Source organism: Enterobacter sp. UPMP2052, assembly GCF_053709675.1.
Genome location: NZ_JBSKJR010000004.1, coordinates 1 through 57,325 on the forward strand (window position 1 = coordinate 1; position 57,325 = coordinate 57,325).

At 55.1% G+C, this 57,325-nt stretch carries 51 protein-coding genes, 5 tRNA genes, 1 rRNA gene and 1 riboswitch; of the genes, 23 read left to right on the top strand and 34 right to left on the bottom strand.

Going from position 1 to position 57,325, the window contains the following annotated elements; translation table 11 throughout:
• Window positions 1-88, bottom strand: a 16S ribosomal RNA gene (locus tag ACWKX3_RS13570); the annotation flags it as partial.
• A gap of 562 nt (window positions 89-650) precedes the next feature.
• On the opposite strand from ACWKX3_RS13570, the gene purH reads away from it, so the two are divergent.
• Complete coding sequence (gene purH, locus ACWKX3_RS13575; RefSeq protein ID WP_454541954.1) at window positions 651-2,240, top strand: bifunctional phosphoribosylaminoimidazolecarboxamide formyltransferase/IMP cyclohydrolase; 1,590 nt, start codon at window positions 651-653, stop codon at window positions 2,238-2,240.
• Window positions 2,241-2,255: 15 nt separating this feature from the next.
• Window positions 2,256-3,548, top strand: coding sequence for a phosphoribosylamine--glycine ligase (gene purD / locus ACWKX3_RS13580; protein ID WP_454541955.1), 1,293 nt, complete (start codon window positions 2,256-2,258; stop codon window positions 3,546-3,548).
• Between the two features lie 56 nt (window positions 3,549-3,604).
• Here purD and ACWKX3_RS13585 read toward each other — a convergent pair whose 3' ends face one another.
• The 6 genes from ACWKX3_RS13585 to nudC all read right to left on the bottom strand — a co-directional run bounded on the left by ACWKX3_RS13585 (window position 3,605) and on the right by nudC (window position 7,957).
• Complete coding sequence (locus ACWKX3_RS13585) at window positions 3,605-4,297, bottom strand: DUF1481 domain-containing protein (RefSeq protein WP_102891712.1); 693 nt, start codon at window positions 4,295-4,297, stop codon at window positions 3,605-3,607.
• A gap of 11 nt (window positions 4,298-4,308) precedes the next feature.
• On the bottom strand, window positions 4,309-4,581 hold the full coding sequence (gene hupA, locus ACWKX3_RS13590; protein WP_002445246.1) for a nucleoid-associated protein HU-alpha: 273 nt from the start codon (window positions 4,579-4,581) through the stop codon (window positions 4,309-4,311).
• A gap of 186 nt (window positions 4,582-4,767) precedes the next feature.
• On the bottom strand, window positions 4,768-5,358 hold the full coding sequence (locus ACWKX3_RS13595) for a YjaG family protein (protein WP_006176765.1): 591 nt from the start codon (window positions 5,356-5,358) through the stop codon (window positions 4,768-4,770).
• A gap of 41 nt (window positions 5,359-5,399) precedes the next feature.
• Window positions 5,400-6,071 (bottom strand): deoxyribonuclease V, encoded by a 672-nt coding sequence (gene nfi, locus ACWKX3_RS13600; RefSeq protein ID WP_006176764.1) that lies wholly within the window; start codon window positions 6,069-6,071, stop codon window positions 5,400-5,402.
• 9 nt (window positions 6,072-6,080) lie between these two features.
• Window positions 6,081-7,145, bottom strand: coding sequence for a uroporphyrinogen decarboxylase (hemE, locus tag ACWKX3_RS13605; RefSeq protein WP_006176763.1), 1,065 nt, complete (start codon window positions 7,143-7,145; stop codon window positions 6,081-6,083).
• Window positions 7,146-7,183: 38 nt separating this feature from the next.
• Window positions 7,184-7,957, bottom strand: a complete 774-nt coding sequence (gene nudC, locus ACWKX3_RS13610; RefSeq protein ID WP_454541956.1) for an NAD(+) diphosphatase — start codon at window positions 7,955-7,957, stop codon at window positions 7,184-7,186.
• A 95-nt stretch (window positions 7,958-8,052) separates the two neighbouring features.
• Between nudC and ACWKX3_RS13615 the strand changes: the two genes are divergently transcribed.
• The 10 genes from ACWKX3_RS13615 (at window position 8,053) to ACWKX3_RS13660 (ending at window position 16,834) form a co-directional block, all read left to right on the top strand.
• Complete coding sequence (locus ACWKX3_RS13615; RefSeq protein WP_006176761.1) at window positions 8,053-8,550, top strand: Rsd/AlgQ family anti-sigma factor; 498 nt, start codon at window positions 8,053-8,055, stop codon at window positions 8,548-8,550.
• Between the two features lie 51 nt (window positions 8,551-8,601).
• Window positions 8,602-8,715, top strand: a riboswitch (TPP riboswitch).
• A gap of 79 nt (window positions 8,716-8,794) precedes the next feature.
• A complete protein-coding gene (thiC, locus tag ACWKX3_RS13620) occupies window positions 8,795-10,690 on the top strand; it encodes a phosphomethylpyrimidine synthase ThiC (protein ID WP_058610863.1) in 1,896 nt (631 codons plus the stop codon).
• Window positions 10,690-11,325, top strand: a complete 636-nt coding sequence (thiE, locus tag ACWKX3_RS13625; RefSeq protein ID WP_137273557.1) for a thiamine phosphate synthase — start codon at window positions 10,690-10,692, stop codon at window positions 11,323-11,325. Before thiC ends, thiE begins: the two co-directional genes overlap by 1 nt.
• Entirely contained in the window at window positions 11,318-12,073 is a 756-nt protein-coding gene (locus ACWKX3_RS13630; RefSeq protein WP_446188188.1) for a HesA/MoeB/ThiF family protein, read from the top strand. Before thiE ends, ACWKX3_RS13630 begins: the two co-directional genes overlap by 8 nt.
• On the top strand, window positions 12,057-12,257 hold the full coding sequence (gene thiS / locus ACWKX3_RS13635; protein WP_006176757.1) for a sulfur carrier protein ThiS: 201 nt from the start codon (window positions 12,057-12,059) through the stop codon (window positions 12,255-12,257). The genes ACWKX3_RS13630 and thiS overlap by 17 nt, the downstream gene beginning before the upstream one ends.
• A 1-nt stretch (window position 12,258) precedes the next feature.
• Entirely contained in the window at window positions 12,259-13,026 is a 768-nt protein-coding gene (gene thiG, locus ACWKX3_RS13640; protein ID WP_006176756.1) for a thiazole synthase, read from the top strand.
• Window positions 13,026-14,159, top strand: a complete 1,134-nt coding sequence (thiH, locus tag ACWKX3_RS13645; protein WP_454542030.1) for a 2-iminoacetate synthase ThiH — start codon at window positions 13,026-13,028, stop codon at window positions 14,157-14,159. Before thiG ends, thiH begins: the two co-directional genes overlap by 1 nt.
• A 327-nt stretch (window positions 14,160-14,486) precedes the next feature.
• Complete coding sequence (locus tag ACWKX3_RS13650; RefSeq protein WP_454541957.1) at window positions 14,487-16,028, top strand: sensor domain-containing diguanylate cyclase; 1,542 nt, start codon at window positions 14,487-14,489, stop codon at window positions 16,026-16,028.
• A gap of 180 nt (window positions 16,029-16,208) precedes the next feature.
• Complete coding sequence (locus ACWKX3_RS13655; protein ID WP_006176751.1) at window positions 16,209-16,517, top strand: PTS sugar transporter subunit IIB; 309 nt, start codon at window positions 16,209-16,211, stop codon at window positions 16,515-16,517.
• A complete protein-coding gene (locus tag ACWKX3_RS13660; protein WP_008503455.1) occupies window positions 16,517-16,834 on the top strand; it encodes a PTS lactose/cellobiose transporter subunit IIA in 318 nt (105 codons plus the stop codon). The genes ACWKX3_RS13655 and ACWKX3_RS13660 overlap by 1 nt, the downstream gene beginning before the upstream one ends.
• Before the next feature lie 115 nt (window positions 16,835-16,949).
• Here ACWKX3_RS13660 and rpoC read toward each other — a convergent pair whose 3' ends face one another.
• The 13 genes from rpoC to ACWKX3_RS13725 all read right to left on the bottom strand — a co-directional run bounded on the left by rpoC (window position 16,950) and on the right by ACWKX3_RS13725 (window position 31,137).
• Window positions 16,950-21,173: a DNA-directed RNA polymerase subunit beta' gene (gene rpoC, locus ACWKX3_RS13665; RefSeq protein ID WP_006176749.1), complete on the bottom strand. Its 4,224-nt coding sequence runs from the start codon at window positions 21,171-21,173 to the stop codon at window positions 16,950-16,952.
• Window positions 21,174-21,249: 76 nt separating this feature from the next.
• Window positions 21,250-25,278, bottom strand: a complete 4,029-nt coding sequence (gene rpoB / locus ACWKX3_RS13670; RefSeq protein WP_042320726.1) for a DNA-directed RNA polymerase subunit beta — start codon at window positions 25,276-25,278, stop codon at window positions 21,250-21,252.
• A gap of 319 nt (window positions 25,279-25,597) precedes the next feature.
• The gene (rplL, locus tag ACWKX3_RS13675; protein ID WP_006176746.1) at window positions 25,598-25,963 is read right to left on the bottom strand and encodes a 50S ribosomal protein L7/L12; all 366 of its coding nucleotides are present in this window, start codon (window positions 25,961-25,963) and stop codon (window positions 25,598-25,600) included.
• A gap of 66 nt (window positions 25,964-26,029) precedes the next feature.
• Window positions 26,030-26,527: a 50S ribosomal protein L10 gene (gene rplJ / locus ACWKX3_RS13680; protein WP_001207203.1), complete on the bottom strand. Its 498-nt coding sequence runs from the start codon at window positions 26,525-26,527 to the stop codon at window positions 26,030-26,032.
• A 413-nt stretch (window positions 26,528-26,940) separates the two neighbouring features.
• Window positions 26,941-27,645: a 50S ribosomal protein L1 gene (rplA, locus tag ACWKX3_RS13685; RefSeq protein WP_006176745.1), complete on the bottom strand. Its 705-nt coding sequence runs from the start codon at window positions 27,643-27,645 to the stop codon at window positions 26,941-26,943.
• A gap of 3 nt (window positions 27,646-27,648) precedes the next feature.
• Window positions 27,649-28,077, bottom strand: a complete 429-nt coding sequence (rplK, locus tag ACWKX3_RS13690) for a 50S ribosomal protein L11 (RefSeq protein WP_004097640.1) — start codon at window positions 28,075-28,077, stop codon at window positions 27,649-27,651.
• A gap of 155 nt (window positions 28,078-28,232) precedes the next feature.
• Window positions 28,233-28,778 (bottom strand): transcription termination/antitermination protein NusG, encoded by a 546-nt coding sequence (gene nusG / locus ACWKX3_RS13695; protein ID WP_003862341.1) that lies wholly within the window; start codon window positions 28,776-28,778, stop codon window positions 28,233-28,235.
• A 1-nt stretch (window position 28,779) separates the two neighbouring features.
• Window positions 28,780-29,163: a preprotein translocase subunit SecE gene (gene secE / locus ACWKX3_RS13700; protein WP_003033128.1), complete on the bottom strand. Its 384-nt coding sequence runs from the start codon at window positions 29,161-29,163 to the stop codon at window positions 28,780-28,782.
• Between the two features lie 229 nt (window positions 29,164-29,392).
• A complete protein-coding gene (gene tuf / locus ACWKX3_RS13705; protein ID WP_058637001.1) occupies window positions 29,393-30,577 on the bottom strand; it encodes an elongation factor Tu in 1,185 nt (394 codons plus the stop codon).
• A gap of 117 nt (window positions 30,578-30,694) precedes the next feature.
• Window positions 30,695-30,770 (bottom strand) — tRNA-Thr (locus ACWKX3_RS13710).
• 6 nt (window positions 30,771-30,776) lie between these two features.
• Window positions 30,777-30,851 (bottom strand) — tRNA-Gly (locus tag ACWKX3_RS13715).
• A 117-nt stretch (window positions 30,852-30,968) separates the two neighbouring features.
• Window positions 30,969-31,053: transfer RNA gene (locus ACWKX3_RS13720), tRNA-Tyr, on the bottom strand.
• 8 nt (window positions 31,054-31,061) lie between these two features.
• Window positions 31,062-31,137 (bottom strand) — tRNA-Thr (locus ACWKX3_RS13725).
• A gap of 316 nt (window positions 31,138-31,453) precedes the next feature.
• Between ACWKX3_RS13725 and coaA the strand changes: the two genes are divergently transcribed.
• Entirely contained in the window at window positions 31,454-32,404 is a 951-nt protein-coding gene (gene coaA / locus ACWKX3_RS13730; protein ID WP_042321387.1) for a type I pantothenate kinase, read from the top strand.
• A gap of 43 nt (window positions 32,405-32,447) precedes the next feature.
• On the opposite strand, the gene dppF is transcribed toward coaA, so the two are convergent.
• From dppF to ACWKX3_RS13770, 8 genes are all read right to left on the bottom strand, one after another.
• Entirely contained in the window at window positions 32,448-33,461 is a 1,014-nt protein-coding gene (gene dppF / locus ACWKX3_RS13735) for a dipeptide ABC transporter ATP-binding subunit DppF (protein WP_006177813.1), read from the bottom strand.
• Entirely contained in the window at window positions 33,458-34,441 is a 984-nt protein-coding gene (dppD, locus tag ACWKX3_RS13740) for a dipeptide ABC transporter ATP-binding protein (RefSeq protein ID WP_006177812.1), read from the bottom strand. Before dppD ends, dppF begins: the two co-directional genes overlap by 4 nt.
• Before the next feature lie 10 nt (window positions 34,442-34,451).
• Window positions 34,452-35,354: a dipeptide ABC transporter permease DppC gene (gene dppC, locus ACWKX3_RS13745; protein WP_006177811.1), complete on the bottom strand. Its 903-nt coding sequence runs from the start codon at window positions 35,352-35,354 to the stop codon at window positions 34,452-34,454.
• Between the two features lie 9 nt (window positions 35,355-35,363).
• Entirely contained in the window at window positions 35,364-36,383 is a 1,020-nt protein-coding gene (gene dppB, locus ACWKX3_RS13750) for a dipeptide ABC transporter permease DppB (protein ID WP_006177810.1), read from the bottom strand.
• Window positions 36,384-36,579: 196 nt separating this feature from the next.
• On the bottom strand, window positions 36,580-38,187 hold the full coding sequence (gene dppA, locus ACWKX3_RS13755) for a dipeptide ABC transporter periplasmic-binding protein DppA (RefSeq protein ID WP_006177809.1): 1,608 nt from the start codon (window positions 38,185-38,187) through the stop codon (window positions 36,580-36,582).
• A gap of 621 nt (window positions 38,188-38,808) precedes the next feature.
• Window positions 38,809-38,885: transfer RNA gene (locus ACWKX3_RS13760), tRNA-Pro, on the bottom strand.
• Window positions 38,886-38,976: 91 nt separating this feature from the next.
• Complete coding sequence (gene eptB, locus ACWKX3_RS13765; protein WP_101736810.1) at window positions 38,977-40,671, bottom strand: kdo(2)-lipid A phosphoethanolamine 7''-transferase; 1,695 nt, start codon at window positions 40,669-40,671, stop codon at window positions 38,977-38,979.
• Between the two features lie 241 nt (window positions 40,672-40,912).
• Window positions 40,913-42,115, bottom strand: a complete 1,203-nt coding sequence (locus ACWKX3_RS13770) for an L-lactate MFS transporter (RefSeq protein WP_337285697.1) — start codon at window positions 42,113-42,115, stop codon at window positions 40,913-40,915.
• 37 nt (window positions 42,116-42,152) lie between these two features.
• On the opposite strand from ACWKX3_RS13770, the gene ACWKX3_RS13775 reads away from it, so the two are divergent.
• Window positions 42,153-42,296 (top strand): hypothetical protein, encoded by a 144-nt coding sequence (locus tag ACWKX3_RS13775; RefSeq protein ID WP_233500304.1) that lies wholly within the window; start codon window positions 42,153-42,155, stop codon window positions 42,294-42,296.
• Between the two features lie 57 nt (window positions 42,297-42,353).
• On the opposite strand, the gene ACWKX3_RS13780 is transcribed toward ACWKX3_RS13775, so the two are convergent.
• Window positions 42,354-43,058: an autotransporter domain-containing protein gene (locus ACWKX3_RS13780; RefSeq protein ID WP_454541958.1), complete on the bottom strand. Its 705-nt coding sequence runs from the start codon at window positions 43,056-43,058 to the stop codon at window positions 42,354-42,356.
• Window positions 43,059-43,219: 161 nt separating this feature from the next.
• Here ACWKX3_RS13780 and tag point away from each other — a divergent pair, with 161 nt between their 5' ends.
• Together tag and ACWKX3_RS13790 are read left to right on the top strand one after the other, a co-directional pair.
• A complete protein-coding gene (gene tag, locus ACWKX3_RS13785; protein WP_058610527.1) occupies window positions 43,220-43,801 on the top strand; it encodes a DNA-3-methyladenine glycosylase I in 582 nt (193 codons plus the stop codon).
• On the top strand, window positions 43,779-44,225 hold the full coding sequence (locus ACWKX3_RS13790; RefSeq protein ID WP_446188185.1) for an N-acetyltransferase: 447 nt from the start codon (window positions 43,779-43,781) through the stop codon (window positions 44,223-44,225). The genes tag and ACWKX3_RS13790 overlap by 23 nt, the downstream gene beginning before the upstream one ends.
• Here the strand turns inward: ACWKX3_RS13790 and ACWKX3_RS13795 are convergent.
• Entirely contained in the window at window positions 44,188-46,515 is a 2,328-nt protein-coding gene (locus tag ACWKX3_RS13795; protein ID WP_454541959.1) for a molybdopterin guanine dinucleotide-containing S/N-oxide reductase, read from the bottom strand. The genes ACWKX3_RS13790 and ACWKX3_RS13795 overlap by 38 nt on opposite strands.
• A 164-nt stretch (window positions 46,516-46,679) precedes the next feature.
• Between ACWKX3_RS13795 and ACWKX3_RS13800 the strand changes: the two genes are divergently transcribed.
• From ACWKX3_RS13800 to ghrB, 6 genes are all read left to right on the top strand, one after another.
• The gene (locus ACWKX3_RS13800) at window positions 46,680-47,342 is read left to right on the top strand and encodes an OmpA family lipoprotein (RefSeq protein WP_006177799.1); all 663 of its coding nucleotides are present in this window, start codon (window positions 46,680-46,682) and stop codon (window positions 47,340-47,342) included.
• A gap of 179 nt (window positions 47,343-47,521) precedes the next feature.
• A complete protein-coding gene (locus ACWKX3_RS13805) occupies window positions 47,522-48,538 on the top strand; it encodes a LacI family DNA-binding transcriptional regulator (RefSeq protein WP_454541960.1) in 1,017 nt (338 codons plus the stop codon).
• Between the two features lie 102 nt (window positions 48,539-48,640).
• Window positions 48,641-49,390 (top strand): sugar phosphate isomerase/epimerase family protein, encoded by a 750-nt coding sequence (locus tag ACWKX3_RS13810; protein ID WP_058610524.1) that lies wholly within the window; start codon window positions 48,641-48,643, stop codon window positions 49,388-49,390.
• A gap of 3 nt (window positions 49,391-49,393) precedes the next feature.
• Entirely contained in the window at window positions 49,394-50,332 is a 939-nt protein-coding gene (locus ACWKX3_RS13815) for a sugar kinase (RefSeq protein WP_454541961.1), read from the top strand.
• Window positions 50,333-50,448: 116 nt separating this feature from the next.
• Window positions 50,449-51,729: an MFS transporter gene (locus ACWKX3_RS13820; RefSeq protein ID WP_006177794.1), complete on the top strand. Its 1,281-nt coding sequence runs from the start codon at window positions 50,449-50,451 to the stop codon at window positions 51,727-51,729.
• 26 nt (window positions 51,730-51,755) lie between these two features.
• Entirely contained in the window at window positions 51,756-52,730 is a 975-nt protein-coding gene (ghrB, locus tag ACWKX3_RS13825; RefSeq protein WP_058610522.1) for a glyoxylate/hydroxypyruvate reductase GhrB, read from the top strand.
• Between the two features lie 58 nt (window positions 52,731-52,788).
• Here ghrB and cspE read toward each other — a convergent pair whose 3' ends face one another.
• Together cspE and ACWKX3_RS13835 are read right to left on the bottom strand one after the other, a co-directional pair.
• Complete coding sequence (gene cspE / locus ACWKX3_RS13830; RefSeq protein WP_006177792.1) at window positions 52,789-53,001, bottom strand: transcription antiterminator/RNA stability regulator CspE; 213 nt, start codon at window positions 52,999-53,001, stop codon at window positions 52,789-52,791.
• Between the two features lie 243 nt (window positions 53,002-53,244).
• Window positions 53,245-53,955: a DUF3053 domain-containing protein gene (locus ACWKX3_RS13835; protein WP_137903461.1), complete on the bottom strand. Its 711-nt coding sequence runs from the start codon at window positions 53,953-53,955 to the stop codon at window positions 53,245-53,247.
• A gap of 332 nt (window positions 53,956-54,287) precedes the next feature.
• On the opposite strand from ACWKX3_RS13835, the gene ACWKX3_RS13840 reads away from it, so the two are divergent.
• The gene (locus tag ACWKX3_RS13840; protein WP_006177790.1) at window positions 54,288-54,575 is read left to right on the top strand and encodes an HTH-type transcriptional regulator; all 288 of its coding nucleotides are present in this window, start codon (window positions 54,288-54,290) and stop codon (window positions 54,573-54,575) included.
• Window positions 54,576-54,614: 39 nt separating this feature from the next.
• Here ACWKX3_RS13840 and ACWKX3_RS13845 read toward each other — a convergent pair whose 3' ends face one another.
• Both ACWKX3_RS13845 and ACWKX3_RS13850 read right to left on the bottom strand, forming a co-directional pair.
• Window positions 54,615-56,234, bottom strand: coding sequence for an ABC-F family ATP-binding cassette domain-containing protein (locus tag ACWKX3_RS13845; RefSeq protein WP_454541962.1), 1,620 nt, complete (start codon window positions 56,232-56,234; stop codon window positions 54,615-54,617).
• A gap of 554 nt (window positions 56,235-56,788) precedes the next feature.
• On the bottom strand, window positions 56,789-57,280 hold the full coding sequence (locus ACWKX3_RS13850) for an Hcp family type VI secretion system effector (protein ID WP_454541963.1): 492 nt from the start codon (window positions 57,278-57,280) through the stop codon (window positions 56,789-56,791).
• Window positions 57,281-57,325 lie beyond the last annotated feature (45 nt).

Here is a 57,325-nt window from a genome sequence, read left to right on the forward strand (position 1 = left end):
GAGCAAGCTCTCTGTGTTACCGCTCGACTTGCATGTGTTAGGCCTGCCGCCAGCGTTCAATCTGAGCCATGATCAAACTCTTCAATTTAAGTTTGATGCTCGTGAATTAAACTTCGTAATGAATTACGTATGTTCACTCAGAGACTTGGTATTCATTTATTGTCCGGAGACATTAAGAATCCATGTCACTTTGAGTGCCCACACAGATTGTCTGATAAATTGTTAAAGAGCAGTTGCGACGCGCTTTAGCGCTCTGTCGCGAGGTGGCGTATATTACGCTTTCCTCTTTCAGAGTCAACCCTGAATCTCAGGATTTTTTCTCTTCAACCGAACCGGTTGTTGTGTGAAGTGATTCACATCCGCCGTGTCGATGGAGGCGCATTATAGGGAGTTCTCGCGCCGCCGCAACCGCTAAATGACAGAAAAATGACTGACTGCTGCATTCCACAGCAAAACCCCGCCTTATACCTTTTTACACACAGACTTATCCACAATGATACGAAAAAGTGAAAATGTGCGAGCGTTGCGCAAACGTTTTCGTTAAAATGCTCGCGCTTAACAGGCATGCCCCGCCAGGTGTGTTAGATGAGTTTTTCGCAGGAAAAATTCATCTAACGCTCTCTGTAATCGTGAAATCCAGGGGATTTACCATGCAACAACGTCGTCCAGTCCGCCGCGCTCTGCTCAGTGTCTCTGATAAAGCCGGTATCGTTGAATTCGCTCAGGCACTTTCTGCACGCGGTGTGGAGCTGCTGTCCACAGGCGGTACCGCTCGCCTGTTAGCAGAGAAAGGTTTGCCGGTTACCGAAGTCTCTGATTACACCGGTTTCCCGGAAATGATGGATGGACGCGTCAAAACCCTTCACCCGAAAGTGCACGGCGGCATTCTTGGCCGCCGCGGTCAGGATGACGGCATTATGGAACAGCATGGCATCGCACCTATCGACATGGTTGTCGTTAACCTCTACCCGTTCGCCCAGACCGTAGCCCGCGAAGGTTGCTCGCTGGAAGATGCCGTAGAGAATATTGATATCGGCGGCCCGACCATGGTGCGCTCCGCGGCCAAGAACCATAAAGATGTGGCTATCGTGGTCAAGAGCAGCGACTACAGCGCCATTATTAATGAGATGGACGCCAATGAAGGTTCATTAACCCTCTCAACCCGTTTCGACCTCGCCATTAAAGCCTTCGAGCACACCGCCGCCTACGACAGCATGATCGCCAACTACTTCGGCAGCCTGGTGCCCGCCTACCATGGCGAAAGCAACGATCCATCTGGCCGCTTCCCGCGCACGCTGAACCTGAACTTTATTAAGAAGCAGGATATGCGCTACGGCGAGAACAGCCACCAGCAGGCAGCCTTCTATATAGAAGAAGAGGTAAAAGAAGCCTCGGTTGCCACCGCTCAGCAGGTTCAGGGCAAAGCGCTCTCCTACAACAATATTGCTGACACCGACGCTGCGCTGGAATGCGTGAAAGCGTTCAGCGAGCCGGCCTGCGTTATCGTCAAGCACGCGAACCCATGCGGCGTGGCGGTAAGCACTACTATTCTGGATGCCTACGATCGCGCCTACAAAACCGACCCGACCTCCGCGTTTGGCGGCATTATTGCCTTCAACCGCGAGCTGGATGCACAGACCGCGCAGGCCATTATCTCGCGTCAGTTTGTCGAAGTGATCATTGCGCCATCAGCGTCTGAAGAAGCCCTGAAAATTACCGCGGCGAAGCAAAACGTGCGCGTCCTGGTTTGCGGTCAGTGGGCTGATCGCGTGCCGGGCCTGGACTTCAAGCGCGTCAACGGCGGTTTGCTGGTTCAGGATCGCGATCTGGGTATGGTGACAGAAGCCGACCTGCGCGTGGTGACCAAACGTCAGCCAACCGAGCCGGAACTGCGTGACGCGCTGTTCTGCTGGAAGGTCGCGAAATTCGTGAAATCCAACGCCATTGTCTACGCGAAAGAGAACATGACCATCGGGATAGGCGCAGGCCAGATGAGCCGCGTTTACTCGGCGAAAATTGCCGGTATTAAAGCAGGCGACGAAGGGCTGGAAGTGAAAGGGTCCGCCATGGCCTCCGACGCCTTCTTCCCGTTCCGCGACGGCATCGACGCGGCAGCGGCGGTGGGCATCACCTGCGTGATCCAGCCTGGCGGCTCCATTCGCGATGAAGAAGTGATTGCCGCAGCTGACGAACACGGTATCGCGATGATCTTCACCGACATGCGTCACTTCCGCCATTAATTCCCGGAGCAGAAAATGAAAGTATTAGTGATTGGTAATGGCGGCCGCGAGCACGCGCTGGCGTGGAAAGCCGCGCAGTCTCCGCGAGTGGAAACCGTCTTTGTGGCGCCGGGCAATGCCGGCACCGCCCTGGAGCCCACGCTGCAGAACGTCGCCATTGGCGTGACCGATATCCCGGCGCTGCTGAGCTTTGCCCAAAATGAGAATATCGATCTGACCATCGTCGGCCCGGAAGCGCCGCTGGTGATTGGCGTGGTTGACGCATTCCGCGAAGCCGGGCTGACCATCTTCGGCCCGACGGAAGGTGCCGCGCAGCTGGAAGGTTCAAAAGCCTTCACCAAAGATTTCCTTGCGCGTCATCACATCCCGACGGCGGAATACCAGAACTTCACCGAGGTCGAGCCAGCGCTGGCGTATCTGCGTGAAAAAGGCGCGCCGATTGTGATTAAGGCCGACGGGCTGGCCGCCGGTAAAGGCGTGATCGTGGCGATGACGATTGAAGAAGCGGAAGCCGCAGTGCAGGACATGCTGGCTGGCAACGCCTTTGGCGATGCGGGCCACCGCATCGTCATCGAAGAGTTTCTCGACGGTGAAGAGGCGAGCTTTATCGTGATGGTCGATGGCGAGCACGTCCTGCCGATGGCAACCAGTCAGGATCATAAGCGCGTGGGTAACGCAGACACCGGTCCGAATACCGGTGGGATGGGCGCTTACTCCCCTGCGCCAGTGGTCACTGACGAAGTGCATCAGCGCACCATGGAGCGCATCATCTGGCCTACCGTTAAAGGGATGGCGGCGGAAGGCAACACCTATACCGGTTTCCTCTATGCGGGCCTGATGATCGACAAGCAGGGAAACCCGAAGGTGATCGAATTTAACTGCCGCTTCGGCGATCCGGAAACGCAGCCCATCATGCTGCGCATGAAATCGGATCTGGTCGAACTGTGCCTGGCGGCCTGCGAAGGTAAGCTCGACGAGAAAACGTCCGAGTGGGACGAGCGTGCCTCTCTGGGCGTGGTGATTGCGGCGGGCGGGTATCCGGGGAATTACAACACCGGTGACGAGATCCACGGCCTGCCGCTGGAAGCGGTAGACGGCGCGAAGGTGTTCCATGCGGGCACAACGCTGTCTGACGACGATCGCGTCCTGACCAGCGGTGGCCGCGTACTGTGCGCGACCGCGCTGGGTCACACCGTTGCGGAAGCACAGAAGCGCGCCTATGCGCTGATGGCGGATATCCACTGGAACGGCAGCTTCAGCCGCCAGGATATCGGTTATCGCGCGATTGCGCGTGAGCAGGGCGAGTAACAGAGACGTCTGTTTCCCCTCATCCTACCCTCTCCCTCAGGGAGAGGGGATATTGCTCAAAAACTCTTTTCCGTCGGCTGCCAGGTGCAGAAATCTTCGTTCGCCACCAGCAGCAGCTGAGAACCTTCCGGCGCTTCAAGCCACGCGATACTCACTTCCATAGAAGAGTGACGCTGACGACGTTCAATATGTTCGGTTGCCCAGGATTCCAGCTCAGGCTTCACCGTCTGCCCTTCACAGGTCGTTACCGTACCATCGGCATGCCATCGCCCCTGGCGCAGCACTACGCGCCCCAGACGCAGCGCATCGCTGGTCTGGCGGATCTGTTCGGCACGATAGCGGTAGAGGGCTATTTGCTCGCTGGAAAGCTGCTGTTTATGACCACTGACCTCGCGCTGCATAAAGCTCAGCTCGCCATGGTCATCAAAACGCACTTTCACATGTTCGGGGGTCTTACTGTAGATATTCAGCTCGATAAGGGAGAGGGAATCCCCCTGCCAGCGATACTCTGCGGTTGAGGTATTACCGGTATGCCACGGGCTGAACGCGGAGAGAAGGTGCACTTCCCCGCTGGAATCTTTGCGCCACATCCTGACCGCACCCTGGTTATCCGCGTAGCCGCTGGCGGTAAACGGAGGAAGGGAGGCGTCATGGCTACAGGCAGACAGTAACAGCACGCCTGCCAGCGCGAGCGTTCCGCGACAGAATGACAAAAGGGGCGTTGCCGCCCCTTCGTTAAAACTGTTCACTGCCACGCGTCTTACTTAACTGCGTCTTTCAGTGCTTTACCAGAAACAAATGCCGGCACGTTAGCTGCGGCGATTTTGATTTCTTTACCGGTCTGCGGGTTGCGGCCAGTACGCTCAGCGCGGTGGTTCACTTTGAAGGTACCGAAACCAACCAGTTGTACAGCATCGCCTTCTTTCAGAGACTCAGTAATAGCAGCCAGGGTAGATTCCAGAGCAGCTTTAGCCTGCACTTTAGACAGATCAGCCTTGTCCGCAATTACATCAATCAGTTGAGTCTTGTTCATAAGTTATCCTTTCAATGTGTTTATCGCTTGCTAAGCATCGAGTGCGACGAAAATGCCAAAAAAGCACTCTCCTGCATACACGCACCGATAGCCACTTTTTTTCGCCCCCCAAATGTAGACCAGACGGGGGGCAGAAGGGAAGAGTTGAGGTACGACAAAACAGGCGTTAAATCACGTTTTGTTGTCTCATTGGTTAAAAACTATACCAATATTACTCTCACCCGCCTCACGTAAGTCCGCGCGCAGCCCTTTGATCAGCTCAATGTCGCGTTCTTCACACTCTGCCAGCAGGCGGAAAATTTCCCACTGGATGTCCCATTCCTGCTCAACCGCCGGGTTGGCACGCAGCTCTTCGTCGGTCATTTCACGACCTTCCTGCGTCATTTCCAGCATCGCGACAGTGGTGATGGACGCCTTACTTACCTCAATCGCATGTTCCAGCGTTTCGCCGCTCAGGCGAGAGTGGATCAGTTCGCTTAACGCGACGCAGGCGTCAATCGCCGGGTAGACGCCATACACATCATAGTCATCCGCCGCCGGGATTGCCTCTTCCAGCTTTTCGAGCTGAGAGTCGAAGTTAACTTTGGCATCTTTTACCGTCAGCGTTTCCCAGATCAAGTCCAGGATGCGGCGATAGATCTGGCCTTCACCAAATTCAGTCTGCTTGCAGAACGTGGCATAGTTGGGATACATGCGCTCGCACAGGCAGGCCATAAAGGTGACGTGCTGCCAGCTTTCCAGCTTCTCAAGGCGCAGATGAATCGGGTTTTGTAACATGATGATGTCTCGAATCGAAAATTAGCCGCAGTTTACCTGAATCATGGCTGAATTTCCTGCCAACGAACAAATGCCGGACGCGAGGACGCCACGGCATCGGCCCAGCGCGTTGGCTCAGGTAAACGGTAGCCCTTCATACAGCGTTGTACCCATGCCAGCGCGCTATCCATACTGACCCGATGCCCGGTGGCAATGAACAGCGGGTTGCAGCGGGCTTTACTGCGCCAGACCCACGCCAGCTGCTCGCCTTTATCAATAAGCGGTGCCAGAGCGCCCGGCTCGGCGGAGAGGGGCTCAAACTTCCCACAGAGGCGTTTCTTGGCGACGCCGATGGTCGGCACGTCCACCAGCAGCCCAAAGTGGCTGGCAACGCCCAGGCGGCGCGGGTGAGAGATGCCGTGTCCATCAACGAACAGCAGGTCGGGCTTTTGCGAGAGTTGCTCCCACGCTGCGAGCAGCGCGGGGTATTCACGGAAGGAGAGAAAACCGGGAATGTAAGGCATGGTGGTGGCGATACGCGCCACTTTGTACTCCACCAGCTCAAGCGAGGGGTACTTCAGAACCACCATCGCCGCCCGCGTCACTTCCCCGCCCTGCTCGAACCCCACGTCCGCGCCGCCGATGTACTGCGGGGGATCCGTATCCAGACGATCCTCGCGGATCACGGATGAGGCCAGTTCTATCTGTTGAGCGCGTAACGACGCGAGATCCATAACCACTCCTTACTTGTGATACTGGGCAGAAAGCCGATGCACCGCCTCCACAAAGACGCCTGCGTGTTCTGGCGGCACATCCTGATGAATGCCGTGGCCGAGGTTAAAGACGTGGCCTTCACCCTGGCCGAAAGCAGACAGTATAGTCGACACTTCTTCTTCAATGCGGGCAGGCTGGGCATAAAGCATGGATGGGTCCATGTTGCCCTGCAGCGCCACTTTGTCGCCCACGCGACGGCGCGCCTCGCCAATGTCGGTGGTCCAGTCAAGACCCAGCGCATCACAGCCGGTTGCGGCCAGCGCTTCCAGCCACTGCCCGCCGCCTTTGGTAAACAGGGTGACCGGTACGCGGCGACCTTCGTTTTCACGCAGCAGGCCGTCGACGATTTTGTGCATGTAGTACAGCGAGAACTGCTGGTAATCGCGCCCGGTCAGCACGCCGCCCCAGGTATCAAAAATCATCACCGACTGCGCGCCCGCTTTAATCTGTGCGTTAAGGTAAAGCGTGACGCTTTTCGCCAGCTTGTCGAGCAGCGCATGCAGGGCCATCGGCTCGGCGTACATCATTTTTTTGATGACCGTGAAGGCTTTGCTGCTGCCGCCTTCAACCATGTAGGTCGCCAGCGTCCACGGGCTGCCGGAGAAGCCAATCAGCGGCACTTCGCCCTTCAGCTCACGACGAATGGTGCGCACCGCGTTCATCACGTAGCCCAGTTCGCCTTCGGGATCGGGGATTGGCAGCTTATCAACGTCGGCTTTACTTTTAATCGGGGAGGTGAAACGCGGGCCTTCGCCGGTTTCGAAATAGAGCCCAAGCCCCATCGCATCCGGAATGGTCAAAATGTCTGAAAAGAGAATGGCGGCATCCAGTGGAAAGCGACGCAGCGGCTGGAGCGTCACTTCACAGGCCAGCTCGGCGTTTTTGCACAGCGACATAAAATCGCCCGCCTGCGCACGTGTGGCTTTGTACTCTGGCAGATAGCGTCCCGCCTGGCGCATCATCCACACCGGGGTGACATCAACGGGCTGGCGCAGCAGCGCACGCAGATAACGATCGTTCTTCAGTTCGGTCATTTTTGCAGTTCCTTAAGCGTCATGGCCTCAGTGTAACACTACTCATACTCGGCCCGACACATTGCCACGGTATCTTCTATCAGCCGACGCGCTACCGTCCCCGGCGGGGGTAACAGCGGTAAATCGTCATAGCGATACCAGTTCGCCTCCAGCAGCTCTTTTTGGTCGATAACGATCTCGCCGCTATCGTAATCCGCCATAAACGCCGTCATTAAAGACATCGGGAAGGGCCACGGCTGAGACGTCACATAGCGCAGGTTTTTCACCCTGATACTGCTCTCCTCCATGACTTCACGCGCGACCGCCTGCTCCAGCGTTTCGCCAACTTCGACGAACCCGGCCAGCACGGTATGAATGCCGTTACGATGGCGGGTATGCTGCGCCAGCAGGATGGAATCCTCGCGACGAATGGCCACAATGATGCACGGCGCAATTTGCGGATAGTAACGTTCGCGGCAGTGGCTACAGAGCATCGCCGACTCGGTTTTGCTCGGGTGCATGGTATGGCCGCAATAGCCGCAGAATTTATGCGAGCGGTAAAACTCCGCCAGCTGCACGCCGCGGCCCGCCAGCTGGAACAGGCCAGCGTCAAGATCGAGCACCTGACGAACCGATCCCATATCGTGGCGACGAGATTGCTGGATCAGCCATACCGGATCACCCTGCCATTCGCCGATCCTCAGCGCGGGCAAGCCGACAAGATCGAAGGTTTCCGCCGCTCCGTAAGGCAGTGTCCCGGCGGGCAACCATAACTTTTGTTCGTGACTGACGATCCACCAACCCAGATCTGATTTTTTAATAATACGATCCATATCTATTGCACTACCTTCGCTTCACTGACATGTTGTTAGCATTGTGGTTACATTTTGGATAAGCAGATTCAATTCTAAACCTTGTGGAGTCGAACATGTTAAACCAGCTAGAAAGCCTGACTGAGCGCGTTGGAGGAAGTAACAACCTGGTGGATCGCTGGCTACATGACCGCAAGCATCTCCTCGTGGCGTATTACAATCTGGTCGGTATTAAGCCTGGCAAAGAATCCTTCATGCGGCTGAATGAAAAAGCGCTGGACGATTTTTGTCAAAGCCTGGTCGACTACCTTTCCGACGGGCATTTCAATATTTATGAACGCATTGTCCGCGAAATGGAAGGCACAAATCCCTATTTAGCCGCCAGCAAACTCTGTTCGCTGCTGGAAGCCAACACCCAGCGGATCATGGCGTACTACGACTCCACGCTCGAGAACGCGATCGATCACGATAATTATCTCGAGTTCCAGCAGGCGCTGTCCGATCTCGGTGAAGCGCTGGAGGAGCGATTCACGCTGGAAGATAAGCTGATCGTACTCGTGCTGGATAATGACCTGAAGGTCAGCAACGAAGACAACATCGCGCGGCCGGCTTGAGTTCTTAATCGTTAACGAGTAATTTACATCTATCGTCCCTCTTCGGAGGGGTTTTTCTTGTCGGAGTGCCCAGCGTTTGGAAAAACGCGGGCTGAGACCGTTAATTCGGGATCCGCGGAACCTGATCAGGCTAATACCTGCGAAGGGAACAAGAGTCAAACTGCTGTTGTATCGCCTTTCGGGCGATCTCCTCTTGCTTCATCCGTCGTCTGACAAGCCATGTCCTTCACCTTTGGAATGAGCTATGTCTGCAACTAAACTGACCCGTCGCGAACAGCGCGAACACGCCCAACGCTTCATCGACACCCTGGAAGGCACCGCTTTCCCGAACTCAACACGCATTTACATCACTGGCTCTCAGGCTGATATCCGCGTCCCGATGCGCGAGATACAGCTTAGCCCGACGCTTATCGGCGGCAGCAAAGAGACACCACAGTTTGAAGACAACGAAGCCGTGCCGGTGTACGACACGTCCGGCCCTTACGGCGACCCGACCGTTGCGATCAACGTGCAGCAGGGTCTGGCGAAGCTGCGCCAGGCCTGGATTGATGCGCGCAACGACAGCGAAGAATTGCCCGTCCGCAGCTCGGCGTATACCAACGCGCGTCTGGCCGACGACGGTCTGGACGCGTTGCGTTTCACCGGGCTGCTGACGCCGAAGCGTGCTAAGCCAGGCAAATGCGTTACGCAGCTGCACTACGCGCGTCAGGGCATTGTCACCCCGGAGATGGAGTTTATCGCCATCCGTGAAAATATGGGGCGCGAGCGCATCCGCAGCGAGGTGTTACGCCACCAGCATCCGGGCGAAGGGTTCGGTGCTCGCCTGCCGGAAAACATCACGCCGGAATTCGTGCGTGACGAAGTGGCGGCGGGCCGGGCGATCATCCCGGCCAACATCAACCACCCGGAATCAGAGCCGATGATCATTGGCCGCAACTTCCTGGTGAAGGTTAACGCCAACATCGGTAACTCTGCGGTCACCTCGTCCATCGAAGAAGAGGTAGAGAAACTGGTCTGGTCTACGCGCTGGGGCGCGGACACGGTGATGGATCTCTCAACCGGCCGCTATATTCACGAAACCCGCGAGTGGATCCTGCGTAACAGCCCGGTGCCGATTGGCACAGTGCCCATCTATCAGGCGCTGGAGAAAGTGAACGGCATCGCGGAGAACCTCACCTGGGAAGCCTTCCGCGACACGCTGCTGGAGCAGGCCGAACAGGGCGTGGATTACTTCACCATCCACGCTGGCGTGCTGCTGCGCTACGTGCCGATGACCGCCAAACGTCTGACCGGCATCGTCTCACGCGGCGGTTCGATTATGGCGAAGTGGTGCCTGTCCCACCATCAGGAAAACTTCCTCTATGAACACTTCCGCGAAATCTGCGAAATCTGCGCCGCCTATGACGTCTCGCTCTCGCTGGGTGACGGCCTGCGTCCGGGATCGATCCGCGATGCCAACGACGAAGCGCAGTTTGCCGAACTGCATACGCTGGGCGAACTGACCAAAATCGCCTGGGAGTATGACGTGCAGGTGATGATTGAAGGCCCGGGACACGTGCCGATGCAGATGATCCGCCGCAACATGACCGAGGAGCTGGAGCACTGCCACGAAGCGCCGTTCTACACCTTAGGGCCGCTGACCACCGATATCGCACCGGGTTACGACCACTTCACCTCTGGTATTGGCGCGGCAATGATTGGCTGGTTCGGCTGCGCAATGCTGTGCTACGTCACGCCGAAAGAGCACCTTGGCTTGCCCAACAAAGAGGATGTGAAACAGGGGCTTATCACTTACAAAATTGCCGCGCACGCTGCAGACCTGGCGAAAGGCCACCCGGGGGCGCAGATCCGCGATAACGCGATGTCAAAGGCGCGCTTCGAATTCCGCTGGGAGGATCAGTTCAACCTCGCGCTCGACCCGTTCACCGCCCGCGCCTACCACGATGAAACCCTTCCCCAGGAGTCCGGCAAGGTGGCGCACTTCTGCTCCATGTGCGGCCCAAAATTCTGCTCAATGAAAATCAGCCAGGAAGTGCGGGACTACGCCGCCGCGCAGGCAATTGAAGTCGGGATGGCGGATATGTCAGAGAACTTCCGCGCCAGAGGCGGCGAAATTTACCTCAAAAAAGAGGAGGCATAATGTACCAGCCCGATTTCCCCTCCGTCCCCTTCCGGCTGGGGCTGTACCCGGTCGTGGACAGCGTCGAGTGGATTGCGCGCCTGCTGGAGGCCGGCGTGCGCACGATCCAGTTACGTATCAAAGATAAACGCGATGACGAGGTCGAGGCCGATGTGGTTGCCGCCATTGCGCTGGGGCGTCGTTACCAGGCCCGCCTGTTTATCAACGACTACTGGCAGCTGGCGGTGAAACACCAGGCCTACGGGGTTCATCTTGGTCAGGAAGATCTGGAAACCACCGATTTGAGCGCCATTCGTGACGCAGGGCTGCGCCTGGGCGTATCGACGCATGACGATATGGAGATCGACGTGGCGCTGGCCGCCCGTCCTTCTTATATCGCTCTCGGCCACGTTTTCCCGACGCAAACCAAGCAAATGCCTTCCGCGCCGCAGGGGCTGGCGCAGCTGGCAGACCACGTTAAACGCCTGGCAGAGTATCCGACGGTCGCCATCGGCGGGATTAGCCTTGAACGCGCGCCGTCCGTTCTGGAGACCGGCGTCGGCAGCATCGCCGTCGTCAGCGCCATCACCCAGGCCAATGACTGGCGTGATGCCACCGCACAGCTCTTACGGCTGGCAGGAGCAGGCGATGAATGATCGCGATTTTATGCGCTACAGCCGCCAGATCCTGCTGGAGGATATCGCCGTTGACGGGCAGCAAAAGCTGCTCGAAAGCCGGGTGCTGATCGTCGGTCTGGGTGGATTAGGCTCGCCTGCTGCGCTTTATCTGGCGGGCGCAGGCATCGGTACGCTGGTGCTGGCGGATGACGATGATATTCACATCAGCAATCTGCAGCGGCAGATCCTGTTTAATACGGCGGATGTGGGCCAGCCTAAGGCAGATATTGCCCGCCAGCGGCTGCATCAGCTCAACCCTGATATCGAACTCATCGCGCTTCAGACGCGCCTCAGCGGTGACAGCCTGCAACGCGAGGTTGCGCTGGCTGACGTCGTGCTCGACTGCACTGACAATATGGCGACGCGCCAGGCGATTAACGCCGCCTGCGTCGCGCACAATACGCCGCTTATCACCGCCAGCGCCGTCGGTTTTGGCGGGCAGATGATGGTCCTGACGCCGCCATGGGCACAGGGCTGCTACCGCTGCCTGTGGCCGGACGACGCCGAGCCGGAGCGCAGCTGCCGCACGGCAGGCATTACCGGCCCCGTGGTCGGGGTGATGGGAACGTTGCAGGCGCTGGAGGCGATCACGCTGCTCTGCGGTATGGAAACGCAACGTAATACGCTGCGGCTGTTCGACGCCCGCGCCGGCGGCTGGCGTCAGCTGGCTCTCCACCGCGCAGGCCAATGCCCGGTATGCCGAGGTCACAATGCGCATCCTGTTTAACGATGAGCCAATGCAGTGTGACGAGGGGCAGACCGTAGCCACACTGCTCGATAAGCTGCGTCAGCTCAGGCCGGGAACGGCGCTGGCGCTCAATCAACAGATCCTGCCGCGCGAGCAGTGGGAACATCAGCAGGTGAGCGAAGGCGACCAGATCCTGCTGTTTCAGGTTATCGCGGGAGGCTGAGATGTTACGTATTGCCGATAAAACCTTTGATTCCCATCTGTTTACCGGAACCGGGAAATTTGCCTCTCCGCAGCTGATGGTGGATGCCATCCGGGAAAGCGGTAGCCAGCTGGTGACGCTGGCGTTGAAACGCGTGGATCTGCGCCATCACAGCGACGCCATTCTGGCGCCTTTGCTGGACGCGGGCGTAACGCTCTTACCTAATACTTCCGGCGCGAAAACGGCGGAGGAGGCCATCTTTGCCGCCCGGCTGGCGCGTGAAGCCCTGGGCACCCCCTGGCTGAAGCTGGAAATTCATCCGGACGCTCGCTGGCTGTTACCCGACCCCATCGAAACGCTAAAGGCGGCGGAAAAGCTGGTTCAGCAGGGCTTTACCGTCCTGCCCTACTGCGGAGCCGACCCCGTCCTGTGTAAACGTCTGGAAGAGGCTGGCTGCGCGGCCGTGATGCCGCTGGGAGCGCCTATCGGCTCCAATCAGGGGCTGGAAACCCGCGCGATGCTGGAGATCATCATTGAGCAGGCGACCGTCCCCGTTATCGTTGACGCAGGTATAGGCGTGCCGAGCCATGCCGCCCAGGCGCTGGAAATGGGGGCCGATGCGGTGCTGGTCAATACCGCCATCGCCGTGGCCGACGATCCGGTTACGATGGCTCGCGCCTTCCGCCTGGCGGTCGAAGCTGGCCTGCTGGCAAGACAGTCTGGCCCCGGTTCGCGCAGCGTTCTTGCGCAGGCCACCAGCCCGCTGACCGGTTTTCTGGAGGCGTTATGATGCCGACCTTTACCGATCGCTGGCGGCAGCTTAACTGGGATGATATTGCCCTGCGCATCAACAGCAAAACCGCGGCGGATGTCGAACGGGCATTAGCTGCCCGCCACCTGACCCGCGACGATATGATGGCCCTGCTCTCGCCGGCGGCCAGCGGGTATCTGGAGCCGATGGCGCAGCGCGCGCAGCGGCTCACCCGTCAGCGCTTTGGCAACACGGTGAGTTTTTACGTGCCGCTGTACCTCTCCAACCTGTGCGCCAATGACTGTACCTATTGTGGCTTCTCAATGAGCAACCGCATCAGGCGTAAAACGCTCGATGAGCATGAAATCGCCCGCGAATGCGCCGCCATACGGGAGATGGGTTTTGAGCACCTGCTGCTGGTCACCGGTGAGCATCAGAGCAAGGTCGGAATGGACTACTTTCGCCAGCATCTGCCCGCCATTCGCCGTGAGTTTGCGTCGCTGCAGATGGAGGTTCAGCCGCTGTCGCAGGAAGAGTATACGGAGCTAAAAACCCTCGGTCTGGACGGCGTGATGGTTTATCAGGAAACCTATCACGACGCGATGTATGCCCGGCATCACCTGAAAGGCAAGAAACAGGATTTTATCTTCCGACTGGAGACGCCGGACAGGCTGGGATGCGCCGGGATCGATAAAATCGGCCTTGGGGCACTGATTGGGCTTTCCGACAGCTGGCGGGTGGATTGCTACATGGTGGCGGAACATCTGCTGTGGCTCCAGCAGCACTACTGGCAGAGCCGTTACTCCATCTCGTTTCCCCGGCTGCGCCCTTGCGCGGGTGGCATTGAGCCCGCGTCGATCATGGATGAGCGCCAACTGGTGCAAACCATTTGCGCGTTTCGCCTGCTCGCCCCGGAAGTGGAATTATCGCTCTCCACCCGGGAGGCCCCGGCGTTTCGCGATCGGGTGATACCGCTTGCGATAAACAACGTCAGCGCCTTCTCTAAAACGCAGCCGGGCGGCTATGCCGACGAACGCCCTGAACTGGAGCAGTTCGCCCCGCATGATGGCCGACGGCCGGAAGCGGTCGCGGCCGCCCTGAAGGCTCAGGGGCTGCAGCCCGTCTGGAAAGACTGGGACAGCTGGCTGGGAAGAGCTTCGCAATTACGCTGAAACCCGGTGTAAACGCGAAGAAAGGTTACGAGGCGGCTCGAAAGATGATAACCGGGTGATTGTCGACCGATGCCCGGTTTTTTTATGCTTAGCGGGTCAGCAACGGACGCTGACCAGGGCGAAAGGCTTCTTCCTCGTTTCGCCCTGCCCTCTCACCCAACGCAATTCACCGCGAAAATAAAAGGCACTTTCTTATTCACACTTAAGATAAATCATCTCCCCGCCCAGGCATTTCCTTATAATTGGCTGTCAGCATCCGGACAGCGACTATGCTGAGAGGATATCGATTTACGCGACGCGTTCACCATCGGGATTGATGTACAGCTCATGGCACTTCACAGCACTAAACTTTCGTTTACCCGGCCGATCATGCTCAGCTTTGCGGGGATCTTGTTCAGCTTCGTGCTGATTGCGCTCTTTATCACGCTGACACAGCGCAAGGATTTCCTTGATGAGTATCATAAGATCAATGGTAATTTCACCCACAATCTTGCGGTCAACTACACCGAATCCATCCTGCGCGAAAACGATCATATTCTGGGTACCGCCACGACCTTTTTCGCCCGCAATAACCGGCTGAATGAGACGCTAAGCACCCATCCTGAAGAGGGGCTGCAGGTACTGATGCACCTTCAGAACCTGATGCCGAGCGTATCGTCGATCTCACTTGCAGATACAGAGGGGCACTATCTGCGTGCGCCAGAAGTGCTGCCGACCGATAAAAGCAAAACGTTTGATGCACGTACCCGCCCGTGGTTTGTCGCCCAGGCCGAGGCCAGCACCTTTAGCCATTACACGCATCCGTACAAGGACTACTTCACCGACCATCCCACAGTCACCGTTTACAGGCCGGTCATTTCACCGGAAGGCCGTTTGAAAGGCACCCTGGCGTTTCATCTCGATCTGACCTCAATGGGTTACACCCTGCGCCAGATGGTTGCCCCTGTTCAGGGCGAGTTCTTCGTCGTTGAACGCGATGGCGCGGTGGTGCTTCACCCGGACACGGGCGCGCTCTTTAAGCGGTACGTCAGCGAAGCGCTGATGGATAAAATGACCAGCGGTGAAGGGCACATTTACGATCAAAAAAGTAATGCCTGGTACTATTATTACTCCTTTACCAACCCTGACTGGTTTGTGATCTACCGGGTATCTGACGCGACGCTTACCGATATTACCCGCCACGAGACAGCGCTCATCAGCTGGGGTTTCGCGCTGGCCGCCATTATCATCGTGCTGTTCGGGCTCTATCTGCGCCATGCTTCCCGCACCGTTCTGATGAATATTATCAATGCCATAAAAACCGGCGACGTGAGCCAGGCGCCTCGCCTTGAATCCATGCTCAGCCACACCATTCAGTCAAACAAAGAACGCGAGCTGGCCTACGTCCGCCAGGCCACCCACGATGCGCTGACGGGCTGTAAGAATCGCCGCGCTTTCGATAACGATATGGCAGAGCTGATGAATAACCATCAGCCTTTCGCGCTGGCGCTGGTGGATATCGATAATTTTAAATCGATCAACGACACCTGGGGCCATCTGAGCGGCGATATCGTCCTGCGCAACGTCGCGCGTGAAGGCCTGCAGGTGATGCAGCCGCACAGCGTTTCCGTTTATCGTTACGGCGGAGAAGAGTTCGCGGTGATCTTCCAGGCCGAACGGTCCGAAGCCTCCCGGCAGTTACTGGAGGCGTGGCGTAGCGCCGTTGAACAGCGCGAGTGGCGGGAAGACAACCTGCATGTCACCTTCAGCGCCGGGCTGGATGAGTGGCAGTTCGAACCACTGGAACAGTTTGTTGGGCGTGTCGATGCCGCCCTGTATCAGGCCAAACAGCAGGGCAAAAACCGCATTTTGCTTACCTCAGAGATCTAATTCCCGCCTCCCCCATTCGCCCGTTTCGGCGGGCAGAATCATCGCTTATGTAAAATTGTAACCGGTTTCATAAAAATACCGATTTCTTTGTGATGCCAGACACACAATCGCGGTAAAGCGGTTGTTGAAGCCCACTGCACGGGATAATTATCAATAAACACATGTAGATCGAGGCTGACTATGAAGAACATCGTTTTATGCTGTGCAGCGGGAATGTCAACCAGCATGCTGGTTCAACGTATGAAAGATGCCGCAGTGAAAAAAGGGGTTGAAGTAACCATTAAAGCCGTTCCGGTCGCGGAATTTAAGGACAATATCGCGACGGCTGACATCGTATTACTGGGGCCACAGGTGAAATACGAGCAGGCAAAACTTCAGGCGCAGGCCGACCCGCTGGGTAAAAAGGTCGCGGTTATCGACATGATGGATTACGGCATGATGAAAGGCGATGCCGTGCTGGAAAAAGCGCTCAAGCTGCTGGAGTCATAATGGAAGACTTAGAAACAACAATCATGGAATTGCTGGTCAACGCTGGTGCGGCGCGTAGCGCTGCCCTGACGGCATTACAGATGGCACGCAAAGGTGAATTTGACGAAGCCGAAAAGGCAATGGAGGAGTCGCGCGAATACGTTAAGCACGCGCACACCATCCAGACCCAGCTCATTGGCCTTGATGAAGGCACCGGAAAACTGCCGGTTAACCTGATCACCGTTCACTCTCAGGATCACCTGATGAATGCGATGGTCATTCAGGATCTGGCGGGCGATATGATTGAGCTTTATCGACGCATCCCGTTGGTAAACTAAGAACCTACAGATGTAAAAAAACCCGCCGAGGCGGGTTTTTTATTGTCGGGCGACGCTACGCTTACCCGACCTCCTTGGTACATGCCCGGTAATGTTCGCCACCGGGCATCAACGATTACTCGTTGTCAGAACCACCCAGACCTGCGTTCAGCAGTTCTGCCAGGCTCGCGGATGCATCTTCTGCAGTAACCTGCGGTGCAGCTGGCAGTTCGCCTGCAGCACGACGACGCATACGATCCTGGTGGTACGCATAACCGGTACCGGCCGGGATCAGACGACCCACGATAACGTTCTCTTTCAGACCGCGCAGTTCATCACGTTTACCCGCAACAGCCGCTTCGGTCAGGACACGCGTGGTTTCCTGGAACGATGCTGCAGAGATGAAGGACTCGGTTGCCAGAGACGCTTTGGTGATACCCAGCAGATCGCGTGAGAAGGTCGCACCGATTTTGCCGTTCGCTTCCAGATCGCGGTTAGCGATCTTAACGCGAGAGTATTCAACCTGCTCGCCTTCCAGGAAGTCGGAGCTGCCTGCGTTTTCGATGGTTGCTTTACGCAGCATCTGACGAACGATAACTTCGATGTGCTTATCGTTAATCTTAACGCCTTGCAGACGGTAAACGTCCTGTACTTCGTTGGTGATGTAACGCGTTACCGCGTGTACGCCACGAAGACGCAGAATGTCGTGTGGAGCTTCTGGACCATCGGAAACCACATCACCACGTTCTACACGTTCACCTTCAAACACGTTGAGCTGACGCCATTTTGGAATCATCTCTTCGTACGGTTCGCTGCCATCTACCGGGGTGATAACCAGACGACGTTTCCCTTTGGTCTCTTTACCGAAGGAAATAATACCGCTGATTTCAGCCAGGATTGCCGGCTCTTTCGGACGACGTGCTTCAAACAGATCCGCAACGCGTGGCAGACCACCGGTGATGTCCTTGGTACCGCCGGATTCCTGAGGAATACGCGCCAGGGTGTCACCAGAACTGATCTGTACGCCATCTTCCAGCTGTACAATCGCTTTACCCGGCAGGAAGTACTGCGCAGGCATATCGGTACCAGGGATCAGAACGTCGTTACCCTGACCATCAACGATTTTCAGTGCAGGACGCAGATCTTTACCACCGGCAGTACGTTCAGCAGAATCCAGAACCACCAGAGAAGACAGACCGGTCAGTTCGTCGGTCTGACGAGTAATGGTCTGGCCGTCGATCATGTCAGTGAAGCGGATGAAACCACTTACTTCGGTGATAACCGGCATGGTGTGTGGATCCCAGTTTGCAACGGTTTCACCGCCGGCAACCTGCTCGCCATCACCTTTCGCCATAACCGCACCGTAAGGCACTTTATAGCTCTCTTTGGTACGACCGAATTCGTCGATCAGCTTCAGCTCGGTGTTACGTGAGGTGACAACCAGCTTGCCTGAAGAGTTAACAACAGACTTCGCGTTGCTGAGCTTGATGCTACCTTTGTTTTTCACCTGGATGCTGGATTCAGCAGCCGCACGAGATGCCGCACCACCGATGTGGAACGTACGCATCGTCAGCTGTGTACCCGGCTCACCGATGGACTGTGCCGCGATAACGCCGATTGCTTCACCTTTGTTGATGATGTGGCCACGCGCCAGGTCACGACCATAGCAGTGTGCACATACACCAAAATCGGTGTCACAGGATACAACGGAACGCACTTTCACGGAGTCGACAGAGTTCGCTTCCAGCAGGTCACACCAGTGCTCGTGCAGCAGCGTGTTGCGTGGAACCAGAATGTCTGCGGTACCCGGCTTCAGGATGTCTTCCGCGGTAACACGACCCAGTACGCGATCGCGCAGCGGCTCTTTAACATCACCACCCTCGATAACCGGGGTCATGGTGATACCTTCGAGGGTGCCACAATCGTCTTCAGTCACAACCAGATCCTGAGCAACGTCAACCAGACGACGCGTCAGATAACCGGAGTTTGCTGTTTTCAGTGCGGTATCCGCCAGACCTTTACGCGCACCGTGCGTGGAGATGAAGTACTGGAGTACGTTCAGACCTTCACGGAAGTTCGCGGTGATTGGCGTTTCGATGATGGAGCCATCTGGCTTCGCCATCAGACCACGCATACCTGCCAGCTGACGAATCTGTGCTGCAGAACCACGCGCACCGGAGTCGGCCATCATGTAGATGCTGTTGAAGGAAACCTGCTGCTCTTCGACGCCGTCACGGTTAATCACGGTTTCGGTTTGCAGGTTATCCATCATCGCTTTGGATACACGATCGTTCGCCGCTGCCCAGATATCGATAACTTTGTTGTAGCGTTCGCCCGCGGTGACCAGACCAGACTGGAACTGCTCCTGGATCTCAGCAACTTCGGCTTCCGCTTCAGAGATGATCTCGTGTTTCTTCTCTGGGATGACCATGTCATCGATACCAACAGAGGCACCTGAACGCGCTGCATAAGCAAAGCCGGTGTACATCGTCTGGTCAGCGAAGATAACGGTCGGCTTCAGACCCAAAATGCGGTAACAGGTGTTCAGCATTTTGGAGATCGCTTTCTTGCCCAGCGCCTGGTTGACGATGGAGAAAGGCAGACCTTTCGGTACGATCATCCACAGAATCGCACGGCCAACGGTCGTGTCTTTCAGGCTGGTTTTCGCAACGAATTCGCCGTTTTCATCTTTTTCATATTCTGTGATACGCACTTTAACGCGCGCATGCAGAGAGGCCAGGCCAGCGCGATAAATACGCTCAGCTTCTTTCGGGCCAGTCAGCACCATGCCTTCGCCTTTGGCGTTAACACAGTCACGGGTCATGTAGTACAGACCCAATACAACGTCCTGAGAAGGAACGATGATTGGCTCACCGTTCGCTGGAGACAGGATGTTGTTAGTAGACATCATCAGCGCACGCGCTTCCAGCTGGGCTTCCAGCGTCAGCGGTACGTGAACAGCCATCTGGTCACCATCGAAGTCGGCGTTATAGGCCGCACAAACCAGCGGGTGCAGCTGGATAGCTTTACCTTCGATCAGCACTGGCTCAAATGCCTGGATACCCAGACGGTGCAGGGTTGGTGCACGGTTCAGCAGTACCGGGTGTTCGCGGATCACTTCGTCCAGGATATCCCAAACGACAGCTTCTTCACGCTCAACCATTTTCTTAGCGGCTTTGATGGTGGTGGCGAGGCCACGCAGCTCCAGCTTGCCGTAGATGAACGGTTTGAACAGCTCCAGTGCCATTTTCTTCGGCAGACCGCACTGATGCAGACGCAGGTATGGACCTACGGTGATAACAGAACGACCGGAGTAGTCAACACGCTTACCGAGCAGGTTCTGACGGAAACGACCCTGCTTACCTTTGATCATGTCGGCCAAAGATTTCAGAGGACGTTTGTTAGAACCGGTGATCGCACGACCGCGACGACCGTTATCCAGCAGGGCATCGACCGCTTCCTGCAGCATACGTTTTTCGTTACGTACGATGATGTCAGGCGCAGCCAGATCCAGCAGGCGTTTCAGACGGTTGTTACGGTTAATGACGCGACGATACAGATCGTTCAGGTCAGACGTCGCGAAACGACCACCATCAAGCGGAACCAGTGGACGCAGGTCTGGCGGCAGAACCGGCAGAACGGTCAGGATCATCCACTCTGGCTTGTTACCAGACTGAACGAACGCTTCCAGCAGTTTGATACGCTTGGTCAGCTTTTTACGTTTGGTTTCGGAGTTAGTTTCGTTCAGCTCTTCACGCAGCTGCTCGCACTCTTGCTCCAGATCCATGCTCTTCAGCAGGGCCTGAATAGCTTCCGCACCCATCTTCGCGTCGAATTCGTCACCGAACTCTTCCAGCGCGTCCAGATACTGTTCTTCGGTCAGGATCTGGTGACGTTCCAGGTTCGTCATCCCGCCTTCGATAACCACATAAGATTCGAAGTACAGAACACGTTCGATATCGCGCAGCGGCATATCCAGCAGCAGACCGATACGGGACGGCAGAGATTTCAGGAACCAGATGTGCGCCGTTGGAGACGCCAGCTCGATGTGGCCCATGCGCTCACGACGCACTTTGGTCTGGGTCACTTCAACGCCACACTTCTCACAGATCACACCACGGTGTTTCAGGCGCTTGTACTTACCGCACAGGCACTCGTAGTCTTTTACTGGCCCGAAAATACGCGCACAGAAAAGGCCGTCACGCTCAGGCTTGAACGTACGGTAGTTGATGGTTTCCGGCTTTTTAACTTCACCGAAAGACCATGAACGGATCATGTCTGGCGAAGCCAGAGCAATTTTGATCGCATCAAACTCTTCGGTTTTAGTCTGCGCTTTCAGAAACTTTAATAAATCTTTCACGGATTTGCTCCCGTCGGAGTTAGCACAATCTGGTGTCGGGGGTTAACCCGACACCAGTGACCTGTTTGAGCGAGAATTACTCGTCTTCCAGTTCGATGTTGATACCCAGCGAACGAATCTCTTTCAACAGTACGTTGAAGGATTCTGGCATGCCCGGCTCCATCTGATGGTTGCCGTCCACGATGTTTTTATACATCTTGGTACGACCGTTCACGTCATCAGACTTAACGGTAAGCATTTCCTGCAGGGTGTATGCTGCGCCGTATGCTTCCAGCGCCCACACTTCCATCTCCCCGAAGCGCTGACCACCGAACTGTGCCTTACCACCCAGCGGCTGCTGAGTAACCAGGCTGTAAGAACCGGTAGAACGAGCGTGCATCTTGTCGTCGACCAGGTGGTTCAGTTTCAGCATGTACATGTAACCTACGGTTACCGGACGCTCGAACTGTTCACCGGTACGGCCGTCAAACAGCGTAATCTGACCAGACGTTGGCAGACCACCCAGTTGCAGCAGCTCTTTGATTTCAGCTTCTTTTGCACCGTCGAATACCGGCGTTGCAATCGGCATACCTTTGCGCAGGTTCTCTGCCAGACGCAGCACTTCGTCATCGCTGAAGGTATTCAGGTCGACTTTCTGACGAACGTCGGTACCCAGATCGTAGGCACGCTGGATGAATTCGCGCAGTTTCGCGACTTCTTCCTGCTGCTTCAGCATGGCGTTGATCTTGTCGCCGATACCTTTTGCAGCCATACCAAGGTGGGTTTCCAGAATCTGGCCGATGTTCATACGAGACGGTACGCCCAGCGGGTTCAGTACGATATCTACCGGCGTACCGTTAGCATCGTGCGGCATATCTTCGATCGGGTTGATCTTAGAAATAACACCCTTGTTACCGTGACGACCTGCCATCTTATCACCAGGCTGGATCTGACGTTTAACGGCCAGATACACCTTAACAATCTTCAGCACGCCTGGTGCCAGATCGTCGCCCTGAGTGATTTTGCGGCGTTTCGCTTCGAGTTTTTTCTCGAACTCGTGTTTCAGTTCGTCATACTGCTCAGCCAGCTGTTCCAGCTGATTCTGTTTCTCTTCGTCGGTCAGGCCCAGTTCCAGCCAGCGATCGCGTGGCAGTTTGTCGAGCTTCTCAGCTTCGATACCACCGGCAACGAGTACCGCATAGATACGGCTGAACAGACCTGCTTCGAGGATCTGCAGTTCTTCAGACAGGTCTTTTTTCGCCTGCTTGAGCTGCATCTCTTCGATTTCCAGCGCACGTTTATCTTTTTCAACGCCATCACGAGTGAAGACCTGAACGTCGATAACCGTACCGGATACACCGTTTGGTACGCGCAGAGAAGAGTCTTTAACGTCAGACGCTTTCTCACCGAAGATTGCACGCAGCAGTTTTTCTTCTGGCGTCAGCTGGGTTTCACCTTTTGGCGTAACCTTACCAACCAGAATGTCGCCGCCGGTCACTTCCGCACCGATGTAAACAATACCGGACTCATCCAGCTTGGAGAGCGCAGCTTCACCCACGTTAGGGATGTCAGCGGTGATCTCTTCTGGCCCCAGCTTGGTGTCACGGGACACACACGCCAGTTCCTGAATGTGGATGGTGGTGAAACGATCTTCCTGAACCACACGCTCGGAGACGAGGATGGAGTCTTCGAAGTTGTAACCGTTCCACGGCATGAACGCTACGCGCATGTTCTGACCGAGCGCCAGTTCACCGAGGTCGGTGGACGGACCGTCTGCCAGCACGTCGCCGCGCTCAACTGGCTCACCCAGAGACACGCATGGCATCTGGTTGATACAGGTGTTCTGGTTAGAACGGGTGTATTTGGTCAGGTTATAAATGTCGATACCTGCTTCGCCCGGGTACATCTCGTCTTCGTTAACTTTGATAACGATACGGGAAGCATCCACGTACTGTACGGTACCGCCACGTTTAGCAACCGCAGTTACACCGGAGTCAACGGCAACAGCACGTTCCATACCGGTACCAACCAGCGGCTTATCAGCGCGCAGCGTTGGAACGGCCTGACGTTGCATGTTCGCACCCATCAATGCACGGTTGGCGTCATCGTGTTCCAGGAACGGGATCAGGGACGCACCGACGGAGACCACCTGCTGGGTGGAAACGTCCATGTAGTCAACTTGGTCACGGCTGAACAGGCTGGATTCGCCTTTGCTACGACAGGTAACGAGATCTTCTACAAAGTGGCCTTCGTCATCCAGGTTGGAGTTCGCCTGAGCGATAACGTAGTTGCCTTCTTCGATAGCAGACAGGTAATGAATTTCGTCGGTTACAACACCGTCAGTCACTTTACGGTACGGAGTCTCGAGGAAACCGTATTCGTTAGTCTGTGCGTACACGGACAGGGAGTTGATCAGACCGATGTTTGGACCTTCAGGCGTTTCGATTGGACATACGCGACCGTAGTGCGTCGGGTGTACGTCTCGAACTTCGAAGCCTGCACGTTCACGGGTCAGACCGCCTGGGCCGAGTGCAGAGATACGACGCTTGTGCGTAATCTCAGACAGCGGGTTGTTCTGGTCCATAAACTGAGACAGCTGGCTGGAACCGAAGAACTCTTTCACGGCTGCGGAAATCGGCTTGGCGTTGATCATATCCTGAGGCATCAGGGTATCCAGATCGCCCAGAGACAGACGCTCTTTCACCGCACGCTCTACACGTACCAGGCCAACACGGAACTGGTTTTCCGCCATTTCGCCTACGGAACGGATACGACGGTTGCCGAGGTGGTCGATATCATCCACTTCGCCTTTGCCGTTACGGATATCGATGAGCTTCTTCATCACTTCGATGATGTCGTCTTTGCTCAGGATTCCGGAACCTTCGATTTCGTCACGCAGCAGAGAACGGTTGAACTTCATACGACCTACCGCAGACAGATCGTAGCGGTCTTCGGAGAAGAACAGGTTCTCAAACAGGCTTTCAGCTGCTTCACGCGTTGGTGGCTCACCAGGGCGCATCATGCGGTAAATTTCTACCAGCGCGCTCAGACGATCGGTCGTTGGGTCGACGCGAATGGTCTCAGAGATATACGCACCGTGGTCCAGATCGTTGGTGAACAGCGTTTCGATACGCTTGTGACCAGACTGGCTCAGCTTAGCCAGCAGATCCAGGCTCAGCTCCATGTTAGCCGGGCAGATCAGCTCGCCAGTTGACTCGTCAACGTAATCTTTCGCGGATACTTTTCCTGCAATGTATTCAACCGGTACTTCGATGAGTTTGATATCATCTTTTTCCAGCTGACGAATATGGCGCGCAGTAATACGGCGACCTTTTTCCACATACACTTTGCCGTCGGCTTCGATGTCGAACGACGCGGTCTCACCACGCAGACGTTCCGGCACCAGCTCCATCTGCAGCTTGTTGTCGCGGATTTCAAAGATCACTTTCTCGAAGAACAGGTCCAGGATCTGTTCAGTCGTATATTGCAGCGCACGCAGGATGATGGTTGCAGGCAGTTTACGACGACGGTCGATACGGACAAACAGGTTGTCTTTCGGATCGAACTCAAAGTCCAGCCATGAACCACGGTAAGGGATGATGCGTGCGTTATACAGTACTTTACCGGAAGAGTGTGTTTTACCTTTATCGCTGTCGAAGAAGACGCCCGGGCTACGGTGCAGCTGGGAAACGATAACACGCTCAGTACCGTTGATAACGAAAGTACCGTTGTCCGTCATGAGTGGAATTTCACCCATGTAGACTTCTTGTTCTTTAATGTCTTTTACGGTGCCTTCCGGCGCTTCGCGCTCGTAGATCACCAGACGCAGTTTTACGCGCAGCGGTGCGGAATAGGTCACGCCACGGATCTGACATTCCTGAACGTCAAACACCGGTTCGCCAAGGCGATAGCTGACGTACTGCAGCTCGGAATTACCGCTGTAGCTCTGAATTGGGAACACGGAGCGGAAGGCTGCTTCCAGGCCGTACTGCCCTTCAGGATCTTGCTCGATAAACTTCTGGAACGAGTCAAGCTGGATAGAAAGGAGATAAGGTATGTCCAGAACTTGTGGACGTTTACCAAAATCCTTACGAATACGTTTTTTCTCGGTATAGGAGTAAACCATAGGGTTCCTCAGCTCGCTGACAAGTCGACGCATCTGTCCGACGAAGGGACAGTTTGTGCAACACCATTTTGTGGACCGGAAAATTGAATACTTTCCGCAATACCTGTTGCTATCACGCTTAAATCATTTCGTCGCGATTTACACAGAGCGAGCACCCTGTCGCAATATATTAAGTCGTCGATAGAAACATGCATTGTCAGGACAACCAGCAGTCAAACAGTGTGAAATGCTGCTGATGCCTTACAGCGCAAAAAGGCTGGTGACTAAAAAGTCACCAGCCATCAGCCTAATGACTTAGGCTGCAACCAGAAAAGTTGGCTTATTTAACTTCAACTTCAGCGCCAGCTTCTTCCAGAGATTTTTTCAGTGCTTCTGCGTCATCTTTGCTCACGCCTTCTTTCAGCGCAGCTGGAGCAGATTCTACCAGGTCTTTAGCTTCTTTCAGACCCAGGCCAGTTGCGCCACGTACTGCTTTGATAACAGCAACTTTGTTAGCGCCTGCAGCTTTCAGAATTACGTCGAATTCAGTTTTTTCTTCAGCAGCTTCAGCCGGGCCAGCAGCTACAGCTACAGCAGCAGCAGCGGAAACACCGAATTTTTCTTCCATTGCAGAAATCAGTTCTACAACGTCCATTACGGACATAGCTGCAACTGCTTCAATGATTTGATCTTTAGTGATAGACATTTAAATTGTTCCTGAAAATCAGAATAAGTTTATACGTAAGCAAATGCTTTATAAAGATAACTGCTATTAAGCAGCTTCTTTCGCATCGCGAACAGCAGCCAGAGTGCGAACCAGTTTGCCAGCCGAAGCTTCTTTCATGGTTGCCATCAGGCGTGCAATTGCTTCTTCGTAGGTCGGCAGGGTTGCCAGGCGATCGATTTGCGATGCCGGGATCAACTCACCTTCAAAGGCTGCAGCTTTGACCTCAAATTTTGCATTCGCTTTCGCGAACTCTTTGAACAGACGAGCAGCAGCGCCCGGGTGTTCCATAGAGTATGCAATCAGGGTCGGACCAACAAACGTGTCTTTCAGGCACTCGAACTGAGTACCTTCAACGACGCGACGCAGCAGGGTGTTACGAACAACACGCATGTATACGCCAGCTTCACGACCTGCTTTACGCAGTTCAGTCATTTTGTCTACAGTAACGCCACGGGAATCCGCAACTACTGCAGACAGCGCGCCTTTGGCTACTTCGCTGACTTCAGCAACAATCGCTTGTTTGTCTTGAAGATTTAAAGCCATTAGCTTTGCTCCTGGATGTTTGCCGGAACTCATGTTCCGGAACTCACTTCACTCTCCCAAACGGAAAGAGCGTCTTAATACGGTGAGCAGAAACAAGCCAGAGTATTCAAAAAATAATCTTAGCGTTCTGTCACCGTCTACGCAGGGGATTAAGTTTCTTGCGAAACACCTGCGGTCTTCGACGGAGGCCTGGATAGGCCAGGCTCCAACGAACAAATCTTGTCTATCCATCGCTATTCAACCTGCGGCGGCGTTGACTGCCTTCGTTCACACCGGCCACATAGTTAACTATGCTCCTGGCGATTCACTCAGTTGTCGCCTTGCCACAGCCTGAATATCTCGGACATACGTCTGCATTAAGCAGAATACGTGGGGGTAAGATTGTAGACAAAATCACCGCCCACGTAAAGGCATTAGTTTGCAGCAGCGCTCAGGCCAGCCTGGTCAACTGCAACACCTGCACCCATGGTGGTGGAGATGCTAACTTTCTTGATGTACACGCCTTTCGCCTGAGTTGGTTTTGCTTTTTTCAGCGCAACCAGCAGAGATTCCAGGTTTTCTTTCAGTTTGTCAGCGTCAAAGTCCACTTTACCGATGGTGGTGTGGATGATGCCGTTTTTGTCGTTACGATAACGAACCTGACCTGCTTTAGCGTTCTTAACCGCTTCAGCAACGTTAGGGGTTACAGTACCAACTTTCGGGTTTGGCATCAGGCCGCGTGGACCCAGAACCTGGCCCAGCTGGCCAACAACGCGCATTGCATCTGGAGAAGCAATAACAACGTCAAAGTTCATTTCGCCTTTCTTGATCTGATCAGCCAGATCTTCCATACCTACCAGTTCAGCGCCGGCAGCTTTAGCAGCTTCAGCGTTTGCACCCTGAGCAAATACAGCTACGCGAACGGAACGGCCAGTACCGTGTGGCAGTACAGTTGCGCCACGAACGTTCTGATCGGATTTACGAGCGTCGATGCCCAGGTTAACGGCAACGTCAACGCTTTCAACGAACTTAGCAGTAGCCAGTTCTTTCAGCAGAGCGATAGCTTCGTTGATGTCGTACTGTTTGGTCGCATCAACTTTGTCACGGATCACGGACATGCGCTTGGTCAGTTTAGCCATTTCTTAGTCCTCCACTACCAGGCCCATGGAACGTGCAGTACCTTCAATGGAGCGAGTCATCGCTTCAATGTCGGAACCAGTCATGTCGGCAGCTTTGGTCTGCGCGATTTCCTGCAGCTGAGCGCGGGAAATTTTACCGACTTTGTCTTTGTTCGGCTTACCGGAACCAGACTTGATGCCCGCTGCTTTCTTCAGCAGAACTGCTGCTGGAGGGGTTTTGGTAACGAAAGTGAAAGAACGGTCAGCGTAAACAGTGATTACGACTGGAATTGGCAGACCTTTTTCCAGGGATTCGGTTTTGGCGTTGAACGCTTTACAGAATTCCATGATGTTCACACCCTGCTGACCCAGAGCTGGACCAACTGGTGGACTTGGGTTCGCCATACCAGCTGCAACCTGCAGCTTGACGTAGGCTTGTACTTTCTTAGCCATTCTAAAATCCTCTGATTGGGTAATAGCGCCTCAAGGAGGCTCCCCGTGAATAAAAATCGTTTTACGGGCCAGGCCCATAAAAACAAAAGGCGCGAAATTGTATTCCAATCTCGCGCCCTGTGCAACGATTAAATCGCCGCTTTTTTGATCGCTGCTTAGGCTTTTTCTACCTGGGCAAAGTCCAGCTCTACCGGGGTCGCACGACCAAAGATAGACACAGAAACTTTCAGGCGGGACTTCTCGTAGTCCACTTCTTCAACTACGCCGTTAAAGTCAGCAAACGGACCGTCGTTAACACGAACCATTTCACCCGGTTCAAACAGCGTTTTAGGACGCGGCTTATCACCAACCTGCTGCAGGCGGTTCATAATCGCATCAACTTCTTTATCGCTGATTGGCGCCGGACGGTCGGACGTGCCGCCGATAAAGCCCATCACGCGCGGTACGCTGCGCACCAGGTGCCAGCTCGCGTCGTTCATAACCATCTGAACCAGCACGTAACCCGGGAAGAATTTACGCTCGCTTTTGCGACGTTGGCCGCCACGGATCTCAACCACTTCTTCGGTTGGAACCATAACTTCGCCAAATAACTCTTCCATGTTGTGTAATTTGATATGCTCACGCAGCGACGTTGCTACGCGGCCTTCAAAACCGGAAAACGCCTGAACGACGTACCAGCGCTTTTTAGGGGCTTCAGACATCTCAGAACCTCAGGCCAGTGATAAAGGATACCAGGCGAACCAGAATACCATCCAGTCCCCACAGGATCAGTGACATTACAGCGGTAACCGCCGCTACGATCAGCGTGGTGTGCAATGTTTCCTGGCGAGTCGGCCAAATTACCTTGCGGACTTCAGTACGCGCTTCGCGAGCAAAAGCAACGGTCGCTTTGCCTTTCGTTGTCAACAGCGCGACACCACCCGCTGCAGCAATCAGAATTACCACTGCAAGCGCGCGGAGCGGCAGCATCATGTCACGATAAAGATAGTTGCCAACAATCGCTACGAGAAGCAGCACGGCAACAACTACCCATTTCATCGCTTCCAGGCCGCGCCCGCTTCCTTGAGCTTCGGTATTCGCACTCATAAACCAACCTGTCAGAAGTATTCTACAAACATTTTCACCCCGCGATCGCGAGGCAAACCAAATCGAAACGCATATTCGCTTTTCGGATTATACGCCCTCTGCAGAGCCTGTCTCAGCAATGATTATGACAAAAATAATCACTGATGAGCCAGGTTCTGATGTGAAAGCGTGCAAAAAGGGCATCAAATGATGCCCTTTTATTGCGCATTGCGTCAAATGTTATCAGCAATTAGCCGAGAACTTTAGCAACAACGCCCGCGCCAACGGTACGGCCGCCTTCACGGATTGCGAAACGCAGACCGTCGTCCATCGCGATTGGGTGGATCAGCGTCACAACCATCTTGATGTTGTCGCCTGGCATTACCATCTCTACGCCTTCTGGCAGTTCGATGGTACCGGTCACGTCAGTTGTACGGAAGTAGAACTGTGGACGGTAGCCTTTGAAGAACGGAGTATGACGGCCGCCTTCGTCTTTGGACAGGATGTACACTTCAGATTCGAACTTGGTGTGTGGCTTGATTGAGCCTGGCTTCGCCAGAACCTGACCACGTTCGATTTCTTCGCGTTTGATACCACGCAGCAGAACACCAACGTTCTCACCAGCACGGCCTTCGTCCAGCAGTTTGCGGAACATTTCAACGCCAGTACAGGTAGATTTCGCAGTATCTTTGATACCAACGATTTCAACTTCTTCACCAACTTTGATGATACCGCGCTCTACACGACCGGTAACAACGGTACCACGACCGGAGATGGAGAATACGTCTTCGATTGGCAGCAGGAATGGCTTGTCAATCGCACGCTCTGGTTCTGGGATGTAAGAATCCAGGAAGCCAGCCAGTTCGATGATTTTTGCTTCCCACTCTGCTTCGCCTTCCAGCGCTTTCAGCGCGGAACCACGAACGATTGGGGTGTCGTCGCCTGGGAAATCGTACTGAGACAGCAGTTCACGAACTTCCATCTCTACCAGTTCCAGCAGCTCTTCGTCATCAACCATGTCGCACTTGTTCAGGAACACGATGATGTAAGGAACGCCTACCTGACGACCCAGCAGGATGTGCTCACGAGTCTGAGGCATTGGGCCGTCAGTCGCAGCAACAACCAGGATCGCGCCGTCCATCTGCGCAGCACCGGTGATCATGTTTTTAACATAGTCGGCGTGGCCTGGGCAGTCTACGTGTGCGTAGTGGCGAGTCGGGGTGTCATATTCAACGTGGGACGTGTTGATGGTGATACCACGAGCTTTTTCTTCTGGTGCGTTATCGATCTGGTCGAATGCGCGAGCAGCACCGCCGTAGGTCTTAGCCAGTACGGTAGTGATTGCAGCGGTCAGCGTTGTTTTACCATGGTCAACGTGGCCGATAGTACCGACGTTAACGTGCGGTTTTGTACGTTCAAACTTTTCTTTAGACATCGATTGTCCCTCTAAGACACGGATAAATCGGTGATATCACCACATCAACCAGGCGAAATGCCTGAACTGTTGAATACATTTACATTGAAACAGAGAGAAAAGGGAGGAGAAGTGAAGTGGTGCTGATACCCAGAGTCGAACTGGGGACCTCACCCTTACCAAGGGTGCGCTCTACCAACTGAGCCATATCAGCACGTATTGGAGCGGGCAGCGGGAATCGAACCCGCATCATCAGCTTGGAAGGCTGAGGTAATAGCCATTATACGATGCCCGCATCCTGAAACTCGGCTACCCAGTTCTTTCTGTAACAAAAAAAGAGATTTCTCTCTTTTTAAGTTCGAGCTGGTCAATTTTTCCAACCAGCTCCGGCGGCATATTCGCTGCCAGAAAGTGGTGGTGGGGGAAGGATTCGAACCTTCGAAGTCTGTGACGGCAGATTTACAGTCTGCTCCCTTTGGCCGCTCGGGAACCCCACCGGACTTGATGGTGCCGACTACCGGAATCGAACTGGTGACCTACTGATTACAAGTCAGTTGCTCTACCTACTGAGCTAAGTCGGCATCAAGTAGCGCGCATTCTATGGAGACCTGCGCAGTCATGCAACTAAAAAATTGCATAAAACGTTCTTTCGCTCACATTTTATTCGAAAGTAGCGTCGAGTGCTGTAAAATCATTCACTCGCGAACAAAAAATCAGCGAAAACCCCCGTTTTACCCTGCGTTACTCTGGCGTGACGACTCCCGCGTAACGCACCGCTTTCCCATATTTTTTCTTATTATTCCTGTCATCTGGTGTTAACCTCCTGCCCATTGTCCAAAATTAACTATGTGATGAGCCGTTACGCGCCGGTCTGTGGCGGTTCACAGAAACATGCTTATGAGCAAAAAAGAGCAAACGTTAATGACGCCTTATCTTCAGTTTAACCGCAGCCAGTGGGCTGCCCTGCGTGACTCCGTCCCTATGACGCTGACGGAAGGCGAAATCGCACGGTTAAAAGGGATAAACGAAGATCTCTCCCTGGAAGAGGTGGCAGAGATCTATCTTCCCCTCTCTCGCTTGCTTAACTTCTATATAAGCTCCAACCTGCGCCGTCAGGCGGTGCTGGAGCAGTTCCTTGGAACCAATGGCCAACGCATCCCTTATATCATCAGCATTGCGGGCAGCGTGGCGGTGGGTAAAAGCACCACAGCGCGCGTATTGCAGGCGCTGCTGAGCCGCTGGCCGGAACACCGCAGCGTGGAGCTGATCACCACCGACGGCTTCCTGCACCCGAATGAGGTGTTAAAAGAGCGCGGTCTGATGAAGAAGAAAGGCTTCCCGCTCTCCTATGATATGCACCGGCTGGTGAAATTCGTCTCTGATCTGAAATCGGGCGCGCCAAACGTGACCGCACCGGTCTATTCGCATTTAATCTACGACCGCATCCCGGACGGCGACAAAACGGTGGTGCAGCCGGATATCCTGATCCTCGAAGGGTTAAACGTGCTGCAAAGCGGAATGGATTATCCTCACGACCCGCATCACGTATTCGTTTCCGACTTCGTGGATTTCTCTATCTATGTCGATGCGCCGGAAGATTTGCTGCAAAGCTGGTATATCAACCGCTTCCTGAAGTTCCGTGAGGGGGCGTTCACCGATCCTGATTCTTACTTCCATAACTACGCGCAGCTCTCCAAAGAAGAGGCTATTAAGGTCGCGACGGGGCTGTGGAATGAGATCAACTATGTGAACCTCAAAGAGAACATCCTGCCAACGCGCGAGCGCGCCAGCCTGATCCTCACCAAGAGTGAGAAACACGCTGTCGACCAGATCCGGTTGCGGAAGTAATCTTTCAGGCATAAAAAAACCGGCTCAGTGCCGGTTTTTTTGTTTACGCCTGCGGCTTCTCGCCGTTTTCATCCTGATCGACCGCGAAGCAGGCCACCAGTTGTCCACCATAATCCTTCAGCTGCGGCTGCAACTGTGTGCAGGGACCAAAGCGGCGACGGCAGCGGGCGTTGAACGCACACCCCGGCGGCGGATTCAGCGGGCTTGGCAGTTCGCCGGTGAGCTTAATGCGCTCGCGACGGTCATCCGGGTTCAGACGCGGGGTAGCCGATAGCAGCGCCTGGGTGTACGGGTGACGAGGATTCGTAAAGATCTGGTCTTTGGTCCCCTTCTCCACGCAGCGCCCGAGATACATCACCATCACTTCGTCAGCAATGTGCTCCACCACGGAGAGATCGTGCGAGATAAATACGTACGACAGCCCCAGATCCTGCTGCAGATCCATCATCAGGTTCAGCACCTGCGCGCGCACGGAAACGTCGAGCGCTGAAACCGGTTCGTCGGCAATCACCACGTCCGGGTCAAGCATCAGACCACGGGCAATGGCGATACGTTGACGCTGGCCGCCGGAGAACATGTGCGGGTAACGATCGTAATGTTCGGTTTTGAGACCCACCTTCGCCATCATCGCCAGCGCTTTTTCACGACGCTGCTCTTTGCTCAGATTAGCGTTGATCTGCAGCGGCTCTTCCAGAATCTGCCCCACTTTTTTCCGCGGGTTCAGAGAACCGTACGGGTTCTGGAAGACGATCTGGATTTTCTGGCGACGCAGTTTCTGCGCCTGCGGATCGTGTTTGAGCAGATCCTGACCCTGATAATAAAGCTCACCGCCGGTCGGCGTTTCGATCATCGTCAGCAGACGACCCAGGGTAGACTTACCGCAGCCCGACTCCCCCACCACCGCCAGCGTTTTACCGCGCTCGAGGGTAAAGGATACGCCATCCAGCGCTTTCACCAGACGCTCAGGGGCAAACATCCCCTTTTTGACCGGGTAATGTTTTTTCAGGTCGATGGCCTGCAACAGCATGTGTTGCGTGGCGGCCTGTTGCGTACTCATAGTGTTGGCCTCCCGGCATCATCGAGTGGGTAGTGACATTTCGACTGGCGGCCGTCAGCCAGCGTATTCAGCTCTGGCTCATCGACACGGCATTTGTCCGTCGCATACGGGCAGCGTGGGTTAAGCAGGCAGCCTTGCGGACGGTCATATTTGCCCGGCACCACGCCCGGCAGCGAGGCCAGACGCGCTTTATCCTGAGCAAACTCTGGCAGCGCGCGCAACAGCGCCTGGGTATACGGGTGACGCGGCGCGCGGAAGATATCGTGCGAATTGCCGGTTTCCACAACCTGCCCTGCGTACATCACGATAATTTTATGGGCTGCTTCAGCCACCAGCGCCAGGTCGTGCGTAATTAGCACCAGCGCCATGTTCTCTTTCTGCTGTAGCTCCAGCAGAAGTTCGATGATTTGCGCCTGAATCGTTACGTCCAGCGCGGTGGTCGGCTCATCGGCAATCAGCAGCTTTGGCCGACAGGCAATCGCCATGGCGATCATTACGCGCTGGCTCATCCCGCCGGAGAGCTGGTGCGGATAAACGTCCAGACGCGATGCCGGGTCAGGTATTCCCACCTGCGTCAGCAGGTCGATAGCCCGCTGACGACGCGTTTTCTTATTGCCGCCCTGGTGCACCTTAATGGCTTCCATAATCTGGTAGCCAACGGTGTAGCAGGGGTTGAGGCTGGTCATCGGGTCCTGGAAGATCATCGCCACTTCAGCGCCCACCAGCTGGCGACGCTCTTTTTCGGAGATGCGCTTCAGATCCTGGCCGTTAAAGGTCAGGCTTTCTGCCATCACGCGACCGGGATAGTCAATCAAGCCCATGATCGCCAGTGAACTCACCGATTTACCGGAGCCAGATTCCCCAACAATGCCGACCACTTCGCCCTGATTTACGCTGTAGCTGATGCGGTCCACGGCGCGAAACGGTGTGCCTTCGTCTCCGAAGTGCACCGATAATTTATCTATAGTTAATAACGCCATCTCGTGCCTCTTACTGCTTCAGTTTGGGATCAAGTGCATCACGCAGACCATCACCCATCAGGTTAAATGCCAGCACCGTCAGCAGAATCGCCAGACCCGGGAAGGTGACGACCCACCAGGCGCTTTGTGCGAACTGCAACACGTCGGAGAGCATGGTGCCCCACTCCGGTGTTGGCGGCTGCGCACCCATGCCAAGGAAGCCAAGAGCGGCCATATCAAGAATGGCGTTAGAGAAACCAAGCGACGCCTGAACAATCAGCGGTGCAAGGCAGTTAGGAAGAATGTTGACGAACATCTGGCGCATGGCGCCTGCTCCCGCCACGCGAGAAGCGGTCACATAGTCGCGGTTCACTTCAACCAGAACGGCCGCGCGGGTTAATCGGACATAGTGCGGAAGGGCCACGAAGGTCAGCGCCAGGGCGGCGTTACCTATCGACGGCCCAAAGACCGCCACCAGCACCAGAGCCAGCAGCAGGCTTGGCAGCGCCAGCATGATATCGACGATGCGCATGATGATGTTATCTACGATACCGCCGAAGTAGCCAGCAATCAGACCGAGAACCACGCCCATGATCAGCGACAGCACCACCACCAGACAGCCGACCAGCAGCGACAGGCGCGCGCCGTACATCAGGCGGGACAGCACGTCTCGGCCCACGTCATCGGTCCCCAGCAGGTGCGTCAGGCTGCCGCCGTCCTGCCAGGCAGGTGGCGCGAGCAGCGCATCGCGGAACTGATCCGCCGGGTTATACGGTGAAAGCACGTTCGCAAACACTGCAATCAGGATCATGATGGTGACATAGACCAGCCCGATAACCGCGCCTTTGTTGCGCTTGAAATAGTGCCAGAACTCCTGCAGCGGGGTCATAGGAACCGGCGCCGCGACCACTTTATTTTGAGTTACTTGTGACATGATGGCCCCTTACTTCTTATGTCGAATACGCGGGTTCACCACGCCGTACAGCAGATCGACCAGCAGGTTGACGAGAATAATCATCGTCGCAACCAGCAGCACACCGCCCTGCACCACCGGATAGTCACGGCGTTGCAATGCATCAATCAGCCAGCGTCCCAGCCCCGGCCAGGAGAAGATGGTTTCCGTCAGGATCGCCCCTGCCAGCAGTGTTCCCACCTGCAGGCCGATAACGGTAACCACCGGCAGCATCGCGTTACGCAGGGCGTGAACGATGATTACGCGCATACGGGTCAGCCCTTTAGCACGCGCGGTACGGATGTAGTCTTCGCCCAGCACTTCCAGCATCGAGGAACGGGTCATACGCACGATGACCGCCAGAGGAATGGTGCCCAGCACCATTGCAGGCAGGATCATATGCGCCACGGCATCAATGAAGTTGCCCTCCTCGCCCCAGATAGCCGTATCGATCAGCATGAAGCCGGTCAACGGGTTGGTATCGTCAAGGAAGACCATATCGCTGACGCGCCCGGACACCGGCGTCAGGTTCCACTGCACCGACACCAGCATAATCAGCATCATGCCCCACCAGAAGATAGGCATGGAGTAGCCGGTCAGCGCGAGGCCAACGGCCGTATGATCGAAAATTGAACCGCGCTTAACGGCAGCCAGTACGCCAACGGGGATACCCACCGCGGTTGCAAAAATCATGGCGCAGATACCCAGTTCCAGCGTCGCTTTAAACCGCGGCACGAACTCGTCCCACACCGGAAGACGGCTTTTCAATGAAATCCCTAAATCGCCGTGCAGAACGCCCCAGATGTAATGGAGGTACTGCTGCCACATCGGCTTATCAAGGCCGAGTTCCGCCAGCAGTTGGGCATGACGTTCAGGGGAAATACCACGCTCGCCCGCCATAATCATCACCGGGTCGCCGGGGATCATATGGACGAAGGCAAAAGTGAGAAGGGTGATACCGATAAACGTGGGGATGACAAGTCCCAGACGTCGGAGGATGAACTGCAACATAACCCGGATTCTCTCTGATGACGCACGCCCAACGGCGCGACGTCTGTATTGCTCACAAATCTTATTCCCTCCCCTTCAGAGAGGAAATAAAGCACTACTGCCGGGTGGCGCTACGCTTACCCGGCCTACACTCGTAGGCCCGTGCAAGCGCAGCGCCGCCGGGCATGGGATGCGACTGCACCCCTTACGCTTTTAGTTATTCAACAGACACGTTTTCGAAGTGGTGTTTGCCCAGTGGATCAACCACGTAGCCCTTCACTTCTTTACGCACTGGCTCGTACACGGTGGAGTGAGCAACAATCAGCGCCGGAGCCTGATCGTGCATAACAACCTGCGCTTGTTTGTACAGTTCAATACGTTTGTTGTGATCGTCGGTCGCGCGGGCTGGCTGGATCAGATCTTCAAACGGCTTGTAGCACCAGCGAGAGTAGTTGGAACCGTCTTTCGCTGCCGCACAGCTGAACAGCGTCGCGAAGAAGTTATCCGGATCCCCATTGTCGCCGGTCCAGCCCATCATCACCGCCTGGTGCTCGCCCGCTTTGGCACGCTTGAGGTATTCGCCCCACTCGTAGGTCACGATCTTGGCCTGAACGCCGATCTTCGCCCAGTCAGCCTGAACCATTTCCGCCATGCGGCGCGCGTTCGGGTTGTACGGACGCTGAACAGGCATTGCCCACAGCTCAACGGTAAAGCCTTTATCCTGGCCCGCTTCTTTCAGCAGCGCTTTCGCTTTCTCAGGATCGTAGGTGTAGTCCTTGATGTCGTCGTTATAGCCCCACATGGTTGGTGGGATCAGGTTCTTCGCGGCAACGCCAGCGCCCTGATAAACGGCTTTGATGATCGCTTCTTTGTTTACCGCGTAGGTCAGCGCCTGACGGACTTTCACGTCATCAAACGGTTTCTTCTCGGTATTAAAGGAGAGATAACCCACGTTCAGGCCCGCCTGCTCCAGCAGGTTGATGTTTTTGTCCTGCTTCATGCGCGCAATGTCAGCCGGGTTCGGGTACGGCATAACCTGACATTCGTTTTTCTGCAGTTTTGCGTAGCGCACAGAAGCATCAGGCGTGATGGAGAAGACCAGACGGTCGATCTGCGGCTTGGTGCCCCAGTAGCCCGGGAAGGCTTTGTACAGAATACGGGAGTCTTTCTGGTACTGCAGCAGCTGGAACGGACCGGTCCCGATAGGATTCAGATCCACTTTCTCAGGCGTACCGGCCTTCAGCATGTTGTCCGCATACTCTTTAGAGAGAATAGAGGCGAAGTCCATTGCCAGGTCGGCCAGGAATGGCGCTTCCGGACGCGTCAGCACGAACTGAACGGTTTTGTCGTCCACTTTTTTCACTTCAGCAATCAGGTCAGGCAGACCCATGCCTTCGAAGTATTCATAGCTGCCGCCGGACACTTTGTGGTACGGGTTCTGGGCATTTTTCTGACGGTCGAAGGAGAACACCACGTCGTCGGCGTTGAAATCGCGCGTAGGTTTGAACTCTTTGCTGTCCTGCCACTTCACGCCCTGACGCAGGTGGAAGGTATAGGTCTTACCGTCTTCGCTGACGTCCCACTTCTCAGCCAGACCCGGAATCACTTCCGTAGTACCGGTTTTGAATTCAACCAGACGGTTATAGATAGGTACAGAGCTAGCGTCGTAGGTCGTACCAGAGGTAAAGAGCTGTGGGTTAAAGCCTTCCGGCGAGCCTTCAGAACAGTAAACCAGGGTTTTTGCCTGAACACTTGCTGCAACGGTCATAGCCACCAGGCTCAGACCAAGCTTCAGCATCCCTGACTTCTTCAAGGAAATACTCATTATTCTGCTCCAATGTGATGTTTTGCTTTGTTGTGTTACGCCGCCTGACCTTTATTTATTTTTTACCCGGTCTGGTCGGTGGTGCCCGTAGGCGTTAAAGGGATGGAGAATCCTTTCAGAAGAGCGTTTGAGTTGCAGCGCAGATCCTCCCTGAAATGCCCCTCATGCCCTACAATCTGTCAACAGAATGTGAAAACGTCAATACAGGTGGCGGGGATTTACGCGGAGTGTGAGAAACCGCAAACAAAGATTAAAAAAACCTTCGGGGCTCGTTTTCAGCAGGGAAATTTATGCTACTCGCCATGTTGCAGCACAAATATCTTCATATTCTGCAACATCCAGTGATTAACTTTTATTCAGATCGGGTAAATTTTCTTGCGGAATGGTGAATATCTGAGCACTAAATTCCGCGAACGTTAAAACGCACAGCGAAAAATGCTGAGGTTATCCATAAGCAACGCGAAAAAAGATCAGTCCATATATAAAAAAATACAATGGATTATGTCACAAAACAGTTATCAGGCAGGAAGATGCAGGGCTACGGGGGATTTTGGCCAATCGAGCGTGTTAAATCTCTAATGCAAAAAGGGCTAACCTTCCGGTTAGCCCTTTTTTCGAATGTGGTCGGCGAGAGAGGATTCGAACCTCCGACCCACTGGTCCCAAACCAGTTGCGCTACCAAGCTGCGCTACTCGCCGAATGCGGAGCGCATCTTACTGCTGAGGTGCGCCCCCGTCAATCCCTTAATTTAAAAAAGCCATTCAACTGGCGATAATCTCGCCAGCCCCGCTACTGCGCGGCTTTTGCAGCGTTATCGGGAAGTTTACACCAGTTGTTATTTTCGTTAATCCCACCGTTCGGTGAAGTATACCCCAGGCAGCCCATAATGGTGTCGTACAGCTCAACGTGGCGGCGTGGGACTTTCATCTCTGCCTCTTTCTTGAGGTGCGCAAACATCTTCGCCTTCTCCGGGTTTTCCAGATACTTATCGGACATCCACATAATCATCGGCACGCGGAACTGCTCAGGCGGTGCCAGCTTGCGTGGCGTACCGTGCAAGTGCTCTTTTTCATTGATAGACTCGCCGTGATCGGCGGCGTAAATAACAATGGCTTTCTTATCGCGCAGCTCGTCAATCACCCGGCTCAGGAAAGTATCGACATACAGCACCGAGTTATCATAGGCGTTAATCAGCTCCTGCTTGCTGCAGTCTTTATTAATGCCCACGCACTCAGGCTGCCATTTGGCAAAATCGCGCGTGTAACGCTGGTAATAACTGTAATGCGACCCTTTGGTATGCAGAATAACCAGGTGCTTACCTTGCGGATGGTTCTTCAGAGACTGTGACATCTCTGCAAGCAACAGCATGTCATCCACATTTTTGCCACGGTTACGCGGCTCGGCACCAATCTGCTCGCGGTAGGCGATATTATCCGCCATGGTATTCGAGTAGAACCACATCTCACTTTGCATGGCGAACAGATCTGAGCTGAACCCAAGCTGCTTGAGCACAGCAAACACGTTCTGCTCTTTCAGGGTGCGCTGCGGGTTATCACTGGCTCCGCCTTCGCGAACAAACATACAGCGAAGTGAGAGTTTGGTCGCGGTATCACAGGAATAACCCCGGTAAGCCACCAGGTTCTTCTCCTGCGCCAGTTTTGGCGTGGTATCACGATCGTAACCAAGAATACCCATATGATCCCAGCGCGTCGTTTCGCCGATGACAAAGACGACGTAGGTATCATCAAGCCCGTCAGCCGGTGCCTGATAGGTGAATTTTTTCGTTGGGTTAATCAGCGATTTCACATCGCTGGATTCATCCGCCTGTGCCCAGGCATACAGGCCCAAAGCCGACAGCCAGTTTGATGGCAAATAGGAGTTGGCCACCACGCCGCCGTAGCTTGGCATATCCACGCCCGTCGCTTTTTCGATCCTCTTTTGCTGTTTTTCCATCAGGCGAATAGGCGCCCACACCAGCAGACCGGCCAGCAACACGACGACGACATTACGGACCCGCTGCCCACGCGTGCGCAGCTGACGTAACAGCGTATAACGACAGGTGTTACTCCAGATAAAGAAGAGCGGGACCAGGCAGGTTAAAATCGTCCAGACGATAAAGCCTTTTCCGACCACCTCTTTCGAGAGATCGATATCGGTGGTCATTACCGATGCCACAATGCCGTAACCAATGACCACATTCATAAAGGTCATGTAATAACTGGCGGCAGCAGAAATGATCACCACCAACGAGGCCAGAATTTGCCAGGTGCGTCGGCCAAAAAGAGAGAGCAGGCGTAACAGGAAGAATGTGGCGAGGATAGAGCCGAACACTTCAATAGCAGCAAAAATTCCATTTCTTACGGTGAGGTGTTCGAAATAACCTTCCACTCGTCTGAACAGTACCGCGCCATTCAGAAATAATCCGATATAGACAGCCAGCATCAGACATAATCTTTGCTGGGTAAGAGACCTAATGTATTTCATGCAAACAACCCTGGGGGAAGGGGTATAAAGACCCGCTGAATCTCATGGAGAAAGCAGACAGAGTAAGTATGTGCGTAGGAAAGCGTTATCAGAAACGTCTACAAGCGCGGTAAGTAGACCACAGCGGAAGAGAAAAGTGGCAGCAGAGAATGTGATTCGTATAAATTTTTACAAAAAAACAAGTCTGGAAGCGCATTCTGCAGCGCAAAAAAAGAGGCCGTGACGGCCTCTTCTTGCTGCATCAGGCATGTGCTTCGTTATACACCTCACGCTGCGGCTGGCGGATGGTGGTCGACAGCGCCAGGGAAAGAATCAGCAACGCGAATATGACGCAGAAGGTCACGTAGAAACCGCCAAACAGAGAGGCAATCAGCGACCCGCAAATACTGCCGATACCGAAGCCGAGGTAAATCACCCCGTAGTTCTTCGCCAGGTTGTTCAGACCAAAGAATTCGCTCACCAGTGACGGGAACACGGTAATAGTGCCGCCGAAGTTAAAGGCCACACAGGCAATCGCCGCAAAAAAGGTCACTTCATTCAGCGGAGCAAACAGCAGCGCCGCCATGCCCACCAGCGACACCACCTGCCCCAGCGTGATGACGCGGATACGGGCGATTTTGTCCGACAGAATACCCAGCACCAGACGGCCAGAGAGGTTAGCGATGGAAATCACGGTCACCGCGTTAGCTGCCGTCGCCACGTCCAGTTTGACCATGCCCTGCGCGATATCTTTCGCCACGCCAATCACATACAGGCCGCTCATGCAGGCGGTCAGGAACATGACGGCCAGCATCCAGTACTGCGGTTTACGCATGGACTGCGCCAGCGTGAAGTCATTCTCCACCACGCCGTTAACGCTTTTGACCTCCTGTTGAGGAGCATCTTTCATCAGCGTTGCGCCGAACACAATCATCACCAGGACGATAGCGCCCCAAATCATGAAGGTTTTTTCGAGGCCCACAGAGGCCAGAAGATGGGCGTCGATAAATTTAAAACCGAGGCTGCCCAGGCCATAAGAGCCGATGGCAAAGGCGGAGATAAGGCCTTTACGCTCCGGGAACCATTTAACGCAGTTCGACAGGGTAAGCAGATAGCCCGCACCGTCCGCCAGCCCGACCAGCACGCCGGCGCTCAGCCAGAGCATCATCAGGTTATTGGAATGTGCCGTCAGGAAAAAGCCCAGGCCCAGCAGAATACCGGACGCCATGGTCACGCGCTTCACGCCAAAGCGTTCCTGAAGCTTACCGGCAACCGAGGAGGAGATCGCCAGCCCGAGGCTCAACAAGCCGAAGGAGAACGCCACCTGGCTTACCGATGCGCCAAGCTTATCGGAGAGTGCGCTGTTAAACAGGCTCCAGGTGTAGACCGATCCCAGCGCAAACTGGGTAACGATAGTGCCAAATAGCGTTAACCAACGGGTGCGATTATATGTCGATGTGTTCATGGCAGTTGTCCTGCAAGAGAAAGTAAGGGAATTCGCTATGGACAACGATAAACAAAACCGTGATTTACCAGGGGGAAAACGGCATGAAATGCAGGAAGACGGGAATGAAATGCCATTAATCGGGAATGAACGGCCTTGCCAGCGAACGAAGCGCAATAATGTTAGTGTTTACTATCGCTGAAAACCGCGTGAATATTATGTTTTCAATGTAAAGCCAACGTTAAAAAAAACCGCATTGTTAAAATTTAGCGCTCACGCCGAGCGTATAGAGCGTCTCCTCACCCGTGATGTTCCCCTCGCCCTGGGCTAAAGACGCATAGGCTGCCATATGGGTATTGAATGGGATATCCGTTCCGACGGTCACATCCATCCAGCTGCCGCTCTGCGCAGGTGCGGGGGTCTGGGGCATCCCATACTGCGATTTCCACTGGTTTTCCCCGAACTGCTGGTTGTAGCTGATTTGCGCCCAGGGGCGAAGTTCGCCCACCTTTGTGTTCAGACGCCAGCCAAGCGAACTGATGCTGGCATGCCAGAGCGGGTCGGTCAGCGACTGGGTTGTTAGCGTATCGCCAAACTCATTTGCCATCGAAGGTGCCGAGCCATCGTAGCGCCATTCCGCAACCGGCCCTGTCGTCATCTGCCCCTGCAGGGGGAAATTCCACCCGATGCTCACCCCTTCCGGCGCTTCGGAGGGTAAGCCAGAGGCGGTATTCAGGGTAAAGCCCGCCGAATTCTGCGACGTATTAATGCGTTCTGCGAGAATATCTTCATAACGCGGTTGGTGATCGGCGTCCCATGTATAACGTTCTGCCGTATTATTGTGTGCGTCTGAAACGATATATTCCTGTTGCCAGGCAAACGTGCTATGCGAATAAAGCACGCACGCTGAGATACCCACCAGGCCAAAAACAGCATGGCGACCACTGATCGTATTTATCATCATCAAAGCGACTCCAGAGAGAGCCGAATTCGGCGATATTTGTCATTATTTGGGAAGAGTTTGCAGGCAGATAGCCTTGTATTAACTATTGTCTTTTTAGCAGACACGTCAAGCCTGACAGATTGAAAATTTTGCACTTTCTGAAGCCATAAGGGAGATAACCTATGCAACGTTGCGGCTGGGTAAGCCAGGATCAGCTTTATATCGACTATCACGACAAGGAATGGGGCGTACCGGAAACCGACGGCAAAAAACTCTTTGAGATGATCTGTCTGGAGGGGCAACAGGCGGGCCTGTCGTGGATCACCGTGCTGAAAAAAAGGGAAAACTACCGCAACGCTTTCCATCAGTTTGACCCTGTCGCCGTCGCCGCCATGACCGACGAGGATGTCGAACGGCTGCTGCAGGATGCCGGTATTATCCGCCATCGCGGGAAGATTCAGGCCATTATTGGTAACGCCCGTGCCTGGCTTGCCATGGAGCAAAACGGCGAGCCGTTCTCGGCGTTTGTCTGGTCGTTTGTGAATAACACCCCCATCGTGACCCGGGCCGCAACGCTTGCGGAGATCCCAACCTCTACGCCCGCCTCGGACGCCCTCTCAAAGGCGCTGAAAAAACGCGGCTTCAAATTCACCGGCACCACCATCTGCTACTCCTTTATGCAGGCCTGCGGGCTGGTGAACGACCATATTACGGAATGTTTCTGCCACCCGGGGGGCCATGATGATCCGCCAATGGCAAAGTGAAAATACCGCTCCGCTCCTTGGTCTGTGGCTTGAAAGCACCACCGTCGCGCATCCCTTTATCGACGCAGAGTACTGGAAAGAGAACGAAGCGATGGTGCGGGACGTCTATCTCCCGGCGGCGCAAACGTGGGTATGGGAAGATGAGGGGCAACTCTGCGGGTTTATCAGCGTGATGCACTCGCAGTTTGTCGGCGCGCTGTTTGTCGCGCCAGCCTTTATTGGCAAAGGGATTGGGCGCGCGCTGCTGAACCATGTACAGCAGCGCTACCCCTATTTAAGCCTGGAGGTGTATCAGAAGAACGAGCGGGCGGTGAATTTCTATCACGCACAGGGCTTTCGTATTGAAGACAGCGCCTGGCAGGATGATACCCACCACCCGACGTGGATCATGTGCTGGCAGGCGGATCAAACGCCGTTAACGTAAGCGTCGGCCCCTGATACTTTTCAACCCAGGCCAGCGCCGTGTTTCCCGCACAGCCGTTCCCCAGCTTTGAGCTGGGGAGATCTTTGGTTAAGACGTTAACGGCACCGTTTTTACAGATCCCGCCTTCGCTCGGCTCCAGGTCAGGCCATGCTCCCTGATGAATACAGATAACGCCAGGGCGGATGCCCTCGCTCACCACTGCGCCTGCCAGCACCTGCCCGCGTGCGTTCCAGACGCGTACCACGTCGCCGTCGGCTATTCCCCGCGCTTTTGCATCAGCACTATTCAGCGTGACGGGCTCTCGCCCGGCAACCGCATACTGTTCGCGCAGTGAGCTGTAGTTCAGCTGGCTGTGCAGACGGTGCGCCGGATGGGCAGAAAGCACCTGCAACTGTTCCGGCTGCGCGTTGCCGTGCCACTCGTCCGGCTCCAGCCACATCGGATGCGGCGGGCAATCGGCATACCCAAAGCTGGCAATGCGCTGGCTGTGAATAACAATTTTCCCGCTCTCGGTTTTCAGAGGGTACCGTTCCGGATCCCGGCGAAACTCCGCGAAACGGATAAACCGGGCGTTCTGTTCGCTCTCCGGCATCTCAAAAATTTCATTCGCTTCCCAGAAGGTGGCAAAAGGCGGCAGCGTCACGCCCTGGGCTGCGCCGCGCTCTCCGGCGATCTGGTAGAAGGTTTCCAGCCACTCAAGCTCCGTTTTACCTTCGGTGAAGCGCTTGCGGCCACCCGCTTCCCAACGCTCGCTCAGCGCCGCAAACACCTCAAAATCGTCACGCGCTTCATCACGCGGGGGGACGACGCGCTTCATCGGCACCATATGCTGGTTGCTGTAATCCCCGGTCATGGTGAGATCGTTACGCTCAAACGAGGTGGTCGCAGGCAGAACGATGTCGGCGTGTTTAGCTGCCGCGGTCCAGAAGCACTCGGAGATCACCACCAGCTCCGGCTTTTGCCATGCGCGGATCAGGCGGTTGGTGTCCTGATGGTGGGTAAAGTTTGCCCCGCCCGCCCACCAGACAAACTTAATATCCGGGAAGTGGCGATCCATACCGTTGTGCTGATAGAAACCTCCTGGGTTTTCCAGCGCTTCAACGATGCGCGCCACCGGAATTTTATCGACCGCATCCACGCCGCCCTGCACCGAGCCTTGCATCGACGCCAGTACCGCCGCTTTACGCGTTGGGTTACCGCCGTTGGCAAAGTGATAAGAAAGACCAAAACCCCCGCCGGGCGTGCCAATCTGCCCCAGCATGGCCGCGAGCGTCACCAGCATCCAGTGCTTCTGCTCACCATACTGCTGACGCTGCATCCCCCAGCCGGACATCAGCATGGTGGTGTGGTTGTGGAATAACGCGGCCAGTTCACGCAGTTTATCGGCATCAATACCGCAAATGTCCGCCGCCCACTCCGCCGTTTTGGCGATGCCGTCGGATTTCCCCATCAGGTATTCCGCGAAGCGATCAAAACCGGTGGTACAGCGGTTGAGGAATGTTTCATCCTGCCAGCCTTTTTCGACCAGCGTATGGGCAATCCCCAGCATCATCGCCACGTCGGTTCCCATGTGCGGGGCCAGCCATTCGGCGCTGTCGCCGAGAAAATCCATGGTTTCTGAACGCATGGGGTCAATACAGATGATGCGCTTGCCGCTTTTACGCAGCGCGTCGAAGTAGGACATGCCCTGCTCGTCGGAGGCATTCCACGCAATTTTAAGCGTGTTGAGCGGGTTGGCGCTCCACAGCACCACCACCTCAGTGTGCTCCAGCACCAGCGGCCAGCTGGTCTGCTGCTGATAGACCTCGTTACCCCCCACCACGTAAGGCATGATCGCCTGCGCCGCGCCGGTCGAGTAATCGCCCAGATGTCCGGTATAGCCGCCCGCCAGACTCATATAGCGTTGCAGCAGCGTCGCGGCTTTATGCAGCACGCCGTTAGAACGCCAGCCGTACGATCCCGCAAAAATCGACGAGGGTCCGTAACTCTCGCGGATGCGCTTATGCTGCGTGTGGATTAGGGCCAGCGCATCGTCCCAGCTTACTCGGACAAACTCGTCCTGGCCGCGAATGCCCTGCGGCTTATCCGGCGACGCCAGAAACCCTTTACGCACCATCGGCCAGCGCACGCGGGCGTTGCTATGCACCTGATCGCGAACGGCGGTCTGCAGGGAGTTAGGGTGTTGCGTAGGCAATGCCCCGCGGGATGACAGCACATTTTCGCCGTCCGTTTCGACCAGCATCGGCCCCCAGTGGGCGGCGGTCAGAATGGTTTTTATCGAGGTGCTCAAAGCGTGCGCTCCTGGTTGCGTGCAGGTTGACGGCCTTCTTACTGAGGCTGTTTATGGTTTGTCACAAATTTCAGAGTTATACCCGGAATTTTCTCCAGATCCGGACGTCATAATCAACTGCCACGCGCGTAGTGGCAAAGAATAAAAAGGATTAAGGAAATAAGATGAAGAAACGTGTACTCGTCATTGCTGCTCTGGTGAGCGGCGCCCTGGCGGTTTCAGGCTGCACAACAAACCCTTATAGCGGTGAGCGCGAAGCGGGTAAATCCGGCATCGGCGCGGGCATTGGCTCGCTGGTCGGGGCGGGCGTTGGCGCGCTCTCCTCCTCTAAGAAAGATCGCGGTAAAGGGGCGTTAATTGGCGCAGCAGCCGGGGCGGCGCTGGGCGGCGGCGTCGGTTATTACATGGACGTGCAGGAAGCGAAACTGCGCGACAAAATGCAGGGTACCGGCGTTAGCGTGACGCGCAGCGGCGATAACATCATTCTGAACATGCCAAACAACGTCACCTTCGACAGCAGCAGCGCAACGCTGAAACCGGCTGGCGCAAACACCCTGACCGGCGTGGCGATGGTGCTGAAAGAGTACAGCAAAACCGCCGTGAACGTGATTGGCTACACCGACAGCACCGGCAGCCAGGATCTGAACATGCGTCTGTCCCAGCAGCGTGCTGATTCCGTGGCCAGCGCCCTGATCACCCAGGGCGTCGCCGCGAACCGTATCCGCACCAGCGGCATGGGGCCGGCGAATCCGATCGCCAGCAACAGCACGGCGGAAGGCAAAGCGCAGAACCGCCGCGTAGAGATTACGTTAAGTCCTGTGCAGTAGGTAAAAGCAAAACGGCAACCCCGTTGCCGTTTTTAGTGTTTGCGCCCTCTCCCGTGGGAGAGGGTTGGGGTGAGGGCATCAGACCGCAACCTCTCGTAAGCGCAGCGCCACCGGGCAAATGACTTGATTCGTCAGATTTTCCCGCTAAGGTGTTCTCACGCACTTCAGGGAAATCAGCGATGAGCAAATCAACACGGGCCACCATCAGCGACGTGGCGAAAGCCGCCAGAACCGGTAAAACCAGCATTTCACGCTATCTCAACGGCGAGAAACATCTGCTGTCCGACGCGCTGCTGGCACGTATTGAAAAGGCCATTGCCGAACTCGACTACCGGCCCAGCATCATGGCGCGCGGCCTCAAGCGTGGACGCACCCGCCTTATTGGTCTGATCATCGCCGATATCACCAACCCCTACTCCGTTAACGTGTTGAGCGGTATCGAAGCAGCCTGCCGCGAAAAAGGCTTTACGCCGCTGGTATGTAATACCAATAACGAAGTGGACCAGGAGCTGCACTATCTTGACCTGCTACGCAGCTACCAGGTAGAAGGCATCGTGGTCAACGCGGTGGGGATGCGTGAAGAGGGGTTAAATCGCCTGCAGCAATCCTCCCTGCCGATGGTGCTGATCGACCGGAAAATCCCGGAGTTCGCCTGTGATGTCGTTGGGCTGGATAACACGCAGGCCGCCACCACCGCCACCGAGCATCTGATTGAACAAGGCTTTGAGGCGATCCTGTTCCTCAGCGAGCCGCTGGGGATGGTCAACACCCGCCGTGAACGACTCTCGGCATTTCGCAGCACGCTGGAGCGGTATACCGGCGCGATCGCTGAAAATGCGGAAGTCGCGCTTCACGAAGCCAGCCAGCTCGATAACACCCTGCGCCAGTTTCACACTCGCCACCGTGGGATGCGCAAAGCGGTGATTTCCGCTAACGGGGCGCTGACGCTCCAGGTTGCCCGCTCGCTGAAGCGCATCGGCCTGCACTGGGGCAGCGATATTGGCCTGCTCGGGTTTGATGAACTGGAGTGGGCGGAACTGGCCGGCGTGGGCATTACCACCCTCAAACAGCCGACCTGGCAGATAGGCTACGCCGCCGTGGAACAGGTTGTTCGCCGCATTGAAGGGGCCAGCGAGGCCGTGCGCGAACAGGTCTTCTCCGGGGAACTGATCGTTCGCGGCTCTACCGCCCGTTAACCCTCCCTCCGTGATGCCGATCATAAATTCAACATCCTGAACTTTTCTTTGGAACCGGTTCCATCTAGCGTAATAGTATCAATGTTGCGATGGAGTCAGGCAATGAGCAGGAAAATAATGGTGGTCACCGCCGCCTATGGCACAGACCAGGTCCGGCAGGCAGGCGGTCAACGGGCGATGCTCCCCGTGATTGCTGGAGCCGGTGCCGACGGCGTGGAGATCCGCCGCGAACTGTTCAGCCATGACGAGCTGCTGACGCTGCCCGCGCTGAGCGAAACGATCGAACTGCTGGGCCTGCTGGCGTGCTACTCCGCCCCTGCCGCCCTGTTTATGCCGGACGGCACGCTTAACCCGGACCTCCCGCGTTATTTATCGGAAGCCAGCACCTTAAACGCGCTTTGGCTGAAAGTCTCTCTGGGTCATTTCAACGACAAGCAGCCTCTTGAGGCCCTGCGCGCCCTGCTGAATGCAAGCGGCATGGCGCTGGTGGTGGAAAACGACCAAACCGACTGCGGTCAACTCGCTCCGATGCAGCGCTTCAAGGCGGCCTGCCGGGTGATGGCGCTGCCCGTCACGCTGACGTTCGACATGGGCAACTGGCTCTGGGTCGGTGACTCGCCGGAGGAGGCCGCGCGCCATCTGGCTCCCGCGGTGAGCTATATCCACGTTAAAGCCGCCGTTGCGCATAACGCGCAGTTCCGCGCCGTTCCCCCGGACCACGCCGACGCGCGCTGGCTAGATCTGCTCAACCAGCTTCCAGCCGATGCACCGCGCGGCATTGAGTTCCCGCTGGAAGGGGCGGATTTAATGGCCGTCACCCGTCATTACGTTAACCTGCTGCGCGAGGAGTAAACCATGCACAAGACGCTGGATGTCATCACTGTCGGCGAGGCCATGGCGATGTTTGTCGCCACCGAAACGGGCGGGCTGAGCACGGTAGAACACTTTATGAAGCGCGTGGCGGGAGCAGAGCTGAACGTCGCCACCGGGCTTGCCCGTCTGGGCCTGAACGTCGGCTGGGTCAGCCGCGTGGGCGACGACAGCTTTGGTCATTTCATTCTCGACACCTTAAAAAAAGAGGGCATTGATGCCGCAGGCGTGACGCTCGACGGGCGTTTCGCCACCGGCTTTCAGCTCAAATCGAAAGTTGAAAATGGAACCGATCCCACCGTGGAGTATTTCCGTAAAGGATCGGCGGCAAGCCATCTCTCCGTCGAGGACTACCATGCGCCCTACTTTTCTTCGGCGCGCCATCTGCACCTGAGCGGCGTGGCGGCTGCGCTTTCGGCAAGCTCATATGCGCTACTGGATCACGCTGCGGCTGCCATGAAAGCGCAGGGAAAAACCATTTCTTTCGATCCGAACCTGCGTCCGGTGCTCTGGAAAAGTGAAGCGGAGATGGTCGAGAAGCTGAACCGTCTGGCGTTCCAGGCCGACTGGGTGCTCCCCGGCATCAAAGAGGGAATGATCCTCACCGGCGAAAGCACGCCGGAAGGGATTGCCGACTTTTATCTGAACCAGGGGGTAAAAGCCGTGGTGATGAAAACCGGTGCGGATGGCGCATGGTTCAAAACCGCCGACGGCGAGCAGGGTGCCGTCGCTGCGATCAAGGTTGAGAACGTGGTCGACACCGTGGGCGCAGGCGATGGTTTTGCCGTGGGCGTTATTAGCGCACTGCTGGAAGGTAAAGCCTTACCGCAGGCTATCGCCCGGGGGAACAAAATCGGCTCGCTGGCCATTCAGGTCCAGGGCGACAGCGAAGGGTTACCGACGCGCGCACAGCTAGAATCTTAATTTCCTCTCCCTGTGGGAGAGGGCCAGGGTGAGGGCAACAGACCGCACCACACAATTAAACCACCGTGTACCCTACAGACAACGGCGGTAACAACCTCAACAACAGAGGCAAGCCTATGAACAGTTCGACCAATGCAGTAAAACGCTGGTGGTACATCATGCCTATCGTGTTCATCACGTACAGCCTGGCGTATCTCGATCGTGCCAACTTCAGCTTCGCATCCGCCGCAGGGATCACCGAGGATCTCGGGATCACCAAAGGCGTCTCCTCGCTGCTGGGCGCGCTTTTCTTCCTCGGCTACTTCTTCTTCCAGATCCCAGGCGCTATCTACGCCGAACGCCGCAGCGTGCGTAAACTGATCTTCATCTGCCTGATTTTGTGGGGAGGATGTGCGTCACTGACCGGCGTGGTGAACAACATTCCTGCGCTGGCCGCCATTCGCTTTATCCTCGGCGTGGTGGAGGCCGCGGTTATGCCCGCAATGCTGATTTACATCAGCAACTGGTTTACTAAATCTGAACGCTCCCGGGCGAACACGTTCCTGATCCTCGGTAACCCGGTGACGGTACTGTGGATGTCCGTGGTGTCTGGCTACCTGATCCAGTCTTTCGGCTGGCGCGAAATGTTTATCATCGAGGGCGTCCCGGCGGTTATCTGGGCATTCTGCTGGTGGGTGCTGGTGAAAGACAAACCGTCTCAGGCGAAATGGCTCTCGGAAGATGAAAAAGCCGCGCTTCAGGCGCAGCTGGACAAAGAGCAGCAAGGCCTGAAGGCGGTACGCAACTATGGCGAGGCCTTCCGCTCGCGCAACGTCATTCTGCTGTGCGCACAGTATTTCACCTGGAGCATTGGCGTGTATGGCTTTGTGCTGTGGCTGCCGTCCATTATCCGCAGCGGCGGCGAAAATCTCGGCATGGTCGAAGTGGGCTGGCTGTCGTCGGTGCCCTATCTGGCGGCGACCATTGCGATGATTATCGCCTCATGGGCCTCGGACAAGCTGCAAAACCGTAAACTGTTCGTCTGGCCGCTGCTGCTGATTGCTGCCTTTGCGTTTATCGGCTCCTGGGCCGTCGGGGCTAATCACTTCTGGGCCTCTTACACCCTGCTGGTGATTGCGGGTGCCGCCATGTACGCACCTTATGGTCCATTCTTCGCGATTATCCCGGAGATGCTGCCGCGTAACGTGGCGGGCGGCGCAATGGCCTTAATTAACAGCATGGGCGCGCTGGGGTCGTTCTTTGGCTCGTGGTTCGTTGGTTATCTTAATGGCGCAACCGGCAGCCCGTCAGCATCGTACATATTTATGGGGGTAGCACTTTTCGTCTCAGTGTGGCTAACTCTGATTGTTAAGCCTGCTAATAATCAACAGCTACCCGTCGGCGCACGCCACGCCTGAACCCTTTCACATCAACGGAGATTAGCATGAAGCCGTCCGTCATTTTGTATAAAGCCTTGCCTGACGATCTGCACCACCGCCTGGAAGAACATTTCACCGTGACCCAGGTGAAAGACCTTAGCCCGCAGACCGTAGCGCAACACGCCGATGCGTTCGCCCATGCCGAAGGGCTGCTGGGTTCCAGCGAAAAAGTGGATGCCGCACTGCTGGAAAAAATGCCGAAGCTTCGTGCCACCTCTACGGTTTCCGTGGGGTATGACAACTTTGACGTGGATGCCCTTAACGCCCGCAAGATCCTGCTGATGCACACGCCACATGCCCTGACTGAAACCGTGGCCGACACGCTGATGGCGTTGGTGCTCAGCACTGCCCGCCGCGTCGTGGAGGTTGCTGAACGCGTCAAAGCGGGCGAGTGGACGAAGAGCATTGGCCCGGACTGGTTTGGCGTGGACGTTCATGGCAAAACGCTGGGGATCGTCGGCATGGGCCGCATCGGACTGGCGCTGGCGCAGCGCGCGCATTTCGGCTTCAACATGCCGATCCTCTACAACGCCCGCCGTCATCACGTCGAAGCCGAGGAACGCTTTAACGCGCGCTACTGCGAGCTGGATACACTGCTTCAGGAAGCGGATTACGTCTGCCTGATCCTGCCCCTGACGGACGAAACCCATCATCTGATTGGCAAATCGGCGTTTGAGAAGATGAAGACGTCGGCCATTTTCATCAACGCGGGGCGTGGCCCGGTTGTGGATGAAAAGGCGCTGATTGAGGCGCTGCAAAATGGTGAGATCCATGCAGCCGGTCTGGATGTGTTTGAGCAGGAGCCGCTGCCGGTCGATTCACCGCTGCTGACATTGCCCAACGTTGTGGCCCTGCCCCACATTGGCTCAGCAACGCACGAGACACGCTACAACATGGCAGCCACCGCAGTAGATAATCTGATTGCCGCGCTGGGCGGTAAGGTTAAACAGAACTGCGTTAACCCGCAGGTGCAACAGTAGAAACGAAAAAACCCGCCAGAAGGCGGGTTTTAGAATTCTTTGCTGCTGAGTTGGAAGCTTACAGGCTTACAACGTTACCAGCTGCTGGGCCTTTAGCGCCGCTTTCGATGGTGAAGGACACTTTCTGACCTTCGTCCAGAGATTTGTAGCCTTCGTTCTGGATAGCAGAGAAGTGTACGAACACGTCTTTAGAGCCATCGTCAGGAGTGATGAAGCCGAAACCTTTATCAGCGTTGAACCATTTTACCAGACCAGTCATTTTACCAGACATAGAAATTACCTTATTAAAAATTCGTTGTGCCTTCCGGCGCGATGGTTGCGTTACAGATTTTTAAGCGATGAAGGAAGGGTCACTACGAAGGGTATCTATGGATAACAATCTGGACTGCTTAACTAAACTGCTTTAGGTCTGTGTAACAAACCGACGGGGATAGTTATACCGATGTGGTAGGTGAATGACAAGCATTATTTTTATTATCTATAAAAAACCCCGCCTGATGCGGGGTTTTTTTGTTTACTCGGTTGCCGCGACGGCTGCCGTCCACGCCTGACTAAAGGCCTGGTGCTGCGACGCCAGCGGCCCGATCAGCGTATTGTACTGGCTTGCCTGCTGTGAGGTCGGGAACTGGATACCGTTAGAGACGAAGCTCACCTGCGTACCCTGTTCGTTAATAAAGTCCCCTACCTGCACCAGCTGCTGCGTAAAGATCTGCGCGGCCGGGATCAGCGGTTGCAAAGCGTCGGAAGGTTTGGTGACCACTTTCTCATACGCTTTATCAAAGACCGGCTTGAGATCCTCGCCCTGCTTCAGCGCAGAACGCGAAGCATCGGCCTGCATTTTGGCATTCTGCAACTGCTGGCTGAGCACGCCGAGCGCACCGTTGGACTGGCGCAGCGGTTCACGCTGGGTCACATAATCCTGCGGCACGCGGATCGCGTTAACGCTATCCAGCACCGGACGAAGACCGGAATCCATCGCCTGGCTCACCTGCTGTGAATAACCATAAAGAATGGCGTAATCAGAAACAAAAGGACCCAACTGTTTTTTCTGATCCGCAGTCAGCGTTGGTAAACGCTCGCCGCTGCGCATCACCGTATTCTGCAGAAAATCGATAAACGCTTTGCGCTGATCGCCTTCTTTATCGAAACACCCACTCAGGCTAACAACCATCAACAACGCCGCAATAGGCGCAAACCAGCGAGAGCAGGACTTTCCTGTCGCCATTTTAATACTCCTTTCACCCAAAAAAGCGCACACCGGCACACGCGTGCCTGACGGCTTACAAGAATAGTCCAGGTCAGCCCTGCAAGATACCCTTTTCATGCAAAACGGCTATTACCGTTTTTGTGCTGAGTATTTACAAAAAAATACCTATAGCAGCCTAAGGATGTGTAATCAGTGGATTAGCATAACTATCCACTTCGCTGAAACGAATCAACCTACCCTTACTGTACAAATAATCACAGCCGTGACGATCCACGATTTGCAATAAGGACTATTCTTAACAGGCTCTCTGATGTTCATGATCCCGCTGTGAGATTTATGAGGAGTTCTCAATGGAATATAAAGATCCTGAGTTTGAGCTGCTGAGCAGCCTGGAACAGATTATTTTTAAAGATGTACCGCAGACGATTACCCTGAAACAAAAGTCCAATCCCTTTACTGAATTTGAGCGGTTACGTAAAGCATCAGGACTTAAAACGGATGAATTCGCAAGAGCGATGGGTGTCAGCGTATCGATGGTGCTGGAATGGGAATCAAAACGTGAAAAACCCACGCCGGCTGAATTAAAGCTGATGCGCCTGATTCAAGCCAACCCTGCCCTTAGTAAGCAAATAGCGTAATAAAGATAACCCGCCCCCGCCCTTGCGGGGGTTTGTGTTTTAGAGGCTTGCGCACCGCCATCCCGATTCCTGCCACACCAGTTCATGCGTCAGTTTTAATCCTTTGAGAAAAGCCTCATCGTGGGACACCACCAGCAGCGCACCGGGAAAATCGGCCAGCGCCGCTTCAATCGCCTGCACCGACGCCAAATCAAGATGGTTGGTAGGTTCATCTAACAGCAGCAACTGGGCCGCCTCTTCTCGCCATAAAACGCAGGCGAGCGCCGCTTTTAGTCGCTCGCCTCCGCTCAGTTCGGCCAGCGGAAGCGTAACTTTGTCCGCGCCCAGCTGAAGCTGGGCCAGCCGGGTCCGAAGCGTGCCCTCTTCAAGCGGCGTATTATGCAGGTTCAGATGCGTCATCACCGACCGGGAGAGATCCAACTGCGTAAGATGCTGATCCAGATACGCGCATGATACCGACAGACGGCAGGTGCCTGACAGCGGCGCGATCTGCCCCAGAATGACCTTCAAAAGCGTCGATTTGCCGCAGCCGTTCGGCCCACGCAGCGCCACGCGCATCGGACCATCCATCCGCCAGTCAGTTGGCGGCAGTTCGACATAGGGCAGAACCAGATTGTCCATCACCAGCACCTGTTTCCCCTGCGCAATATGGCTTTCCGGCAGGGTAAACATCACGGGATTTTCTTCTTCAACCCGCTCGCGCGCCTTGTTAACCGCGGCATTCAGCGCGTCATTTTGATCGCTATGCTGTTTTTTCCAGGATCCCACACGCTCTTTCGCCGCCCCTTTGTATTTTACGCGCTCAAACGAGGCAATATTCAGCGTATCCACCGTGCGCAGCGTTTTAGCCGAACGCCGCTGGCTGTCATCATGTTCTTTTTGTATGCGGGCACGGGTACGCTTGCGCTCGGTCGCCGCATGTTCCAGCGCCGCGCGAGCGGCCTGTTGTTCTGCCTCGCGCTGGGTTTGCCAGGTGGCATAGTTCCCGCCGAAACTGCGCAATCCGGACGCGCTCAGCTCAAGTATGCGCGGTACCCGGGCCAGTAACTCACGATCGTGAGATGCCACCAGCACGCCCCCCGGATAGCGGGCAAGCTGGTCGTAGAACCACGCCCGGCCTTCTCTGTCGAGGTGGTTGGTGGGCTCATCCAGCAGCAGATAATCTGCCCCGGCGGTAAACGCGCCGCACAGCAGGGCGCGAATGCGCTCCCCACCGCTCAGCTCATCAGCCCGCTTTTCGGGATCAAAAGGCGGAAGTTTAGCGGCGATAAACGCGTCGCTCAGCCGTTCCGCCAGATCCCAGTGCCCGTCAAGAATATCCAGATCCTCGGGCTCAGCATCGCCGCTGTCGACACGCTTTCGCGCCGCGAAAATCGTCTCATAGCCAAGCAGTTCAGCCAGCGTAAGCTGCGGAGAAATAACGTGCTGTTGCGCCACATACGCGCTTGTTCCGAAGCGCTCAATGTGGCCGCCAGCCGGGAGATCCAGCCCCGCCAGCAGACGCAGCAGGCGCGTTTTACCGCTGCCGTTGCGCCCAACCAGCGCGCACAGAGAGGGTTCCAGTGACAAATTCAGCGGACCAAAAAGGATATCGCCCGTCGCAAACTGACAGGTGACCTGATGCAAAATAAAAGAAGGGGACTGCGCAAAATGAGCCATAAGCACTCCTGAATGAAATCAAAACATCCCCTGCTCACGCGGTAGCGTTTAGCAAGGATCGGAATTCATCAGTCGTGTTTGTTCATTTTTGGGGGGCGCTCCAGAGGAAAGACGTTAGCAGGAGTAAGGATAACGGTAATTTATTGACCATTTCAAGGTTAAATTTTCTACTTTATATTCCTCTCCAAAAAAATATGTGCACGGATCCGCCCCTTACTCCTGCGGGAAGAGGGCCAGGGTGAGGGGTAAGAGCGCTATCCCGGTGAACTGCCTGAAAATTGTAAGCACCCTGGACCAGGAAGACCTTCCGTCACGCCTTCCGGTTTTCGAACTCGAATGCGACCAACTGGAAAGTTACTGGCAGGAAATTACGCAGCTGAAAATGAGCAGTTCGCTACCGCACTAATCCATAATCATGATGGAAGATTGAGTGTGTGAACGGGTCGGCTACTTTGCAGATACGCTAAAAGCGCTGCGCTGGTTAAGCACCGACCAGAGAGATATAACAATTAGCAAGTCCTGTAAAAAGCAGATCTAAGAGAATAAGCGCTCACTTAACCTGTCTGACGTTCATTCCATGAATCTGCAAATTGAACATTCCCATCACAGTATTTCCATGTAATTTTCTCATAGCGTAATTGTATGCCTTCATTATGGTTATGAATTTGCAGCGAGGGTTCTTTGCAATTATGCATTACGGGATTAACACTCACAACTCGTACATTTTCAAGAAGCATATTGAAATATTCAACTTCCTGCCCTGCATCGTTGATTTTGTACCACTTGAACTCAGCGCTTTTAAGCGTTTGGCCGGTTGCAGCAGCCTTATAAAAATATGGACTGGATGAATCGAACTCTTTCTCGAATGTGAGAGGTGAATGTAAACGAGTACCGGTTATCCTACCGGTATTATTATCTGTAGGCACAAGTAGTCCATGACTAAATGCTAAAATCTCTATACTGCCCTCACGATCTTTAACGTCAACAGTTCCTTTGATATCACTGCCGCCATCATCTTTAAGCCAAAGGTACGCTGGGATTGCCATTTTCTTTCCTCAATAAGAATGAGCATACAGTACATATAAAAAGAA

Bases quoted from the DNA above. Each gene is read 5' to 3' on its own strand.
- purH (WP_454541954.1), top strand. From the start codon at position 651: ATGCAACAACGTCGTCCAGTCCGCCGCGCTCTGCTCAGTGTCTCTGAT.
- purD (WP_454541955.1), top strand. From the start codon at position 2,256: ATGAAAGTATTAGTGATTGGTAATGGCGGCCGCGAGCACGCGCTGGCG.
- hupA (WP_002445246.1), bottom strand. From the start codon at position 4,581: ATGAACAAGACTCAACTGATTGATGTAATTGCGGACAAGGCTGATCTG.
- ACWKX3_RS13595 (WP_006176765.1), bottom strand. From the start codon at position 5,358: ATGTTACAAAACCCGATTCATCTGCGCCTTGAGAAGCTGGAAAGCTGG.
- nfi (WP_006176764.1), bottom strand. From the start codon at position 6,071: ATGGATCTCGCGTCGTTACGCGCTCAACAGATAGAACTGGCCTCATCC.
- hemE (WP_006176763.1), bottom strand. From the start codon at position 7,145: ATGACCGAACTGAAGAACGATCGTTATCTGCGTGCGCTGCTGCGCCAG.
- nudC (WP_454541956.1), bottom strand. From the start codon at position 7,957: ATGGATCGTATTATTAAAAAATCAGATCTGGGTTGGTGGATCGTCAGT.
- ACWKX3_RS13615 (WP_006176761.1), top strand. From the start codon at position 8,053: ATGTTAAACCAGCTAGAAAGCCTGACTGAGCGCGTTGGAGGAAGTAAC.
- thiC (WP_058610863.1), top strand. From the start codon at position 8,795: ATGTCTGCAACTAAACTGACCCGTCGCGAACAGCGCGAACACGCCCAA.
- thiE (WP_137273557.1), top strand. From the start codon at position 10,690: ATGTACCAGCCCGATTTCCCCTCCGTCCCCTTCCGGCTGGGGCTGTAC.
- ACWKX3_RS13630 (WP_446188188.1), top strand. From the start codon at position 11,318: ATGAATGATCGCGATTTTATGCGCTACAGCCGCCAGATCCTGCTGGAG.
- thiS (WP_006176757.1), top strand. From the start codon at position 12,057: ATGCGCATCCTGTTTAACGATGAGCCAATGCAGTGTGACGAGGGGCAG.
- thiG (WP_006176756.1), top strand. From the start codon at position 12,259: ATGTTACGTATTGCCGATAAAACCTTTGATTCCCATCTGTTTACCGGA.
- thiH (WP_454542030.1), top strand. From the start codon at position 13,026: ATGCCGACCTTTACCGATCGCTGGCGGCAGCTTAACTGGGATGATATT.
- ACWKX3_RS13650 (WP_454541957.1), top strand. From the start codon at position 14,487: ATGGCACTTCACAGCACTAAACTTTCGTTTACCCGGCCGATCATGCTC.
- ACWKX3_RS13655 (WP_006176751.1), top strand. From the start codon at position 16,209: ATGAAGAACATCGTTTTATGCTGTGCAGCGGGAATGTCAACCAGCATG.
- ACWKX3_RS13660 (WP_008503455.1), top strand. From the start codon at position 16,517: ATGGAAGACTTAGAAACAACAATCATGGAATTGCTGGTCAACGCTGGT.
- rpoB (WP_042320726.1), bottom strand. From the start codon at position 25,278: ATGGTTTACTCCTATACCGAGAAAAAACGTATTCGTAAGGATTTTGGT.
- rplL (WP_006176746.1), bottom strand. From the start codon at position 25,963: ATGTCTATCACTAAAGATCAAATCATTGAAGCAGTTGCAGCTATGTCC.
- rplJ (WP_001207203.1), bottom strand. From the start codon at position 26,527: ATGGCTTTAAATCTTCAAGACAAACAAGCGATTGTTGCTGAAGTCAGC.
- rplA (WP_006176745.1), bottom strand. From the start codon at position 27,645: ATGGCTAAACTGACCAAGCGCATGTCCGTGATCCGTGACAAAGTTGAT.
- rplK (WP_004097640.1), bottom strand. From the start codon at position 28,077: ATGGCTAAGAAAGTACAAGCCTACGTCAAGCTGCAGGTTGCAGCTGGT.
- nusG (WP_003862341.1), bottom strand. From the start codon at position 28,778: ATGTCTGAAGCCCCTAAAAAGCGCTGGTACGTCGTTCAGGCGTTTTCC.
- secE (WP_003033128.1), bottom strand. From the start codon at position 29,163: ATGAGTGCGAATACCGAAGCTCAAGGAAGCGGGCGCGGCCTGGAAGCG.
- tuf (WP_058637001.1), bottom strand. From the start codon at position 30,577: ATGTCTAAAGAAAAGTTTGAACGTACAAAACCGCACGTTAACGTCGGT.
- coaA (WP_042321387.1), top strand. From the start codon at position 31,454: ATGAGCAAAAAAGAGCAAACGTTAATGACGCCTTATCTTCAGTTTAAC.
- dppF (WP_006177813.1), bottom strand. From the start codon at position 33,461: ATGAGTACGCAACAGGCCGCCACGCAACACATGCTGTTGCAGGCCATC.
- dppD (WP_006177812.1), bottom strand. From the start codon at position 34,441: ATGGCGTTATTAACTATAGATAAATTATCGGTGCACTTCGGAGACGAA.
- dppC (WP_006177811.1), bottom strand. From the start codon at position 35,354: ATGTCACAAGTAACTCAAAATAAAGTGGTCGCGGCGCCGGTTCCTATG.
- dppB (WP_006177810.1), bottom strand. From the start codon at position 36,383: ATGTTGCAGTTCATCCTCCGACGTCTGGGACTTGTCATCCCCACGTTT.
- dppA (WP_006177809.1), bottom strand. From the start codon at position 38,187: ATGAGTATTTCCTTGAAGAAGTCAGGGATGCTGAAGCTTGGTCTGAGC.
- eptB (WP_101736810.1), bottom strand. From the start codon at position 40,671: ATGAAATACATTAGGTCTCTTACCCAGCAAAGATTATGTCTGATGCTG.
- ACWKX3_RS13770 (WP_337285697.1), bottom strand. From the start codon at position 42,115: ATGAACACATCGACATATAATCGCACCCGTTGGTTAACGCTATTTGGC.
- ACWKX3_RS13775 (WP_233500304.1), top strand. From the start codon at position 42,153: ATGGACAACGATAAACAAAACCGTGATTTACCAGGGGGAAAACGGCAT.
- ACWKX3_RS13780 (WP_454541958.1), bottom strand. From the start codon at position 43,058: ATGATGATAAATACGATCAGTGGTCGCCATGCTGTTTTTGGCCTGGTG.
- tag (WP_058610527.1), top strand. From the start codon at position 43,220: ATGCAACGTTGCGGCTGGGTAAGCCAGGATCAGCTTTATATCGACTAT.
- ACWKX3_RS13790 (WP_446188185.1), top strand. From the start codon at position 43,779: ATGATCCGCCAATGGCAAAGTGAAAATACCGCTCCGCTCCTTGGTCTG.
- ACWKX3_RS13800 (WP_006177799.1), top strand. From the start codon at position 46,680: ATGAAGAAACGTGTACTCGTCATTGCTGCTCTGGTGAGCGGCGCCCTG.
- ACWKX3_RS13805 (WP_454541960.1), top strand. From the start codon at position 47,522: ATGAGCAAATCAACACGGGCCACCATCAGCGACGTGGCGAAAGCCGCC.
- ACWKX3_RS13810 (WP_058610524.1), top strand. From the start codon at position 48,641: ATGAGCAGGAAAATAATGGTGGTCACCGCCGCCTATGGCACAGACCAG.
- ACWKX3_RS13815 (WP_454541961.1), top strand. From the start codon at position 49,394: ATGCACAAGACGCTGGATGTCATCACTGTCGGCGAGGCCATGGCGATG.
- ACWKX3_RS13820 (WP_006177794.1), top strand. From the start codon at position 50,449: ATGAACAGTTCGACCAATGCAGTAAAACGCTGGTGGTACATCATGCCT.
- ghrB (WP_058610522.1), top strand. From the start codon at position 51,756: ATGAAGCCGTCCGTCATTTTGTATAAAGCCTTGCCTGACGATCTGCAC.
- cspE (WP_006177792.1), bottom strand. From the start codon at position 53,001: ATGTCTGGTAAAATGACTGGTCTGGTAAAATGGTTCAACGCTGATAAA.
- ACWKX3_RS13835 (WP_137903461.1), bottom strand. From the start codon at position 53,955: ATGGCGACAGGAAAGTCCTGCTCTCGCTGGTTTGCGCCTATTGCGGCG.
- ACWKX3_RS13840 (WP_006177790.1), top strand. From the start codon at position 54,288: ATGGAATATAAAGATCCTGAGTTTGAGCTGCTGAGCAGCCTGGAACAG.
- ACWKX3_RS13845 (WP_454541962.1), bottom strand. From the start codon at position 56,234: ATGGCTCATTTTGCGCAGTCCCCTTCTTTTATTTTGCATCAGGTCACC.
- ACWKX3_RS13850 (WP_454541963.1), bottom strand. From the start codon at position 57,280: ATGGCAATCCCAGCGTACCTTTGGCTTAAAGATGATGGCGGCAGTGAT.